The organism is uncultured Alteromonas sp. (genome assembly GCF_963976965.1).
Classification (GTDB): domain Bacteria; phylum Pseudomonadota; class Gammaproteobacteria; order Enterobacterales; family Alteromonadaceae; genus Alteromonas; species Alteromonas naphthalenivorans.
Genome location: NZ_CAXBMP010000018.1, coordinates 1 through 57,671, shown reverse-complemented (window position 1 = coordinate 57,671; position 57,671 = coordinate 1). Strand labels below are relative to the sequence as shown.

At 44.1% G+C, this 57,671-nt stretch carries 45 protein-coding genes and 1 other RNA gene (1 of these 46 running past the window's edge); 30 read left to right on the top strand and 16 right to left on the bottom strand.

The features are described 5' to 3' along the window. The 7 genes from ampD to AAC006_RS14035 form a co-directional block, all read left to right on the top strand. Positions 1-51, top strand: the 3' portion of a protein-coding gene (gene ampD, locus AAC006_RS14065; RefSeq protein WP_208806108.1) for a 1,6-anhydro-N-acetylmuramyl-L-alanine amidase AmpD. Its footprint begins 510 nt before the window's first position; 51 of the gene's 561 nt are visible here — the last part of the coding sequence; its start codon lies beyond the left edge, outside the window; its stop codon occupies positions 49-51. A gap of 62 nt (positions 52-113) precedes the next feature. Further along, positions 114-983: a beta-lactamase regulator AmpE gene (gene ampE, locus AAC006_RS14060; RefSeq protein WP_208806107.1), complete on the top strand. Its 870-nt coding sequence runs from the start codon at positions 114-116 to the stop codon at positions 981-983. Positions 984-1,302: 319 nt separating this feature from the next. Continuing rightward, positions 1,303-2,049 carry a GntR family transcriptional regulator gene (locus AAC006_RS14055; protein WP_208806106.1) on the top strand — a complete coding sequence of 249 codons (747 nt, stop codon included), beginning with the start codon at positions 1,303-1,305 and terminating at the stop codon, positions 2,047-2,049. Between the two features lie 202 nt (positions 2,050-2,251). Beyond that, a complete protein-coding gene (gene aceE, locus AAC006_RS14050; RefSeq protein ID WP_338454884.1) occupies positions 2,252-4,927 on the top strand; it encodes a pyruvate dehydrogenase (acetyl-transferring), homodimeric type in 2,676 nt (891 codons plus the stop codon). A gap of 26 nt (positions 4,928-4,953) precedes the next feature. Further along, positions 4,954-6,987 carry a pyruvate dehydrogenase complex dihydrolipoyllysine-residue acetyltransferase gene (aceF, locus tag AAC006_RS14045; RefSeq protein WP_339891697.1) on the top strand — a complete coding sequence of 678 codons (2,034 nt, stop codon included), beginning with the start codon at positions 4,954-4,956 and terminating at the stop codon, positions 6,985-6,987. Between the two features lie 128 nt (positions 6,988-7,115). Beyond that, a complete protein-coding gene (lpdA, locus tag AAC006_RS14040) occupies positions 7,116-8,537 on the top strand; it encodes a dihydrolipoyl dehydrogenase (RefSeq protein ID WP_126873764.1) in 1,422 nt (473 codons plus the stop codon). 135 nt (positions 8,538-8,672) lie between these two features. After that, entirely contained in the window at positions 8,673-9,119 is a 447-nt protein-coding gene (locus tag AAC006_RS14035) for a hypothetical protein (RefSeq protein WP_260563712.1), read from the top strand. A 98-nt stretch (positions 9,120-9,217) separates the two neighbouring features. On the opposite strand, the gene AAC006_RS14030 is transcribed toward AAC006_RS14035, so the two are convergent. Next, positions 9,218-10,324, bottom strand: a complete 1,107-nt coding sequence (locus AAC006_RS14030; protein WP_339891695.1) for a LysR family transcriptional regulator — start codon at positions 10,322-10,324, stop codon at positions 9,218-9,220. 337 nt (positions 10,325-10,661) lie between these two features. On the opposite strand from AAC006_RS14030, the gene AAC006_RS14025 reads away from it, so the two are divergent. The 9 genes from AAC006_RS14025 (at position 10,662) to AAC006_RS13985 (ending at position 21,571) form a co-directional block, all read left to right on the top strand. Further along, complete coding sequence (locus AAC006_RS14025; RefSeq protein WP_041452471.1) at positions 10,662-11,903, top strand: efflux RND transporter periplasmic adaptor subunit; 1,242 nt, start codon at positions 10,662-10,664, stop codon at positions 11,901-11,903. Then, complete coding sequence (locus AAC006_RS14020) at positions 11,903-15,025, top strand: multidrug efflux RND transporter permease subunit (protein WP_126873762.1); 3,123 nt, start codon at positions 11,903-11,905, stop codon at positions 15,023-15,025. The genes AAC006_RS14025 and AAC006_RS14020 overlap by 1 nt, the downstream gene beginning before the upstream one ends. 286 nt (positions 15,026-15,311) lie before the next feature. Beyond that, entirely contained in the window at positions 15,312-16,553 is a 1,242-nt protein-coding gene (locus AAC006_RS14015) for a putative DNA modification/repair radical SAM protein (RefSeq protein WP_013782966.1), read from the top strand. A gap of 28 nt (positions 16,554-16,581) precedes the next feature. After that, complete coding sequence (locus AAC006_RS14010; RefSeq protein ID WP_126873761.1) at positions 16,582-17,376, top strand: TIGR03915 family putative DNA repair protein; 795 nt, start codon at positions 16,582-16,584, stop codon at positions 17,374-17,376. Between the two features lie 142 nt (positions 17,377-17,518). Beyond that, positions 17,519-18,229, top strand: coding sequence for an SIMPL domain-containing protein (locus AAC006_RS14005; RefSeq protein WP_126873760.1), 711 nt, complete (start codon positions 17,519-17,521; stop codon positions 18,227-18,229). Between the two features lie 167 nt (positions 18,230-18,396). Next, positions 18,397-18,699: a DUF1289 domain-containing protein gene (locus AAC006_RS14000; RefSeq protein WP_013782969.1), complete on the top strand. Its 303-nt coding sequence runs from the start codon at positions 18,397-18,399 to the stop codon at positions 18,697-18,699. Positions 18,700-18,757: 58 nt separating this feature from the next. After that, on the top strand, positions 18,758-19,582 hold the full coding sequence (locus tag AAC006_RS13995) for an HDOD domain-containing protein (protein WP_013782970.1): 825 nt from the start codon (positions 18,758-18,760) through the stop codon (positions 19,580-19,582). 256 nt (positions 19,583-19,838) lie between these two features. Then, on the top strand, positions 19,839-20,642 hold the full coding sequence (locus AAC006_RS13990; RefSeq protein ID WP_013782971.1) for a DUF481 domain-containing protein: 804 nt from the start codon (positions 19,839-19,841) through the stop codon (positions 20,640-20,642). A gap of 185 nt (positions 20,643-20,827) precedes the next feature. After that, on the top strand, positions 20,828-21,571 hold the full coding sequence (locus AAC006_RS13985) for a DUF481 domain-containing protein (RefSeq protein ID WP_339891689.1): 744 nt from the start codon (positions 20,828-20,830) through the stop codon (positions 21,569-21,571). Positions 21,572-21,674: 103 nt separating this feature from the next. Here AAC006_RS13985 and serA read toward each other — a convergent pair whose 3' ends face one another. The 7 genes from serA to ssrS all read right to left on the bottom strand — a co-directional run bounded on the left by serA (position 21,675) and on the right by ssrS (position 28,308). Next, the gene (gene serA, locus AAC006_RS13980) at positions 21,675-22,904 is read right to left on the bottom strand and encodes a phosphoglycerate dehydrogenase (RefSeq protein ID WP_013782973.1); all 1,230 of its coding nucleotides are present in this window, start codon (positions 22,902-22,904) and stop codon (positions 21,675-21,677) included. Between the two features lie 241 nt (positions 22,905-23,145). Further along, positions 23,146-23,802 carry a ribose-5-phosphate isomerase RpiA gene (gene rpiA, locus AAC006_RS13975; protein WP_339891687.1) on the bottom strand — a complete coding sequence of 219 codons (657 nt, stop codon included), beginning with the start codon at positions 23,800-23,802 and terminating at the stop codon, positions 23,146-23,148. Between the two features lie 81 nt (positions 23,803-23,883). Beyond that, positions 23,884-24,495 (bottom strand): 5-formyltetrahydrofolate cyclo-ligase, encoded by a 612-nt coding sequence (locus AAC006_RS13970; RefSeq protein WP_339891685.1) that lies wholly within the window; start codon positions 24,493-24,495, stop codon positions 23,884-23,886. A gap of 54 nt (positions 24,496-24,549) precedes the next feature. After that, positions 24,550-26,169: a GAF domain-containing hybrid sensor histidine kinase/response regulator gene (locus tag AAC006_RS13965; RefSeq protein WP_013782976.1), complete on the bottom strand. Its 1,620-nt coding sequence runs from the start codon at positions 26,167-26,169 to the stop codon at positions 24,550-24,552. Positions 26,170-26,244: 75 nt separating this feature from the next. Beyond that, positions 26,245-27,186, bottom strand: coding sequence for a nucleoside hydrolase (locus AAC006_RS13960; RefSeq protein WP_013782977.1), 942 nt, complete (start codon positions 27,184-27,186; stop codon positions 26,245-26,247). Positions 27,187-27,208: 22 nt separating this feature from the next. Then, entirely contained in the window at positions 27,209-28,105 is an 897-nt protein-coding gene (locus tag AAC006_RS13955) for a ribokinase (RefSeq protein ID WP_013782978.1), read from the bottom strand. Between the two features lie 21 nt (positions 28,106-28,126). Further along, positions 28,127-28,308, bottom strand: a non-coding RNA gene (gene ssrS / locus AAC006_RS13950) — 6S RNA. Between the two features lie 394 nt (positions 28,309-28,702). Between ssrS and AAC006_RS13945 the strand changes: the two genes are divergently transcribed. From AAC006_RS13945 to AAC006_RS13915, 7 genes are all read left to right on the top strand, one after another. Then, positions 28,703-29,269: a UPF0149 family protein gene (locus AAC006_RS13945; protein WP_013782979.1), complete on the top strand. Its 567-nt coding sequence runs from the start codon at positions 28,703-28,705 to the stop codon at positions 29,267-29,269. 151 nt (positions 29,270-29,420) lie between these two features. Next, on the top strand, positions 29,421-30,779 hold the full coding sequence (gene pepP / locus AAC006_RS13940; protein ID WP_013782980.1) for a Xaa-Pro aminopeptidase: 1,359 nt from the start codon (positions 29,421-29,423) through the stop codon (positions 30,777-30,779). Next, the gene (locus tag AAC006_RS13935; protein ID WP_013782981.1) at positions 30,776-32,017 is read left to right on the top strand and encodes an FAD-dependent oxidoreductase; all 1,242 of its coding nucleotides are present in this window, start codon (positions 30,776-30,778) and stop codon (positions 32,015-32,017) included. The genes pepP and AAC006_RS13935 overlap by 4 nt, the downstream gene beginning before the upstream one ends. Positions 32,018-32,131: 114 nt before the next feature. Further along, positions 32,132-33,316, top strand: coding sequence for an FAD-dependent 2-octaprenylphenol hydroxylase (locus tag AAC006_RS13930; protein ID WP_013782982.1), 1,185 nt, complete (start codon positions 32,132-32,134; stop codon positions 33,314-33,316). A 251-nt stretch (positions 33,317-33,567) separates the two neighbouring features. Next, positions 33,568-35,211 carry a M28 family metallopeptidase gene (locus tag AAC006_RS13925; RefSeq protein ID WP_208806122.1) on the top strand — a complete coding sequence of 548 codons (1,644 nt, stop codon included), beginning with the start codon at positions 33,568-33,570 and terminating at the stop codon, positions 35,209-35,211. Positions 35,212-35,319: 108 nt separating this feature from the next. Continuing rightward, positions 35,320-36,195: a DMT family transporter gene (locus AAC006_RS13920; RefSeq protein WP_208806090.1), complete on the top strand. Its 876-nt coding sequence runs from the start codon at positions 35,320-35,322 to the stop codon at positions 36,193-36,195. A 44-nt stretch (positions 36,196-36,239) separates the two neighbouring features. Then, the gene (locus tag AAC006_RS13915; RefSeq protein WP_339891680.1) at positions 36,240-37,538 is read left to right on the top strand and encodes a Xaa-Pro peptidase family protein; all 1,299 of its coding nucleotides are present in this window, start codon (positions 36,240-36,242) and stop codon (positions 37,536-37,538) included. 168 nt (positions 37,539-37,706) lie between these two features. On the opposite strand, the gene AAC006_RS13910 is transcribed toward AAC006_RS13915, so the two are convergent. Beyond that, complete coding sequence (locus AAC006_RS13910) at positions 37,707-38,561, bottom strand: LysR family transcriptional regulator (RefSeq protein ID WP_208806088.1); 855 nt, start codon at positions 38,559-38,561, stop codon at positions 37,707-37,709. Positions 38,562-38,698: 137 nt separating this feature from the next. On the opposite strand from AAC006_RS13910, the gene gcvT reads away from it, so the two are divergent. The 5 genes from gcvT to AAC006_RS13885 all read left to right on the top strand — a co-directional run bounded on the left by gcvT (position 38,699) and on the right by AAC006_RS13885 (position 47,284). Further along, positions 38,699-39,778: a glycine cleavage system aminomethyltransferase GcvT gene (gene gcvT, locus AAC006_RS13905; RefSeq protein WP_288388498.1), complete on the top strand. Its 1,080-nt coding sequence runs from the start codon at positions 38,699-38,701 to the stop codon at positions 39,776-39,778. 26 nt (positions 39,779-39,804) lie between these two features. Then, positions 39,805-40,194 carry a glycine cleavage system protein GcvH gene (gene gcvH / locus AAC006_RS13900; protein ID WP_208806086.1) on the top strand — a complete coding sequence of 130 codons (390 nt, stop codon included), beginning with the start codon at positions 39,805-39,807 and terminating at the stop codon, positions 40,192-40,194. 143 nt (positions 40,195-40,337) lie between these two features. Continuing rightward, positions 40,338-43,235 carry an aminomethyl-transferring glycine dehydrogenase gene (gene gcvP / locus AAC006_RS13895; protein ID WP_339891678.1) on the top strand — a complete coding sequence of 966 codons (2,898 nt, stop codon included), beginning with the start codon at positions 40,338-40,340 and terminating at the stop codon, positions 43,233-43,235. Positions 43,236-44,023: 788 nt separating this feature from the next. After that, positions 44,024-46,108 carry a hypothetical protein gene (locus AAC006_RS13890; RefSeq protein WP_339891676.1) on the top strand — a complete coding sequence of 695 codons (2,085 nt, stop codon included), beginning with the start codon at positions 44,024-44,026 and terminating at the stop codon, positions 46,106-46,108. Positions 46,109-46,792: 684 nt separating this feature from the next. Next, complete coding sequence (locus tag AAC006_RS13885; protein ID WP_339891674.1) at positions 46,793-47,284, top strand: hypothetical protein; 492 nt, start codon at positions 46,793-46,795, stop codon at positions 47,282-47,284. A gap of 293 nt (positions 47,285-47,577) precedes the next feature. Here the strand turns inward: AAC006_RS13885 and AAC006_RS13880 are convergent, their stop codons facing one another. Together AAC006_RS13880 and AAC006_RS13875 are read right to left on the bottom strand one after the other, a co-directional pair. Further along, positions 47,578-49,083, bottom strand: a complete 1,506-nt coding sequence (locus AAC006_RS13880; RefSeq protein WP_339891672.1) for a serine hydrolase domain-containing protein — start codon at positions 49,081-49,083, stop codon at positions 47,578-47,580. Between the two features lie 88 nt (positions 49,084-49,171). Continuing rightward, the gene (locus tag AAC006_RS13875) at positions 49,172-50,221 is read right to left on the bottom strand and encodes a Gfo/Idh/MocA family oxidoreductase (protein ID WP_339891671.1); all 1,050 of its coding nucleotides are present in this window, start codon (positions 50,219-50,221) and stop codon (positions 49,172-49,174) included. A gap of 261 nt (positions 50,222-50,482) precedes the next feature. Here AAC006_RS13875 and AAC006_RS13870 point away from each other — a divergent pair, with 261 nt between their 5' ends. Continuing rightward, positions 50,483-51,817 carry an MATE family efflux transporter gene (locus AAC006_RS13870; RefSeq protein WP_244361148.1) on the top strand — a complete coding sequence of 445 codons (1,335 nt, stop codon included), beginning with the start codon at positions 50,483-50,485 and terminating at the stop codon, positions 51,815-51,817. Positions 51,818-51,945: 128 nt separating this feature from the next. Here the strand turns inward: AAC006_RS13870 and AAC006_RS13865 are convergent, their stop codons facing one another. Beyond that, a complete protein-coding gene (locus tag AAC006_RS13865) occupies positions 51,946-52,191 on the bottom strand; it encodes a DUF4235 domain-containing protein (RefSeq protein WP_013783003.1) in 246 nt (81 codons plus the stop codon). Between the two features lie 118 nt (positions 52,192-52,309). After that, positions 52,310-52,477: a DUF1328 domain-containing protein gene (locus tag AAC006_RS13860; protein WP_126874060.1), complete on the bottom strand. Its 168-nt coding sequence runs from the start codon at positions 52,475-52,477 to the stop codon at positions 52,310-52,312. Between the two features lie 475 nt (positions 52,478-52,952). On the opposite strand from AAC006_RS13860, the gene AAC006_RS13855 reads away from it, so the two are divergent. Beyond that, entirely contained in the window at positions 52,953-55,013 is a 2,061-nt protein-coding gene (locus AAC006_RS13855; RefSeq protein ID WP_339891669.1) for a S9 family peptidase, read from the top strand. Positions 55,014-55,207: 194 nt separating this feature from the next. Here the strand turns inward: AAC006_RS13855 and dkgB are convergent, their stop codons facing one another. The 3 genes from dkgB to AAC006_RS13840 all read right to left on the bottom strand — a co-directional run bounded on the left by dkgB (position 55,208) and on the right by AAC006_RS13840 (position 57,483). Continuing rightward, on the bottom strand, positions 55,208-56,032 hold the full coding sequence (gene dkgB, locus AAC006_RS13850) for a 2,5-didehydrogluconate reductase DkgB (protein ID WP_126874096.1): 825 nt from the start codon (positions 56,030-56,032) through the stop codon (positions 55,208-55,210). A 22-nt stretch (positions 56,033-56,054) separates the two neighbouring features. Continuing rightward, positions 56,055-56,255: a hypothetical protein gene (locus AAC006_RS13845; protein WP_260563947.1), complete on the bottom strand. Its 201-nt coding sequence runs from the start codon at positions 56,253-56,255 to the stop codon at positions 56,055-56,057. 64 nt (positions 56,256-56,319) lie between these two features. Continuing rightward, positions 56,320-57,483 carry an MFS transporter gene (locus AAC006_RS13840; protein WP_126874095.1) on the bottom strand — a complete coding sequence of 388 codons (1,164 nt, stop codon included), beginning with the start codon at positions 57,481-57,483 and terminating at the stop codon, positions 56,320-56,322. Between the last annotated feature and the right edge of the window lie 188 nt (positions 57,484-57,671).

The window sequence follows — 57,671 nt, the reverse complement described above, 5'->3', positions numbered from 1 at the left end:
TACAGACAGTCACTTGATGCAACTAACATATCAAGCAACACGATTATTTAAATCGGTAAGCAAGGCGATTATGCGTCTGCCTATTACCTATAATTCTACGGTAGGAAATAAACATGATACTAATGAGTTTACTGCTGGTATTAAGTCTTGAAAGGCTCATTACTAAAACGCCGGTATGGCACATAGAACGTTATGCAGTTGCCTATCAAAATTGGCTTTACGAGCGAAAATGGCTAGAAGAAGGCACGTCATCGATTGCTTTTTATTTATATATGTTGCTGCCAGCACTAATCATTGGGCTAATTGAGCATTGGCTGTTCGGCGCTTTTCTTACCTTTATTGAACAAAGTATCATTTTATTTATTTGTATAGGCTGCCCGGTATTGCGTGCCACATATAAGCAATTTTTGAACGCCGCAGACCGTGGCGATTTACAAGCTTGCAGTATGTACACCGACCAACTAGGGCATTGCGGTAGCAAGCGTGATAGCGACGGTACTGCCATGGCTGAGGGAAAAAGCTTCGGCCAACACCTTACTTGGCTGAACTATCAGCACTACGCTGCGGTCATGTTGTGGTTTATAGCATTTGGTGCACCGGGTGCCGTGTTCTACTGTTTCAGTAGAAGTGCCACTGAGCGTTTCTGTGCATCTCAACATCCATTAGCTATGGCGGCGGGCAAGTTAATGTACGCACTTGATTTTATACCGGTACGCATTACGGCGTTTGGCATGTTGATGATGGGGCATTTTTCCCGTGCACTTCCTCAATGGTTGAAAGACGGACTTTCACTTAATGTTCCCGCGTACGATTTGCTTACCCGAGTATCGTCAAAAGCCGAGATGTTAACGGCTGAAGAACGTCAAGCTCAGACAGAAAATGCAGCGGTAGAGCCTAAAGTGCTGGTCAAGTTAGCAAAACGTAATGTTATTTTTCTGCTTGTTATTACCTCTGCGCTAACCGTTGTTGGCACCCTTGCTTAACTATTTCAGTTAACAAACGTATTACCATTCTATCCTGGTCTATGAATTTTTCATTTATAGATCAGGTATTTCACGTCTCATACCCTCGCCACCCCACCTCATCAGACCAGTGAGTGTTTGCTAAATTTTTGCAACAAATTCAACAATAAAGCTTAACAATAAGCAACTCCTTACAAGTTTGCTATGCTTGAGAGTATTTACCTCACTTTCGATCTATCTTAAACTATATAGGTAAAATGGTATTACCAATTGTGACTGTAGACCTTACTTGTTTACAAAATAGTCGCATACTCAAGTAAACGAAGGAATATAGTCACGCATGCGTCAGCAGCGAAAAAAACTTGCCGATGTTATCACCGAGCAGCTTGAGTCCATGATTTTGGATGGGAGCTTATTGGCAGGTCAGAAATTGCCACCAGAGCGTGAACTTGCGATTCAGTTTGAGGTATCACGGCCTTCCTTACGAGAAGCCATAGGTAATCTCCAGGCACGTGGATTGGTTGAGCGCAAGCAGGGCGGCGGCACGTTTGTAAACCGCAACCTTAACTCTGCCATGAAAGACCCATTGATGGCACTTGTCAGTAAACGGCCTGAAACTCAGTTCGATTTACTTGAGTTTCGTCATGCCTTAGAAGGAATGGCAGCGTATTATGCAGCGCTTCGTGGGCAACCTGAAGATTATGAAGCACTAAAAAATGCGCTTAATGAACTGCCCACGCCAGCACCCGAAGAAAGTAAGCGGGAACAAGCTGAAGCGCTAGGTAAGTTCTACATCATTATGGCAAGAGCATCCCATAACATGGTGCTTTTACATGTAATGAGCACCATGCAAAGTATGCTGGTGGAAAACATAGAACGTAACTTTGATATGTTAGCGACTCACCCTGATGCAGTGGCAGATATTGCTCGTCAAAGACAAGAAATTGTTGAAGCTATCGCTGCACGGGATCCAGAAGCGGCACGTCAGGCGTGTAATACGCACCTTGCGTTCATTGAAAAGACATTATTAACCATTAATCAGCGTGACACCCGTGTACAACGCGCGTTACGACGATTAGAAATTTAACATGCCTTCTTGTTTACCCAGTTTTATAAGGCGTGATTATATAAGCAGAGGCTTAAAGAGAATTTTAGCTACTGTGATATGCAAAAAGCACAGGTGAGCCATTAAGGTTCACAGCGAGTACAACGTAATTTGGTCATTCTTCTTTCGATAATTAGGTCGAAGGAAGAATTCTCTATATATAAAGCAAAAATAGGATGGCACCATGACTGATATGATGCACCAAGATGTGGATCCTCAAGAAACTAAAGAGTGGATTGATGCTCTTGAATCTGTTTTGGAAGAGGAAGGTGTAGAACGCGCCCATTATCTACTCGAGAAACTTATTGATAAGGCTCGTCGTAGCGGAGCGCACTTACCGTACGACGCCACCACAGCGTACATCAATACAATTCCTTCAGCGCAAGAGCCAAAAATGCCTGGCGACCTAACGATTGAAGCACGCATTCGTGCCGCCATTCGTTGGAATGCATTGATGATTGTATTACGTGCTTCTAAAAAAGACTTAGAGCTTGGTGGTCACATTGGTAGTTTTGCGTCATCTGCCATGCTATATGATGTTGGTTTTAACCACTTCTTTAAAGCGCCGACAGAAAACGCTGGTGGCGACTTTATTTTTGCCCAAGGCCATATCTCTCCAGGTATTTATGCCCGTTCTTTCATTGAAGGTAACCTTTCTGAAGAACAGCTAAATAACTTCCGTCAAGAATGCGCTGGTGAAGGTCTATCTTCATACCCGCATCCTCATTTGATGAAAGATTACTGGCAGTTCCCAACAGTATCGATGGGCTTAGGTCCACTTCAAGCTATTTATACTGCACGTTTCCTTAAGTACCTCACTAACCGTGGTATTAAAGACTGTTCTGAACAGCGCGTATATTGCTACATGGGAGACGGCGAGTGTGATGAGCCAGAATCATTGGGTGCTATTGGTCTTGCTTCACGTGAAGGCCTAGATAACCTAACTTTCGTTATCAACTGTAACCTACAGCGCCTAGATGGCCCGGTTCGTGGTAACGGCAAAATTATCCAAGAACTTGAAGGCACATTCCGCGGCGCAGGCTGGGAAGTGGTTAAAGTTATTTGGGGCAGTTACTGGGATGAGCTTCTTGCCCGTGATAAATCAGGCAAACTTATTCAGTTAATGGGCGAAACCGTAGACGGTGAGTACCAGAACTGTAAAGCGAAGGGTGGTAAATACACTCGCGAAAACTTCTTCAACAAGTACCCAGAAACGGCTGCACTTGTAGCGAACATGTCTGACGATGACATCTGGCGCTTGAACCGTGGTGGACACGATCCAGTAAAAGTCTTTGCTGCTTATCAAAAAGCGAAAGAGACCAAAGGTCGTCCAACGGTTATTCTTGCTAAAACCGTTAAAGGCTTTGGTTTAGGTGCTTCTGGTGAAGCCTTGAACATTGCGCATAACGTGAAGAAGATGGACGTAGATTCACTTAAAGTATTCCGCGATCGTTTCAATATTCCAATTGCTGACGAAAAAATTGAAGAACTTCCTTACTTCAAGTTCCCTGAAGACAGTGAAGAAATGAAGTACTTGCGCGAGCGTCGTGAGTCTTTAGGCGGTTACTTACCTTCTCGTAGAGAACAAGCTGACGAGCAACTTGAAGTACCTGAGCTAAAAGCATTTGATGCAATTTTAAAAGGCTCTGGCGATCGTTCAGTTTCGTCTACTATGACTTTCGTACGTGTACTTAACGCATTATTGAAAGACAAGAAGATTGGTAAGCGTATTGTGCCAATTATTCCTGATGAAGCACGTACATTCGGTATGGAAGGGCTGTTCCGCCAAGTGGGCATTTACGCTAACGAAGGCCAAAAGTACGTTCCACAAGATGCCGATCAAGTGGCTTACTATCGTGAAGATAAGAAAGGCCAGGTATTGCAGGAAGGTATTAACGAATTAGGTGCAATGGCATCGTGGGTTGCGGCAGGTACGTCTTACTCAACCTGTAACGCTACGACTATTCCGTTCTACATTTACTACTCAATGTTTGGTTTCCAACGTGTTGGCGACTTGACGTGGGCAGCTGGCGATAGCCAAGCAAGAGGTTTCTTGTTAGGTGCTACCGCAGGTAGAACCACATTGAACGGTGAAGGTCTACAGCACCAAGATGGACATTCACATGTTCAAGCGAACCTTATCCCGAACTGTGTAACTTACGATCCAACTTACGGATACGAAGTGGCTGTTATTGTACAAGACGGTTTACGTCGCATGTATGGCAACAACGAAAACGTATTCTATTACCTAACATTGATGAACGAGAACTACCAACACCCAGCTATGCCTGAAGGTGATGACGTAGCTGATCAAATCATTAAAGGTATTTATAAGCTTGAACGAGTTGAAAACAAGAAGACCAAGACCAATGTACAGTTAATGGGTTCGGGTACTATCTTGAATGAAGTACGTAAAGCGGCACAAATTCTTTGTGACGATTACAACGTTTCTTCAGACGTTTACTCGGTAACCTCGTTCAACGAATTGGCTCGTGAAGGTCAAGAAGTGGCGCGCTGGAACATGTTAAATCCAGAAGCAGATCAGAAAACAGCTTACATCGGTCAAGTTATTACGAAAGATGCAGGTCCTGCTATTTCTGCAACTGATTACGTTAAAAACTACTCTGATCAGGTTCGCGCATTTATCGATACAGATTATCGCTGCCTAGGTACTGATGGTTTTGGTAGAAGTGACAGCCGAGAAAACTTGCGTACTCACTTTGAAGTTAACGCTGCATACATTGTAGTGGCTTCATTGTACGAGTTAGCGCAGCGCGGTGATTTCGATAAGAAAGATGTTGCTGAAGCGATTAAACGTTTTGATATTAACGTTGAAAAACTAAACCCACTTTACGCGTAGTCACAGGCAGATAAGGTATTTTACATATGTCAGATATTCAAAAGATTATCGTACCGGATGTAGGCGGTGACGAAGTTGAAGTTATCGAGCTATGTGTTGCCGTAGGCGACACCATTGATGCAGATGAAGGCGTTGTTACTGTAGAAAGTGACAAAGCCTCTATGGATATTCCTGCACCATTTGAAGGTGAAATCGTTAGCTTATCTGTTGCCGTTGGCGACAAGATTAAAGAAGGCGATGTTATCGGCGAAATGAAAAAAGCAGGTGGCGAAGAAGCCTCTTCTGAAGAGAAAGAAGAGCCAGCTGAAGCAGCACCTGCAAAAGAAGAGCCTAAAGAAGCACCAAAAGAAGAAAGCAAATCAGGAGCGGCGCCAGCAGCATCAGGTGGTGGTGAAGTGATAGAAGTTGCGGTTCCTGATATTGGTGACGACGGCGAAGTAGATGTTATTGATGTACTGGTTTCTGTAGGCGATACCATCGAGAAAGAAGATGGGCTTATTACGCTAGAAACCGATAAAGCGACTATGGATGTGCCTTCTACTCACGCAGGTACGGTGAAAGAAGTATTCATCAGTACTGGCGATAAAGTAAAAGAAGGTACGCTAGTTATTAAACTAGAAACCGCTGGAAGTGGTGAAGCAGCTAGCAGCGATGCGCCTGCTCAGTCAAGTTCTGAAAAAGCGGCACCTTCGGCTGAATCATCTTCTGACGACGCGGCTTCATCTGCCCCGTCATCAGAATCTGCCGGCGGCGTAGTAGAAGTTGAAGTACCTGATATTGGCGAAGACGGTGAAGTAGACGTTATCGATGTATTAGTTTCTGTGGGCGACACCATTGAGAAAGAAGATGGTCTTATTACCCTTGAAACTGATAAAGCGACAATGGATGTGCCTTCTACCCATGCAGGTACAGTAAAAGAAGTCTTCATTAAGGCCGGTGACAAAGTTAAGCAAGGTACGCTAGTTATTAAGCTGGAAACTGCCGGAAGTGGCGGTTCAGCTAGTAGCGAAGCACCTGCACCGAAGAAAGCGGAATCTGCGCCTGAGAAGCCGAAAGCGGCTGAAAAACCAGCATCGCAAAATAAGTCACCTGTGCCAGCGCAAGAAGCGCCAGAGCCTAAGGGCAATGGGAAAGCACATGCTTCTCCTTCTGTGCGCCGCGTAGCAAGAGAGTTTGGTGTAGACCTCACCCTTGTTAACGGAACAGGGCCTAAGAATCGTATTCTTAAAGAAGACGTTCAGGCTTACGTGAAAGCTGAGCTTGCTAAGCCGAAAGGCAGCGCTGCAAGTGCATCTGCACCAGCTGGCGATAACGTGCTTCAAATTGTGCCGGTTAAACCTGTTGACCACAGCAAGTTTGGTGAAGTTGAAGAAGTTAAGCTTTCACGCATTCAGAAGATTTCTGGCCCGTTCTTACACCGTAACTGGGCGACTATCCCTCATGTAACACAGTTCGATGAGGCTGATATCACCGACGTAGAAGCGTTCCGTAAAGAACAAAATGCGTATCATGCAAAAACCAAGTCTGGCTTGAAGATCACGCCACTTGTTTTCATCATGAAAGCGGTCGCAAAAGCACTAGAGAAATACGAAGTATTTAACTCTTCGCTTTCTGATGATGGTGAAAGCTTGATTATCAAGAAGTTCATCAACATTGGTATTGCGGTAGAAACTCCGGGTGGCTTGGTAGTGCCGGTAATCAAAGACGTGAACAAGAAAGGTATTGAGCAGTTATCTCAAGAGCTTATTGAAACGTCGAAGAAAGCCCGTGATGGCAAGCTGAAGTCTTCAGATATGCAAGGCGGTACGTTTACCATTTCAAGCTTAGGCGGTATTGGCGGAACAGCGTTCACGCCAATTGTTAATGCCCCTGAAGTTGCTATTTTAGGTGTATCTAAGTCTGATATGAAACCGAAGTGGAACGGTAGCGAGTTTGAACCTCGCCTAATGGTTCCGTTAAGCTTGTCGTACGACCATCGTGTTATTGATGGTGCGGTAGGTGCAAGGTTCTCTACTGAAGTAGCTGCAAACTTGACTGACTTGCGCAGAATTATACTTTAAATCAAAATACGAGAATGTTTGTTATATCATTAACATTCTCGGTGATTTTATAAGCCCTTGGGGCAGTATTTAGGTTATGCTATTACGCACAAAGTGATAGATAACAAAAAATAGGATTGAGGTTCACAATGAGCGAAATTAAAACGCAATTAGTGGTACTGGGCGGCGGCCCTGGCGGTTACTCTGCAGCATTCCGTGCTGCCGACTTAGGCATCGAGACCGTTATTGTTGATTCAAGGGAATCCCTTGGTGGTGTGTGTCTTAACGTTGGATGTATTCCTTCAAAAGCATTGCTTCACGTAGCGAAAGTAATGAAAGAAGCGAAACACTTAGCTAGCCATGGTGTAACTTTTGGCGAACCAAAAATCGATCTAGACAAAATTCGCGAATATAAAGACAGCGTTGTAAAACAGCTGACTAACGGTCTTGGCGGCATGTCAAAAATGCGTAAAACCAAGCACGTTAAAGGTTACGGTAAATTTACCGGTGCTAATACCCTTGAAGTAAAAAACGGTGACGACGTTACTACTATTACTTTTGAAAAAGCAATTATTGCTGCAGGCTCTGAGCCAGTAAGTCTTCCGTTTATTCCAGAAGACGACCGTATTATCGACTCAACTGGCGCTTTGGAAATGAAAGATATTCCAGAGAAGATGCTTGTACTTGGTGGCGGTATCATTGGCCTAGAAATGGGTACAGTGTACGAAGCATTAGGTTCAAAAATTGATGTTGTTGAATTTTTAGATCAGCTTATTCCAGCTGCTGATAAAGACATCATGAAAGTCTTTATGAAAGATTATAAAGAAAAATTCAACATCATGCTTGAAACCAAAGTGACTGCGGTTGAAGCAAAAGAAGACGGTTTGTATGTAACGTTTGAAGGTAAAAATGCACCTTCAGAACAAGTACGCTACGACAAAGTATTAGTGGCTGTTGGACGTCGTCCAAACGGTAAAATGGTTGGCGCAGACACTGCTGGTGTTAACGTTGACGACCGTGGCTTTATTAACGTTGATAAGCAAATGCGTACTAACGTTGAACATATCTTCGCTATTGGCGACTTGGTTGGCCAACCTATGCTTGCGCATAAAGCGGTTCACGAAGGTCATGTTGCAGCTGAGGTTATTGCTGGTCAGAAACATTACTTCGACCCACGTGGTATTCCTTCAGTAGCGTACACTGAGCCGGAAGTTGCTTGGGTTGGTGTTACCGAGAAAGAAGCGAAAGAGCAAGGTTTAAGCTACGAAACAGCCGTATTCCCATGGGCTGCTTCAGGTCGAGCCATTGCGTCTGACGCAACAAACGGTATGACTAAAATGATTTTCGAAAAAGACACCGGTCGTGTACTTGGTGGCGCAATGGTAGGTACTAACGCGGGCGAAATGCTTGGCGAAATTGGTCTTGCTGTTGAAATGGGCGCAGACGCGGAAGATGTTGCTTTAACAATTCACGCTCACCCAACGCTAAACGAGTCAATTGGCCTAGCGTCTGAAATATTCGAAGGTAGTATTACCGATTTGCCTAACGCTAAGGCAAAGAAAAAGAAGTAAGTTAGCTAATTAGTTAACGCAGAAACCCGCCAAATGGCGGGTTTTTTTATTTTTAGCGCAGCTAACGTGGCGTAATCTACATATAGCGCCTACTATTAGAGCAGGTAGTTAGCAGTTAATTTTAAACGAGACAAAATGGTCCCGAGCAACATTCATACTATTGGAAAAAACACCTCCCATGCAGAAACTAAGCACGCCGAATATGATATTGAGCTAATAGGTAATGTGCTGCGAGTAGACGGACGTGGCGTGGTGAATGAAGAGATTTTGAAGCAATACCACGAGGACGTTAAAGATATTGTCATTAGCCTTAAAGGCCAAAAATGGGGCTTTTTAGGATTTGTTCAGGGTACTGGGATTTTAACGCCGGCAGCAGAATCTACCTTAATAGACTCAATCAAACTTCGTAAAATATACGGTATGTCAGCCTGTGCTTTAGTGGTTGCCAACGCTGATATTCCAGCGCTGGTCCAAAGTCAGTTCGAGCGGGTGTACTTGGCAGCAGATATCGATTATTTCTTTTGTGCTGATGAAAAAGAGGGTTTAGCGTGGCTTGCCAGTAAAGAGTGCAAGTACAAGTAAGCCTAAACAGGTGAAAAGCTGTCTATCAGAGGGACGGTAATAGCAGCTTATCTTCAAGGCTTATTGTAAGCAGACCCCAACACGGCTTATTTAAAAAACTACGCAATTACTTTCCCCTTTGGGTCATTCACAGCGTTATCTAAATTTAAAATGTCGGCCGTCTCGGCTGCGTCTATCTCTTCACCATGCTTAATATGCGATGGCGTAAAGTCGCTGCTGTCTATATTACGTTGAGCCAAGAAGCGCTTAACGGTTTCGGCGCAATAGGCTTTACGGCAGCATTGAGATAGCAGCATTTCGTGGCGCTCTACGCGCTCGCGAATGAACTTCACCACTAATTTACGTAACCACTGTAACCCAGCATCTAAGTCTTGGCGTTTGTGCCACATAACAGACATTGGCAGGCCTTTAATTTCAACAGGTGTTTCAAATACTGCGAGCTCACCAGAGAAAATCTCCTTCTCAACGACCAGTGATGGTGCAACACATATTAAGTTGCTTTCTTTTAGCAGCGGCGTGGCGTTGTAGAACTGATTGACCGACATAGCAATACGGCGTTTTAACCCCATGTTAGCTAATACTTGATCGGTAGGGCCGGTAACATCGCCTGTTACCGACACCAATAAGTGATCTGCGGCAATAAAGTCTTCCAAGGTAAGCTGCGCTTTCGCTAACGGGTGATCGGGGCGCATCACGACTACCCAACTAGGATCTAACACGTGCTCGGTACGTATTACCGCATCAGGTTGATGGTATTTAGAAAAAGTTAGTTCAGCCTCAGCGTCTTTTAATACCTTATCAGTACCCAAATCGTAACTGGGGATCGCATGAATATTAATGCCTGGCGCTTCATTTTCAATAACCTTACGAAGCGGCCCCCATACCATAGCAACAATGCTGTCAGTGGCTGATATACGAAAGGTGCGCTTGGCCGTAGCAGGGTCAAATTCCGCGGGGCTGACGGCAACTTCAAGTTGCCCTAGCGGGCCTTGAATTTGGCTCCACAGGTTTTTGGCATAAGAGGTAGGCTGAATACCCCGACCATCCTTTACGAATAACTCGTCTTTCCATGCGGTACGCATGCGAGAAAGGGCGTTTGAGACTGCTGGCTGTGTCATCGACAATCTATCAGCAGCACGGGTAATCGCGCCTTCCGTCATGATGGCATCAAATATCATCAATAAATTTAAATCATGTGGACGCACCAGTCTCTCCGGTTATTCGTAAAATAGTTCTGTATCTGGGTTCTAGTTCAATGCTGAGGTAAAGCCGAGGTAAGGAAATACTCCGTAAACACGCGGCGAACCCATCGCTTTTTATCGCTTCGGCTCTTCTCTACACGGCGTGTCTAACTATTATCACAACACTTTTTCGCTTCAGACTGTGGTGCCAACTTTTATGTAACACCTTGAGCAAAATAGCCTAAATTTCATACTTCTCAATATATATCATTTTATGATGTGTTGCATACGAAAATATAATTATTTTTATTGTATTGCCATGTGCATAATGCACGCCTTCACACTTTTAGAGACGCTTGCAATGACGACTTTAACTCGATTTTTGGCAATTCTAAGCCTTACAGCACTTGTCGCCGCATGTGGTAGCGACGATACGGATCCTGGCCAGCAAATGCATGCGAATGCGGGCATTCCTGTAGATGTTGCGCCAGTGGTCTCGCAGCGTTTAACTGAGTGGGACAGTTTTACTGGCCGTTTAGAAGCGCCGCAAACGGTATCGCTTCGCCCACGTGTTTCAGGCTACATTGAATTTGTAGCGTTTGAAGAAGGCGAATATGTAGAGCAGGGCGAAACCTTATTCCTTATTGATAACCGCGCTTTTAAAGCAGAAGTTGAGCGTTTAACCGCGCAACTTGAAGAAGCAAAAAGCCGTTACGACTTATCTGTGCAAAGTTACGACAGAGTCGTAAAACTTCGTAAAACCCAAGCGGTTTCACAAGAGGTGCTAGATGAGCGTTTAGCGGGTAAGAATCAAGCTTTTGCTAGCATCAATCAAACGAAAGCGGCATTAGACGTTGCTCGTTTAAATCGCGGTTTTGCCCGTGTTGAAGCGCCAATCTCTGGCCGTGTGTCTCGGGCAAACATCACCGAAGGTAACTATGTAACGGCAGGACAGTCTGAGCTTACCAGCATCGTATCTACTCATCAGCTTTACGCTTACTTCGATATTGATGAGCAAACCTACCTAAATTACGTAAGTAGCGATGGTAAAGCAGATTCTGCGGTAAACGACCAAGCGGTGGCTATGCGTCTTGCCAATGAGCAAGACTATGGTCACTGGGGACAAATCGATTTTGTCGATAATCAAGTGAATGGCAATACGGGTACCCTTCGTGTTCGCGCGGTTTTCAACAACGAAAATGGCCGTTTAATGCCGGGTTTATTTACCCACTTGAAACTAGCGGGTGATACCAACGAGCAGGGCATTTTAATTAAAGAAAAAGCGATAGGTACCGACCTTAACAACAAATTTGTATTGGTGGTAAACACCGACAATAAAGTGGAATACCGCGCTGTTACCTTGGGTGACAAAGTAGGTAGCATGCGCATTATTCAAAGTGGCCTAGTAGCTGGCGACACCATTGTAGTTGATGGCCTTCAGCGCGTACGTCCAGGAGCTGTTGTTGCGCCAAACCAGGTTGATATGGGTGATAAAGAAGCACTAGCAAGCCTACAAAATTGGCAGGCACGTGTAGATAACGTAACAAATTTGGCTAACGTTGATGCGCTAACTGGTAGCGTTGCCGGTACTGGAATTAACTAATGAATTTTTCGCAATTTTTCATTCGCCGCCCTATCTTTGCAGGTGTACTAAGCCTGCTCATTTTCATTGGCGGCGCCATTGCTGTTTGGCAACTACCTATCACAGAATACCCAGAAGTGGTGCCACCTACGGTTGTGGTAACGGCTAACTATCCTGGCGCAAATCCTAAGGTGATAGCTGAAACTGTGGCTACGCCCCTAGAGCAAGAGATTAATGGCGTAGAAGATATGATTTATATGTCTTCGCAGGCCACATCTGATGGGCGTATGACCCTTACCATTACGTTTGCCATTGGTACCGACCCTGATGATGCCACTACGCTAGTACAAAACCGTGTTAACCGCGCCACTCCGCGATTGCCACAGGAAGTACAGCGCTTAGGTATTGTTACCGAAAAATCGTCACCAGATTTAACGATGGTGGTGCATTTAACGTCGCCTGATAAACGTTACGACATGCTTTATTTGTCTAACTATGCCGACCAGTTTGTGAAAGATGAACTCGCACGTGTTGAAGGGGTAGGGCAAGTTCGTTTATTTGGTGCTGGTGAATACAGCATGCGTGTATGGCTAGATCCAAACAAGTTGGCTTCACTTCAAATGAACCCTGGCGATGTGGTTACGGCTATTTCCGAGCAAAACCAACAAGCGGCGGCAGGAAGTCTAGGCGCACAGCCTACGGGCACCAGTGAGTTTCAGTTACTAATTAATGTACGCGGTCGTCTAGAAGACGAAAGTGAGTTTGAAAATATCATCGTTAAGACGGGGGATAATGGCCAAATTACCCGCTTGAAAGACGTAGCACGCATTGAGTTAGGTGCCGATTACTACACTTTGCGTTCTCTGTTAAACAATAACCCTGCGGCAGCATTACCTATATTTCAGGCACCAGGTTCTAACGCCATTCAAATTTCTGATGACGTGCGTGCGCGCATGGCCGAGCTAGAAAAAATGTTTCCAGAAGGGTTGGAGTACGACATCGTTTACGACCCCACGGTATTCGTGCGCGGCTCAATTGAAGCGGTGGTAAATACGTTATTTGAAGCTGTGTTACTGGTTGTTTTGGTTGTTGTACTGTTTTTACAAACCTGGCGCGCCTCTATTATTCCTTTAGTGGCCGTTCCTATTTCATTGGTTGGTACTTTTGCGTTTATGCAATTGATGGGCTTTTCGTTAAACGCGCTATCGTTGTTTGGCTTGGTACTGGCTATCGGGATTGTGGTTGATGATGCCATTGTGGTGGTGGAAAACGTAGAGCGGAATATTGCCGATGGCAAAGCGCCGTTCGATGCCACTGTGCAAGCCATGAAAGAAGTTACAGGCCCTATTATAGCCACCACCTTGGTACTGGCTGCGGTGTTTATCCCTACTGCTTTTATGAGTGGCTTAACGGGTCAATTTTATAAGCAGTTTGCGTTAACGATTACCATTTCTACCTTTATTTCGGCGATCAATTCACTAACCCTAAGCCCAGCGCTGTCGGCGTTATTATTAAAGCCTCATGGGCAATCGAAAGATTGGTTAAGCCGTGGTATGGATAAACTATTTGGCCGTTTTGTATTTACGCCATTTAATAAAATGTTCGATCGCGGAGCCAAAAAATACACAGGCGCTGTAGGTGGGCTTATTCGCAAAAGCGGTGTGGTAGTGGTGCTTTATGCCGGTTTATTAGGCCTAACCTATTTCCAGTTTGCTAACACGCCTACTGGCTATGTACCACCGCAAGATAAGCAGTACCTTATTGCATTTGCTCAACTTCCTAATGCATCGTCGCTAGATAGAACCGAGGAAGTGGTACGTGAAATGTCACGAATTGCGATGGAGCACCCTGGGGTTTCTGATGCAGTAGCGTTTCCAGGTTTGAATATTAATGGCTTCACCAATAGCCCAAGTTCCGGTGTGCTGTTTACGCCGCTAAAGCCTTTTAGTGAGCGCCAAAGTCCAGAGCTTTCAGCCGGTGCAATTGCGATGCAATTAAACCAGCAATTTGGTTCTATTAAAGGGGCGTATGTGGCTATATTCCCGCCACCACCGGTAATGGGGCTTGGCACCATTGGTGGGTTTAGGCTGCAAGTTCAAGACAGAGGAAATTTGGGTTTTGCTGAACTTGAAAAAGTAACTCAAGAGGTGATTGGCAAAGCGTGGGCGCACCCTGCATTAACCGGTAACTTCACTAGCTTTACGGTTAATGTACCTCAGTTAAATGTGGATGTAGATCGCGAGAAAGCCGTTAGCCAAGGGGTAAATATTGGCACCTTGTTTGACACCATGCAGGCGTATTTAGGCTCGGTGTATGTGAACGATTTCAACTTGTTCGGTAGAACCTATCAGGTGAATGTTCAGGCCGATGCACAGTACCGCCAAGACGTTGAAAACATCACTCAATTTAAGGTGCGAAACGATAAAGGGGATATGATCCCGCTAGGTTCATTCCTAGATATTCAGCACAGTGCAGGGCCAGACAGGGTGATGCATTACAACGGTTATGTCACCGCTGAAGTAAATGGTTCACCAGCGCCGGGCTACAGTTCAGATCAAGCCAAAGCCGCGATTGAGCAAATTCTTGATGAAACGCTTCCGCTAGGCATGACCTACGAGTGGACCGAGCTAACCTATCAGCAAATATTGGCAGGTAATGCGTCGGCCTTTATTTTCCCGTTAGTCGTACTGTTGGTGTTCTTAGTGTTGGCGGCACAGTATGAAAGCTTACGCTTACCACTGGCTATTATATTAATTGTTCCCATGACCTTGCTAAGCGCATTAATTGGTGTGGTGATTTATGGCGGCGACAACAACATATTTACCCAAATTGGCTTAATTGTGTTGGTGGGGCTTGCTACTAAAAATGCCATTCTGATTGTGGAATTTGCCAAAGAACTACAAGACAAGGGTATGGACGCACTATCAGCCATTAAAGAGGCCAGCAAGTTGCGTCTTCGCCCCATCCTGATGACATCGATTGCTTTCATTATGGGTGTGTTACCTATGGTGCTTTCCACTGGTGCGGGTGCAGAAATGCGTCAAGCCATGGGCGTAGCGGTATTCTCAGGCATGATAGGGGTTACCGTGTTCGGCTTAATTCTTACCCCTGTATTTTACTATTTGTTGAAACGTAACGGTTAACTCTCCCGTTTACCCAAGCGTTGCCTCCTCCTCGTACTTTGGAGGCACTTCAGGCCACTTAATTTAAGTGGCCTTTTTTTATGGTAGGCATAGGGGATGGGCCACAATGGCTCAACGCTACACCCCTTTATTTTGTGATAGCAGAATGCATTTGTACTGTATATTTATACATGATATAACGGCTTTGTAATCTAAAAACCACCTATAAATACACACTTCTATTTTCGTATTTTATTACCGAACCCGCTGATTTTGTGTATTTGCTTAGAGAAAGTGACAATTTGCAATGCATGACAAACTGATTCAAAAACTCGAAATTCTCTCAGATGCAGCCAAGTATGACGCTTCCTGTGCAAGCGGTTCGGCAGGTAAACGAAAGGCAGGTAAAACTGATAAAACTGGTATTGGTTCTCTTACTGGCGGAATGGGTATATGCCACAGTTTTACTCCTGATGGACGGTGTGTTTCTTTACTGAAGATACTCATGACAAACTACTGTATTTACGATTGTCACTATTGCATCAATAGAGTATCGAGTAGTGTTCAACGTGCCCGTTTCACGGTCAAAGAAACGGTTGAGCTAACACTGAATTTTTATAAGCGTAACTATATCGAAGGTTTATTTCTTAGTTCAGGCATTGTCGGTTCGCCAGACCTTACAATGGAAAGCATGGTGCGTATTGCCAAATCCTTACGTATCGATCACGGATTTAAGGGGTATATTCATCTTAAAACCATTCCCAATGCATCGCCTGAACTTCAGGCCGAAGCAGGTTTATACGCTGACAGGCTTAGTATTAATGTAGAAATGCCTACCCAGCCTTCATTAAATCAATACGCGCCCGAAAAAGATCTCGGCGCTATTCATAGCGCGATGAATACCCTGAAAGACAAAATTACTGAGCATAAAGTAGATAAAACGCATACAGGCAAACGTCCTCCTCGTTTTGCCCCTGGCGGGCAGTCCACTCAAATGATTATAGGAGCCGATGGCTCAAATGATAAAACCATCTTGGGAGCGAGTGTTCAACTTTATAGCCAACAAAAGCTGCGCCGAGTTTATTATTCTGCGTTCTCGCCAATACCTGATGCATCAGAAGTTTTGCCTTTGAAACCTGCGCCTTTGGTGCGAGAGCATCGTCTTTATCAAGCTGATTGGCTACTGCGTTTCTATGGATTTACGCTTGACGAAATCGTGCACGATGACATGCTTGATATGGACCACGATCCTAAACTAGCGTGGGCATTGCGCAATCGTCATGTGTTTCCCATTGATTTAAATAAAGCCGACAAACTCATGTTGTTAAGAGTGCCAGGTCTTGGTGCACGCACCGTACAAAAAATTCTGGCGATTCGTCGTTATACAAAGCTTAGCTGGATGGATCTCACGAAATTGCGTCTGCCATTACAAAAGCTGAAACCTTTCATTAGCGTAAGTGATTACTCACCTGCTATTCACTTACTCGATAGTAATAATTTTGAGTTGCAGTTCAAACAGCCGAAGCAGTTTGAGTTATTCGGCGCCTAACTGAAGTAGGATTAGCAGTAAGATCAAGATGAAAACAATTACAATCACTTCGGTGCCTGGGTACGATGAGTGGCGCATTGCAGCAAGAGAATGTTTGGCGCAAGCTATCCCCCCCGAAAATATTATCTGGCAAAATTCAGAGTCGATACAAGACGACCTGTTTGGCGATGGGGAACAAGACATAGCAGCCAGTAAGCCAAAAACGCAACACACTATTCCCAAGTCAGTCTTAATACTTTTTAAATATGCACTGTGTCATCAAGATGCGAGCCGATTCGCATTGTGTTATCGGGTGTTATGGCGCGTTATTTTCGAGAACAAAAACCTTATTCAGTTAAAGACTGACCAAGATATACTGCAACTTACTACGTTAGCCAAAGCGGTAAAGCGCGATGCATATAAAATAAGTGCTTTTTTGAGATTTCGAGAAGTTACGCTTGACGGACAAGAGCACTTTATCGCTTGGTATGAACCAGAACATTTTAGCTTAGAGATTAAACTCGACTTCTTCCAAACTCGCTTTAAGAATATGCGGTGGTCTATATTGACGCCTTATCGGGCTGCTCATTGGGATACTGAAAAGCTAGTTTTAGAAGATAATCCCGATCCGAGAGTGTTTCCTGATGAAGATCGTATCGAAAAATATTGGCTCACTTACTACGCTAATATATTTAATCCCGCCCGTATCAAAAAGAGCGCAATGTTGAGCTCAATGCCCAAAAAGTACTGGAAGAATATGCCCGAAACAGCTTTGATTGACGATATGATTCGAAATTCGGATGCGAGAGCGCGCAAAATGATAGTTGATGGGAATAAACGCTAATTCATTTCTCCAGCCTCTTTGCGGCCACAATTGGTCATTATGTATCGTTAAGTATCAACAATCTCGGCTTTTTTCATCCCTAAATTCGACTCCAACTGAACGTAAGCTAGCACTATCAACAATAAAAACTGGAACGAGAGTTATGAAGATAGGTGCAGCAGTGGTAGTGGCAATAGGGATGGTGAGTGCGCTTGGCGTATTGGGTCAACAGGTGTCTTCGGCCTTAAACGAGATGCAAACGTGGGACAGGGTAGTTACCGTTAAAGGATTATCAGAACGAGAATACGTGGCTGATCGCGTGATTTGGCCTATTCAATTTGTTGATGCGGGCAATGATTTACCCGCGCTATACAACCACATTGAAGCTAACAGCATGAAAGTATCTACCTTCTTACAGAATAACGGTATTGCCAAAGAGGGAATTTCCATCGGTAAGCCAGACATTACCGACAAGCTAGCCCAGCAATATGGAGGAACAGAAAAAGCGCCGTTTCGTTATAGCGCAGTGCAAACCATTACCGTGTTTTCAAACGATGTAGAAAATGTGCGCTTAGTCATGAGCCAGATAGGTAGCTTATTAAAGTCTGGTGTTGTGCTAACCAATCAACACTATCAAGCACAGCCCGAGTATGTATTTACGCGTTTAAATGAAGTGAAGCCAGCAATGATTGAGGAAGCCACTGTTAACGCCAGAGAGGTTGCTGAAAAATTCGCGCAAGACTCAAAAAGTACCTTAGGGAAAATAAAGCGGGCTAATCAGGGACGGTTTTCTATCTCGAGTAGAGACCATCATCACCCCCATATTAAGCAGGTACGGGTAGTTTCGACTATTGACTATACACTGGTAGATTAATACTCATGTATTATTACAGAGTTGCTATTTTGGTGAGTTTGCCCAAAATATACTGGAGTAATGTAATAACTATCTTGGTTTACGTGGCCAGTAACAATATATTAGTGGCATTAAGAAGGTGTTTTTAATTTAACGCAACGCGTTTTAGCAAGCGCATACAGGTAAACATGACAGACCAAAAGCCACCAGCACAGCAACTGGAGTTCTTTGAAATTCCAAGCCCCTGTATTGGTGTTTGTGAGTCTGGACCGCGAGGGTATTGCAAAGGATGCTACCGCAGCCGAGAAGAGCGATTGTATTGGCTCAAGATTGACGACGGAACTCGCCGAAAAGTTATAGTGGCATGTCAGCGCCGTAAAAAAGCGGCCTTAAGCAGAGACCGTCGTCAAAACGAAGCAATACAAGAAGTCCGAGAGCCGAGTCAAATTTCTATGTTTGATACGCCTCCCGAGAAAATTGATAAAGCATAAGTGGTGTAGTTTTTTTCTTTATACACCGCTATGTAATAGTTAAAAGTGGAACCTTTGCATGTCTTTAGATAAATATGTGTCGTTTGCTACAAAGTCATTTACCTTGCCAGATATATGTATACGTATCCGCTCGGTATTAGATAACCCGCGTTCAAGTGCAAACGACCTTGGCGATTTGATCAGTTTAGATTCGTCATTAACAGCCAAGGTGCTGCGATTGGCAAATAGTTCACTGTTCCGATTTCCATCACAGGTAGAGTCTGTTTCAAAAGCCATTAACATTATTGGTGGTGAAGCATTGTATAATTTGGTAGTGGCAGAAACCGCAAACACCGCATTTAAATACTTTGATACCAAGCTTATTGATCTTGATAAACATTGGTTCGATTCGGTGTATTGTGGAATGGTGGCGAAGCAATTGGCCAAGGCCAGTAATATTCGTGGTAGCGAGCGTTTCTTCGTGATGGGGATATTGCAAAATCTCAGTGAGTTGGTGATTGCTAAACGCTCGCCCGAGCTTTACAAAAACTACATTGAGCAAGATAACGATATGCTGCTAGGGGCAAGACAAATTCACCATTTTGGTTTTACCTTTTCTAACTGTAGCGGTACCATATTAGAAAGTTGGAAGCTTCCTCTTGTGCTCTATTATCCGGTTATGCACGCTAATGATATGTCTAGGCAGGCTGCAGATAGCGATATTGCGCTACTGGCATTGGCGTCAAGGGTCACTTCCATGCAGCAAAATAAAAAAACTGATGCTGACATTGAACTTTTTTTAGAAGACATAGCCAATAATAGTGGTGTGAATCTAGATGACGTGGCAAATGCCATAGAGTTCGCCGATAGAGAAACAGCAAAAATTTCTATGCTTATACATTGATTTACCGGCAGTGAGGTAAAACAATGGTAAGTAGCTTTGGGCTTTATGTGGCGCAAAGCAGCTTGATGGTTGTTGAATATGAATTTAGAAACCGTTCTACAAGCGCTCGATTGTACAACTAAGCGGTAAAAAGCAAAGCGGTAAAAAGCTAAGCGGTAAAAACACATAGCTTACGTAATACCCACGGAAGGGCATAATAGGGTGTTAAATGGCTATGCCATAACAGCACCGAACCTATAAAAAATTACTAAAAATTATGCTTAATCTAACCAAATTATTTTGTGCAGCATGCTGTCTACTCAGTATAAGCACTGCCGTCTTTGCGGCAGATCGCGATTTAATTCAAACGCTTTATCACGCCGATTTTACGCCAGACACCGACGACGAAGTACCTAGATTTTCGCTGAACGGTGAGTTAGGTATTCTGTCAAATACTGGAAATACATCTGCAGCGAGCATCAAAGCGGGTATTAACGCCGATCATGAAACTGAAAATTGGAGCAGTCTGTACTTTGCAGAAATGCTTTATCAAGAAAGTAATACCGATGGCACTGGTCGCGAAGTATCGGCCAAACGCTTCTATGGCAGCGCTCAGTTCGATTACAAATTAAACCAGCCTGGTAGACGTTTATTCATGTACGGCGATTATGAAGATGATTCTTTTAGCGGGTATGATCATCGTGCTTCACTGGCTGCTGGTTGGTCACAGCGTGTGTGGCGAGACGAAGTCAGTGAGTTTCGTTACAGTGTTGGGCCTGGTTATTCTTTTGTCGAGCTTGAAGAGCCGTTAGATGAAGATATCAACGACGGTGTAATTGTAAGGGCATCTGCTGAATACAAATACCATTGGGCATCGGGTGCTAACCTTCGACAATTTGTTAGCACTGAAGCGGGTGATGAAAATACTAAATCTCGTTCTGAGACGTCTTTGTCAGCCAACGTTTTCGGCTCTTTAGCCATGAAGCTGTCGTTTATTTTAAATCACGAAACCGATACTACCGAAGATGTAGATGGGTTAAGTACAGAGACTTCGGTTGCTTTGGTTTATCAATTCTTCTAATAATCAGGCTCAAAGCTTATCAATAAGTGTAAATTTTGCGTCTTATAGTCTAATTTTTATTCGACCCTCATTGACTCGCTCTATTAGGTAGGTACTATTGGCGCAGATTTTTCAGGCTATGCTGGCTAGCGCTTACGCAGGGTATTTACAGCATGGCAAAGGATAAAACACTACTAGGATTGCTAATGAAAAAACAGCTTCTCGCTTCACTTTTGGCCTTGTCTTTCTCTTCTGTTACTTTTGCTCAAGACGATGTTAAACCTTTCACGATGGAAGGTGAGCTAGGTATTATCGCAACAACAGGTAACACTGAAACGTCATCAATCAGTGCTGGTATTACTGCTCACCAAGAATTGCAGCAGTGGAGCAACGACTACATTCTTGAAGGTCTTTACAAGAAAGAAACGGTAGATAACGACGACGGTACTGAAGAAGAATACACATCGGCACAAAAGTTTTACGGTTCTGCACAGGGTAACTACAAGTTAGATAACCCTGATTATCGTTTGTTTGGTTTCGCATCGTATGAAGATGACCGTTTAAGTAACTTCGACTATCAATCAACACTTGCTGTGGGTTGGAACCAAAAAGTACTTGAAAATAAACGTCACACTTTAGAGTACTCAATCGGTCCTGGTTACTCGTTTGCTGAAACACAAGAAGGCGAAGAGCAGAACAGTATGATTGTTCGTGCTTCAAGTGCTTACTCTTGGAAAATTTCAGACACAGCTAAATTTACTCAAACAGTGAGTACGGAAGTGGGTTCTGACAACACGAAATCTCGTGCTGAGTCTGCGCTTACGGCTACTATTAGCGGTAACCTTTCTATGAAGGTGTCGTTTAAGTTAGACCATAACTCAAACGTATCTGACGACGTTGAAAAGCTTGATACTGAAACTGCAGTAACGCTAGTTTACAACTTCTTCTAAAATCGTATTAACGGTTGTAGAAACAAAAAACGCTGCCAATTGGCAGCGTTTTTTTATGTCTTTAAAAGAGTATGACGGTAACTAACCACCGCCACCCCTAGCATTAGTGAAGAATACGGGTCTTAATCGTACCGTCAATCTGTTGTAGTTGTGCAAGCGCGTCATAAGCTCTGTCTTGCTGAACATCTACCACTACATAACCAATTTCTGCGTTGGTTTGAAGGTACTGGGCTTCAATGTTAATGCCTTTCTCTGCAAATGCTTGGTTAATCTGAGTAAGAATACCCGGCTGGTTTTTGTGCACGTGAAGTAGACGAGAGCGGCTAATGTGCTCTGGTAATGATACTTCAGGGAAGTTAACTGCAGATAAGGTAGAACCATTATCACTGTACTTCGCCAATTTACCGGCTACTTCTATGCCAATGTTTTCTTGGGCTTCTTGAGTGCTACCACCTACATGCGGCGTAAGAATCACGTTATCAAACTTACGTAGAGGTGATTGGAATTCTTCGTTATTCGACTTAGGCTCAACGGGGAATACGTCAATAGCAGCACCATTTAACTGCCCGCTTTCAAGCGCATCGGCAAGAGCGTCAATATCTACAACCGTTCCGCGAGAAGCATTAATAAAAATGCTGCCTTTTTTCATTTGCGCAAATTGCTCAGCTGCAAACATGTTTTGCGTTTGCTGAGTTTCAGGCACGTGAAGCGATACCACATCAGAAGTGTTTAATAGCTTCTCTAACGACTTTATCTGCGTAGAGTTACCTAATACCAACTTATCTTCAATATCGAAAAACTGTACACGCATACCAAGGTGTTCAGCAAGAATACTTAGTTGAGTACCAATGTGTCCATAACCAATAATACCCAGTGTTTTTCCACGGGCTTCGTATGAACCATTTGCTGTTTTTTCCCACTCACCGCGGTGCGCTTTAGCACTTTTGCTAGGCACTTGGCGAAGCAAAAGAATAAGCTGACCAAGCACAAGCTCTGCTACTGAACGAGTATTAGAAAATGGGGCATTAAATACCGGAATACCACGGCGCTGTGTTGCTTCTAAATTAACTTGGTTAGTACCAATACAGAAACAACCAATAGCCACCAATTTTTGAGCGGCGTCTACCACCTTCTCAGTAATTTGAGTGCGCGAACGAAGGCCAATAAAATGTGCATCTTTCACTTTCTCAACAAGCTCTTCTTCAGGAAGGGACGTTTTGAGATACTCAATATTGGTGTATCCATTATTCTTAAAGGTTTCTAGTGCACTTTGATGCACACCCTCTAACAACAATATCCGGATCTTATCCTTCTCTAGTGAAACTTTGCTCATGGATTTGCTATCTCTTAAAAAGTATTAGTATTTACAGAGCTCGAGGCTGGTGCAGGCGGGGTAGGTAAGACTGGAGCAAACCCTCCGCCGCATGGATGCGGCGGCGGAGCTCCCATGGATGGGTTCACAGCGTGTTTGCGGAAGTCTTACCTACCCCGACTAGTACTAACCTCAAACTCTCGAAAGGCCATCTAGACGTCTAAACGGAAATCTAACAGAAATCAGTTTAACTTGAAAGCTATTATTTAAAGGTATCAACACCGGTTTCGGTGGCCGATAGTACGATGTCTGCGCCACGTAGGGCGAATATGCCGTTGGTGACCACACCAGGAATATTATTAATCGACTGTTCAAGCTCTCTTGGGTTTAAGATTTCAAGGTTATGTACGTCTAAAATAAAGTTGCCGTTATCGGTTACTACGCCTTGACGGTATTCAGGATCGCCGCCTAGTTTTACCAACTCGCGAGCCACAAAAGATCGCGCCATTGGAATAACTTCAACAGGAAGAGGGAATTTGCCAAGCACGGGAACGCGCTTGCTATCATCTACAATACACACGAATGTAGTTGATGCACCCGCCACAATTTTTTCCCGGGTAAGGGCTGCACCGCCGCCTTTAATCATGTGTTTGTGTTCGGTAACTTCATCAGCACCGTCGATATACACTGAAATATTGCTAACATCGTTTAGTGCGAATACTTCAATGCCTAGGGCTTCTAGCAACTTGGTAGAGGCATCAGAACTGGATACTGCCCCTTCAATGTTATTTTTAATTTTGCCGAGTTCTTCAATGAAAAAATTAACCGTGGAGCCAGTACCTACACCAACAATACTGCCGTTTTCAACATATTCGATGGCTGCTTTCGCTACTGCTTGCTTCTTTGCATTCTGATCCATAGTGACTCTCCTAACTAAATTTTCATCAGTTTACCGGAAAACCGCTAGCTAACCCACCGTGATAGGGGAATTTACGGTGCGTTATGTACGATTAAAGCTCAACTGCTGTGTTGGGGTGACAATAGCGTTTACAGGAATGTCCCAATGCTGAACCGGAAGTTGGTCTACTTGCTGGCAATCGTGGGCAATACCTATGAGCTTTGGCTTTATGATTTGTGCTTGAATGCTAGCTAACGTGCGGTCGTAATAGCCACCGCCCATGCCCAAACGATTTCCACTCGCATCAAACCCTACCAATGGCATAAGTATCACCTGATGATGGAAGGTCGGAATTACATCTGAGCAGGCTAGTATTGGCTCTTCAATGTTGTATTTGTTCACGCGCATTGGCGTTTTTTCTGAATATCGAAGAAAAAGCAGGTGGCCTTTGCAAACTGGATGCAACACAGGCAAAGAAGTATGAAGGGCAGATGCGGTGTTCAGCTCCCAGCAAGCGTGCATAAAGGGGCGTAAGTCTACTTCACCGTCGTTAGGCAGGTAACAAGCAATAGATGATGCGTTGGTAATATCGGGTAATGACAAGAGGTTGTCGCGTACTGCGAAAGCCGCGTGCTGCTGCTGAGATTCAGGCAATTCGTTGCGCAATGCTCTTAATGCCTTTCGCAGTGTTACTCGTGATGTTTTTTTTGACATAATTTGTGACGTGTTCCGTTCTATACAACAGGCTTCCAGTGGCTCCACGTTGTCTTACTTTCCCAAATAGTGATTAAGTACCCTAATAAGCTCTGCGTTCTCAACGGGCTTGGTGAGTAGGTCGTCTAAGCCATTTTTTAATAACAAATCTCGTTGCGTGATAACATCTGCGGTTAAGGCTATAACAGGTAGTGTTGCGCGCACTTTCTTAATTTGCCGAGTGGCTTCTGTTCCGTCAATTCCCGGTAAGTTAATGTCCATCAGCACCAAATCTACAGGGTTCGATTTTACATACTCTACGCCTTCTTCACCGCTATCTACAACCGATAATGGCAAACCAAGTTTATCAAATATGGTTTTAATCACTATCTGATTAATATAATGATCTTCCACTACTAGTACGTGAGAGTCTGTAGGAATATTTAGCTCTTGGGGCTGTAAAAGCGCGGGATCGTGCTCGATAGTATCGGCGCTAACTTTTTCTGCAGGAATGGCTACGCTTACGTGAGTACCTTCGTTTAGCTTACTGCTAAGTTTTATAGACCCTCCCATCAACTCAACCAGCTTCTTGGTAATATTTAGGCCTAAGCCTGTACCATCAAATTGATGCGCGTTCTCCATTCGCTCGAATGGTGCGAAGAGCTTTTTTTGTTCCTCTTCACTAATACCGATGCCTTCGTCTTTAATCGCCAGCAACAAATTCCCTTGCTTGTACTTCACTCGAATGGATACGTGCTTATTGGCATGAGTGTACTTAATGGCATTCGATAATAGGTTTAAGGCTACTTGTCCAAACTTAGTGTCGTCGAAATTAAGAGAGTAGGGAACATTGTCATCAATAACAGAATTAAAAATAACATTCCCGTCTTCAGCGCGAATTCGGGTTAACGAGAATAAATGAGTGAAAAAGTCAGCTGTACCTACAGGGCGGGGCATGACGCGCATTTTACCCGCTTCTATTTGCTTCATATCCAACACAGAGTTCACTATTTCAAGCAAGCGCTCACCGCTTTTGCTTATATGCCCAAGCGAGTCTGTAAAGTTAGTGGGCAGTGAAAGTTGCTTGGCTTCGCCTTCAAGCAAATTGCTGAACGTGTTTATCGCATTTAGGGGCGTTCTAATTTCATGGCTAATGTAGGAAAGAAAGTCAGATTTAAACTGGCTGGTTCGCTCAAGTTCTCTGTTCTTACGTTTCAATTCCAAATGCGCAACCACTGATTCACTTAATGTCTTAAGTGCATTGCGTTGAAGACTAGTTAGGGTTTTGGGTTTATCGTCTATTGCGCATAACGTGCCAATGGCATGTCCTGATGGCGTTAATAGCGGTGCGCCGGCGTAGAATCGAATATTGGGCTCGCCCGTCACTAACGGGTTATCATGAAAGCGCGGATCTTCTTTTGCGTTAGATACTTCGAACACTTCACGCTGTAAAATAGCATGTGAGCAAAAAGCGATATTACGAGAGGTTTCGGTGGCTTCAATCCCTACACGAGATTTGAACCATTGTCTGTCGGGGTCAACTAGGCTAATTAATGCAATGGGCGCGTCACAAATTTGTGAAGCAAGTTGAGTTAAGTCGTCGAAGAGTTGTTCGGCGTCCGTATCAAGTACATCGTAGCTTAATAGCTCTCTAAGACGCTGTTCTTCGTTTGCTGGAACCTTGGCAGGGATCATTCTTTCACATTACCTCAACTCAACTAAAATGTGAAAACAGGAGGCCGACTACCATAGAAGAGCCTCCTTTCACATCTATAAAGCGTAGGTGTCTATGAACAATTGTTCCAATTTAGCGTGATCTACTTTTGTAGCCACTTTAATGGTGTTCGCATTGTTCCACAGTGGGCTAGGGGTTGTACCCTTAGGGGCCACTGCTGTTTGACCACGATCTAGCTCGCCAGTACCAACACGCACATGACCTTCGGTGAGTTCGAATAACTCAGGATGGCGTAAATGTGCAAGCGGGAATGCATCGTGGAAGAAACAAACACGATCCTCACGATTGGCTGAATAGAAATCCATATAGAACTGGGCAGTGTCTTTTACAAAACCACCAAGCTTCGCATTCTTTTCTTCTAATGTTTCAACAAAAGAAGGAGAAAACGGCGTGTCGTTAGTTACGTCTAAGCCGAACATGGTTAAGTCCCAATCTGCACCAAATACAATTTCAGCAGCGTAGGCATCGTTCCAAATATTTGCTTCGGCAAGTGGTGTTACGTTACCACGTACAAAGGCTGCGCCGCCCATAATGGTAACGCCCTTGACTAACTTGGGCAGTTCTGGCTCTAAACGTAGTGCTAGCGCTAAGTTACCTAATGGGCCAATAGCCACAAGCGTCACTTCGCCAGGGTATTTACGGGCCATATCCACAATAAACTGAGCAGAACTACGAGGGTCTAGTTCGGTTTTAGGCGCTTCTGGTTTAATGTGACCAAAACCATAATCACCATGTACAAAATGCGCGTACGTTGATTCAGGGCCCACCCAAGGCATACCAACACCTTTGGTTACTGGAATGTCTTTACCTGCAATTTCGCAAAGGGTAAGGGCATTTTGTGCCGCCATGGTGACAGGTACGTTGCCGTAAACTGTGGTTAAACCAAGTACTTCAATATCTGGAGACTGAAACGCAAAAAATATTGCCATTGCATCATCGATGCCAGGATCCGTATCTAAAATTATCTTATGTGCCATTAATAATACTCTAGTGCGTTTTTTATTTAGTGTGCTTTGCCAAGAAACGGTCTACTTCTTTCTGCGTAGGAATACTCTGCGCAGCGCCCTCTCGGGTAACCGCAATAGCAGAAGCTGCACAACCTCTAATTAATGCACGTTTCGCATCAGTGTGAGTACTGTAAGCAGATAAAAAGTAACCTATAAAAGTATCGCCAGCGGCGGTGGTATCTACTGCATCAACAGAAAACGCTTCCACTTCTATGGTATCGTTTCCTCTTAACATCATTACACCCGCTTTACCTAGTGTAATAATAACTTCGCAATGAGACCACTGCTCTTTAAATACCGTAAGAATATCGTCTAATTCTTCTTTATCCGTTAATGCTGCTGCTTCCGTCTCGTTTACAATCAGTAAATCGATACAATCTAAAGGAAGGGCTTTAACCGACTCACTCATAGGTGCAGGGTTAAAGGCAACTTTAAGCTGACTTTCTTTTGCCAAGCGAAGTACGTCAGCAATACTGCTGGTTTCGTTTTGGGTAAGTACCCAATCAGAAGACGACGTATCTAACAACGCTTTGTTTACGGTATCGGCAGTAATGGTTTGGTTTGCGCCACCAAATAACACAATAGCATTTTCGCCACTGGGCGTTACTTGAATAATGGCATGACCTGAAGGGGTTTCAGAGCATTTAACACCACGACAATCTACGCCTTTTTTAATTAGCGTTTGTTTGAACGTTGCGTCATTTTCATGAATGCTGCCTACGTGACGAACATCTGCACCGGCTTGCGCTAGGGCAATTGACTGGTTCGCACCTTTACCACCAAGTAATTGTTGGTAGTGAGTAGACGCAAGAGTTTCACCAGGTTGAACGAAGTGATCTACCTGATAAACATGATCGATATTAATAGAGCCAAAATTTATTATTGCCATTTCTTCTTCCGTCGAAAGAGGGCGTCTCCCGAAATGCCGCTGTTCATCGTTCGCCCGTGAACCGAAAGTTCAGGGCGGAAGCATCACTATGGCCGTAGGCTTCTCGATACGAGCCGAGCTTGCACAGTAGCCATGGTTTCAACTTCCTAGTTTAATAGCATCGGCCAGGGACAAGAGTGAACTGGCGAACATTCCAGGAAACATTGTTATTGTATAACGCAACAGGGTATATCAAACGCGGTGTGGGGTGAAGTAGATCACCAAAGCGCCAATGAATTATTTGCGTAGCTAATTTAACCATTACTGATGAGATTCGATAAATCCAATCTTGACCAGTTGGTCAGCAATTATACACGCTATTCACTTAAGCTCAAATTTGCTTCGCTTAAGTGAGGTCTGTTTTACTCATTTACCTTAATCTGCTGCAAAGGAAGTTCCATATCCAGTAACGACGATCATAGAGCAATTGATCCTAGGTTGCCAGTTAAAACCCATAAGACCAGTACTACTTGAATAACATCTGACCAAATCACCAATGGTGTGTTTTATAGCGCTATTTTGCTAATATTAAGTTTCAACGAAAAAGGAAACCTATTTGTGGAAAAACAGCTCGATTACGACAGCGTTAGCAACAAGTTATCGCAACACGGCATAGTGGTAGATGGCGCCGAAGTTCACGGTATTTTATGTGGCATGTTGTGTGGCGGAATGTCGCTAACCGATCAGAAGTGGCTTTCTGCATTAAGTGACACTATTAATCAAGGTGAAAACTTCAACGATGCGACCACTTATCTGTTAAACACATTGTTTAATCAAACGTGTCAGCAGTTACTTGAACCTGAGTTCGCCTTACAGTTAATGCTGCCTGACGATCAAGCCCCTATCAATGACAGAGGCGAAGCGTTAATTAATTGGGTGCACGGCTTTATGTTAGGATTTGGCTTACACCAGCAAGATTTAATGCAATGTTCTGCCGATGTAAAAGAAGCATTAGAAGATTTTGCTGACATCGCCCGTATGGAAGAACCTATGGATGCCGATGAAGAGTCGGAACGCGCCTTATTTGAAGTGATGGAATATGTGAAGATATCCGCTATTTTGTGCTTTAGCGAATTAGGGCAGTCTTTGCTTGATGATCAGCAAGATAAGCCATCTGTTCATTAAATAAATAATCTCAAGCTTGTTGGAACGCGTAAGCAATAAAACGTTGTTCCATAAGGCATGAGTGAAGTGACAAGTAAGGGTAATCTTTCGAATAGCATGATCGTCATTAGATGCATGAGTTTTATAATATTGATGAAGAAAGGCGAATGAGATGATTAGTGCGCAAGAATTTATCGCTCGTCAAGATAGACTGTTAGCGCAATGTTTGCCTAATAGTGTCTGTGTTATTCCGGCAGCAGGTTTAGTGACCCGAAGCCGAGATACTGAATACTTGTTCAGACAAAACAGCGACTTTTGGTATTTAACCGGGTTTGAAGAAGCCGACGCTTGGTTAATTTTATCGAATCATCCACGCTATGGTGAAAGTTATCGTGCCATGGTGTGTTTACCAAAAGATAAAGACGCTGAAATTTGGCAAGGCAGACGTTTAGGCGCAGAAGCGGCACTATCACGCTTCAGCCTAGATGAAGCCTTTGAGCTATCTGAACTAGGCGATGCTTTGCTTGAATCACTTCAAGGCCAAGACCATCTTTATTTCGCCTTAGGTGAAAATGAAGAAGCCGATGCACAGGTGAATAGCGCTGTTGCTACTTTGCGCAATGCACCAAAAGAAGCCTTAGCGCCCAAAACTATTACCGACGTTCGCCCTATTTTGCATGAAATGCGGGTGTTTAAATCGGCCTGTGAAGTGGCCATGATGAAAGCCGCCGCAGAAATTACCGCCCGCGCGCACAAGCGGGCTATGCAATATGCCAAACCTGGCTGCTTCGAATATCAACTGGAAGCGGAATTACATCATGAGTTCGCTATGGCAGGTGCTCGCGCGCCGGCTTACAGCACAATTGTGGGTAGCGGTGAAAATGCCTGTATTTTGCATTACACCGAAAATTCATCGCAAATCCAAGACGGCGATTTAGTACTAATAGACGCAGGCGCTGAATTTCAGGGTTATGCCGCAGACATTACCCGTACTTTCCCCGTAAATGGTAAATTTACTAAGCCACAGCGCGAGATATATGAGTTGGTGTTAAAAGCACAAGAGAGTGTATTGGCCATGCTTGGGCCAGGTATTACCTTAACCGATGCTATGACCCACAGCGCTGAAGTCATCACCGAAGGCTTGGTTGCCCTTGGCGTGTTAAAAGGCTCGGTAGGTGAAAACCTTGACCAAAAAGCATGGCGGCAGTTTTACATGCACGGGCTAGGGCACTTTTTAGGCTTAGATGTGCATGATGTAGGTAACTACAAATTGAACGGCCAAGACCGCTTATTAAAACCCGGCATGGTGCTTACCGTAGAACCGGGTATTTATATTGCTAGCGACAGCGATGTGCCTGAACAATACAAAGGTATTGGGGTGCGTATTGAAGATGATGTTGTGGTGACTGCAACAGGCGTAGACATCCTAACCGCCGATGTACCTAAAACGGTGAAAGACATCGAAGCCCTGATACAGCCAGCTAATAAAGAAAGTAAAAAAGAAAATACAAAAGAAGGTTCTAAAGCGTGAGCCAGCAAGACGTAGTGATTGTAGGTGGCGGCATAGTAGGCTGCGTGTTGGCTAAAGGCCTATCTGAACAAGCGGGCCTTTCGGTGACTTTGGTAGATGCCGCCAGCCCCTCAAATGCAGCTAGCTCTTCCAATGCAAGCAGCTCCTCTAATGAAAGCAACGTCTTTAACCCGTTAACCGATACGCGGGTAATCGCCCTTGCTAGGCGAACAGTCAATGAGTTAAATGCCATGGGCGTAGGGCTAGCTGAGCTAGCAAAACAAAATCAAGGCAAAATTGAACATATTGAAGTAAGCGATAAAGGTGGTATTGGCTTAACGAATTTATCGAGCAGTGAATTTGGTATTAATACCTTTGGGCAAGTAGTGTCGCTAAGTGCGCTTACCCATAATGTGATGTCGCAAAGCAAGCAGTATCAGCACATTGCACCCGCCACGGTCACTCATTTAGCCCGTGAAACCGACAGTACGCTAGTCACGCTTAATAACGGCAGCACCATTAATGCAAAACTTTTGGTGATTGCCGATGGTGGTCGCTCTTCACTTGCTCAGCAAGTAGGGCTAACCCGCCACACTGACGATTACCAGCAAGTGGCTATTATTTTCAATGCCCATACTAGCGAGCCTCATCACAACAAAGCTTACGAGCGTTTTACCAAAAACGGGCCCGTTGCATTTTTACCTTTCGACAGTGAAATTAATGGGCATGTGGCGAAAGGAAAGGGGTTTTCCGTAGTATGGACGGTTGCTCGTGAGCACGCGGAATCACTTATTCAGCTTAGCCCTGAAGCGTTTATTCGGCGGTTACAGCAAGAATTTGGTTACCGGCAGGGGCAAATTACAGCCATCAGTGAATTGGCTAGCTACCCACTAGCATTAAGTTACACCGATGCACTTACCAGCCATCGTGCGGTAGTGGTAGGTAATGCGGCCCAAGCGTTGCACCCAATTGCAGGGCAAGGGTTTAACCTTGGACTTCGCGATATTATTACCTTGGTGAACACGCTTAAAGGCGTGACCGATCCGGGGGAATTTAACGTACTTAATGATTACGCCGCCAAGCGCAGTAAAGACAGAACCGCCACTATTACGTTAACCGACACGTTAGTACGTACGTTTTCGAATAGTCATTTCCCCTTAGTGGCAGCAAGAAATATGGCACTAACTGCATTAAATGTGATACCAAGTGCGAAGCGTGCGTTTGTGCAGCAAACCACAGGATATGGGCGCAGTGTTTAAGCTATAGGGCTGGCAGGAAAAAGTTAGTATCAAAAGCCTAGCACCAAGAAGCTAAAACCAAGAAGCTAAAACCAAGATCTAGAACCCAAAAAAACAGAAAAAAAGAGAGCCGATATGCAACATGCCGATATCGCCATTGTAGGCGGTGGAATAGTAGGGTTAACCCTAGCCGCAGCGCTAAAAGACGCGCCGTGCCGTATCGCTATTATAAATAAAGGCTTGATAGACCAGCCACTAGGCGACAAGCCAGGGGCACGGGTTAGCGCAATTAATCAGGCTAATATTAGCGCGTTGAAAAAAGCCGATGTTTGGCAGCATATCGATGCAAGCAGAGCTAACCCGTACAATGCCATGCACGTGTGGGATAAAGACAGCTTTGGTGATATTCACTTTGCAGGTAACGATACTGGGGGTGAACTAGAAAGCGATACCTTGGGCGTTATTATCGAAAATCTTGCTTTAGTTAATGGCCTAGCCCATTCGGTACTAAAGCAAGATAACGTTGTGGTAATTGATACCACCATAGAGCGTGTATTAAGTAGCTCTCAGCAAAACATGCTAATGCTAGAAAACGGCGATGCGCTGTCGTGCAGATTATTAGTGGGCGCCGACGGTGCTAATTCCTTCGTGCGCAAACAAGCTAATTTTCCTATTACGTTTCGCGATTACGAACACACCGCCATTGTTGCAAACATTCGTACCCAACAACCTCATGAAAACGTAGCGCGCCAAGCATTCACGCCAACAGGGCCATTAGCGTTATTGCCTATGCGCGACCCCAATGTATGCTCTATTGTATGGTCGCAAACCCCAGATGCTGCTAAAACCTTACAAGGGTATTCCGATAGCGAATTTTGTAATGCGCTAGTAGCGGCAAGCAACAATGCATTAGGCCCAGTATCGCTTGAAACCTCTAGAACCGCATTTCCGCTAACGATGCGTTATGCCCGAGAATGGGCAAAAGACGGCATAGTGCTGGTGGGCGATGCTGCCCACACTATTCATCCATTGGCGGGGCAGGGGGCCAACTTAGGTATGCAAGACGCATTAGCCTTGGCTGCATTACTCGGCACCTTGTTAGAGGAACAAAAAGACATAGGCCAGCTTCGTTACCTGCGCCCTTACGAGCGAGCGCGTAAAACCGAGGCAATGAAGATGATTGCCGCGATGGACGGGTTTAAATTTTTATTCGATGGCAACGACCCGCTTAAGAAGCTAATTAGAGGTGTAGGCTTAGCCGCTACCGATAAACTTAGCGCGGTTAAACAGGCTTTTGTCAACCACGCAATGGGGCTTTAAACACATTCAGGCACAACCGATCACATTTTCAGTCACGTTATCAGCCACATTCAAGCCGCATACAAAAGCAGCCAAATACGCCCAAATGCATACCAACGATTGAGCTAGGCGCTGTATAACGATACTCTTAAGGTATCTGTTTTATACAAGCGCCTAAATTAATGATAATTCGTCAATTTATCCAGAAAGTTTGTTTTACTTCTTCGTTTACTGTTCGCACCTCTTCACTTACTACCAGTAAGTCTGGGCTAATGGCTTTTGCCTTATTGGCGCTAGCCAGTATAGGATCAGCCAGTGTAGCGCTACCCGCGTTAGCGCAGGCAGATACGCCTTCAACGCTTGCCATCAGCGACAGCGACTTAGACTTATATCGTACTCATGTTAGTACGTTAGCAAGCGACAAGTTTGAAGGCCGCGGGCCCTTGTCAGCAGGCGAAACCCTTACCGTTAATTATTTAGTGGAAGCCTACAAAGCCCTTGGTTTAAAACCGGCTTTTGGCGATAGCTACACCCAGCCTGTGCCCTTGGCAAAAATTACCCCTTCAAGTGATATGGCCTTAACCTTAGGCCAGCACACCTTTGCTGGTGGCAGTGCATTCACCGCTAGAACTCAACGAATTGTGAAAGACATCACATTAAAAAATAGCGATGTCATTTTTGTGGGCTACGGCATTAATGCGCCTGAATATAATTGGAATGACTACGCTGGGTTAGATGTGAAAGGCAAAACAGTGGTTATGCTGGTGAACGACCCTGGCTTTGCGTCAAAAGACCCTGACTTATTCCAAGGCAATGCCATGACCTACTATGGCCGCTGGACTTACAAGTACGAAGAAGCCGCCCGTCAAGGCGCTGAAGCCGTATTTATTGTTCACGAAACCATGCCTGCTGGTTATGGCTGGGGTGTGGTTGAAAACTCTAACTCAAATACCAAATTCACCTTAGTAGATAACAATAAAAACTTATCTCAAGTTGGCGTAATGGGGTGGTTACATCTTAATACGGCACGTACGGTGTTCGAACAAGCTGGGCTAGATTACGCCGCACTTAAAGAACAAGCATCAACGCCAGGGTTCAAACCTATTCCTATGAAAGTGAAAGCCTCGTTGACCTTTTCAAATACCATCACCCATGCTCAGTCGCTGAACGTAGCCGCCATATTGCCCGGCGCATCGGCCGCAGACGAGTGGGTAATGTTGCATGCCCATTGGGATCACTTAGGGAAAAGTGAGAAAAACGGTAAAACCGTGATTTATAATGGCGCGGTAGATAATGCCTCGGGCGTGGCCGGAGTGCTAACCCTAGCCAATAACTTGGTAGCACAAAGCGAGCAAACACCGTTTGAACGTACCCTAATGTTCAGTGCATTTACTGCCGAAGAAACCGGCTTACTGGGCGCCGATCACTTTGCCAAAAATCCGCCTATTCCAACCGCTAATATGGTGGCGTTTTTAAATATAGACGGCATGAACGTAAATAACGCGGTAGATTATATTTTGCAGTATGGCGAAGGGTACTCTTCACTTGAAGATGATTTAAGTGCTACTGCCGCAGCGCAAGGGCGCTCGGTGAAGCTCGATCCGCGCCCACAAAATGGGTTGTTCTTTCGCTCTGATCATTTCGCGCTTGCTCGCCAAGGCGTGCCTTCATTATTGTTTATGAGCTTAGGCGATACCGACCCTAATTTTATAGCCAAACGCTATCACAAGGCCGACGACGATTACCTACCAAGCTGGACATTGGGCGGCGTACAGCAAGACTTAGCCTTAATTGGCACTATGATGTCTAATTTAGCAAACGGCGAGCAATGGCCGGTTTGGAAGCGCGATTCTGATTTTAAGAAAAAGCGTGCGCTGGATACCGCCGCGCCCAAAGCATTAGATGCACCACAATAAGCGCTAGCTCGGTAAGTAGCTCGGTAAGTAGTTCGGTATGTGACATGCACAGGTATATCGGGTACCGCCTGTAACACGAAGTTAGCAACAAAAAGCGAATCTATATCGATGAACTGGGTATTTTACACCCTAGGCGCGGTAGTCTTACAAACTGTTCGTAATGCCCTGCAAAGCAAACTTAGCACCCACGTAGATACCGTGGGTGTAACGCTTTCTCGATTTCTATTCGCGCCGCCTATAGCGCTTATTTACGTGGTGGCGCTGCATACTACATCGCCACAGCAGATACCTAGTTTTAGCCACCATTTTATTATCATGGTGTTGCTGGCTTCGGTGCTGCAAATAGCTGCCACGGCATTCATGGTTATGCTATTTAAACAAAAGAATTTTGCCATAGGAGCCGGGCTAGCCAAAAGCGAAGCGCTGGTAGCCGCTGTGTTGGGCATGCTTTTCTTTGGTAGCTATTTAACCGTGCTTGGCTGGATAGGTATTGCCGTAGGAGCTGTGGCTGTATTTGTACTAAGCAGCGGGAATAGAGCAAAAGGCTTAAGCTTAAAAACCCTAGTAATAGGTATAGCTTGCGGTACGTGTTTCGCGCTTACGTCGTTATTCGTAAGAGAGGCTAGTCATATGCTTGCTATGCCATTTGTTCACGGGGCTGCATGGGTACTTCTATGGGTGCTATGTACACAAGCAATAGGGTTAAGTGTATATATATTATTTACTAACCCGAATGTTTTCAGGCAGCTGTTTGAACGATTCACCCATACGTTGGTTATCAGCACGGTAAGCTGTTTAGGCTCTATATGCTGGTTTACAGCCATGGCACTTCAACATGTGGCCTTAGTAAAAACACTGGGGCAACTAGAAGTGCTATTAACCTTATTGTTAGCGCACTATTGGCTTAAACATAAAGTGACTGTTCAGGAAATAGCAGGCTTGTTCTTAATTGCGATTGCCGCAGTACTTGTTATGTGGGCGTAGGCAAAGCCAAAGCCTTCACCACTATTATTACTAAAGGAATGATAATGAAAAAACGCGATTTTCTTAAACTTTCAGGCGCGGCAGCATTAGCCCCTTTGGCGTTAACGCCACTAACCAGCCTGGCAGCAGCTAATGCAACAGCCAGCGCTAAAAACAGTTCATTATCGTTACAACCTATTACTTCTGGTATTTCGCCCATTACCAATGCCGAGCGTGAAGCGCGTATTAAAAAAGCGCAGTCGTTAATGGCGCAGCATAATATGGCGGCCATGATCATAGAGCCGGGCGCGGCCATGGATTATTTCTCGGGTATTCAGTGGTGGCGCAGCGAGCGCTTAACGGCATTAGTCATTCCGCAAAAAGGTGAGGTAGCCGTGGTTACTCCCTTCTTTGAACAACCCAGTGTGTTAGAAAGTTTAAAAGTGGGCGACGACGTACGTGTATGGCAAGAACACGAAAGCCCGTTCGATGTGGTCGCCAACATATTAAAATCTCGCGGCATCGAAAAAGGCAATATTGGCTTTGAAAGCAGCGTTCGCTATTTTGTGGTAACAGGCGTAACCAAGGTACTGCCAAACATGAATATTGTGGCCGCCGAGCCGGTTACCCGTGGCTGTAGAATGTATAAAACGGCGGCTGAACTTACCCTTATGCATAAAGCCAACGAAGTTACCCTTCGTGCTTACGAGTATGTATTCAGCAAGCTTGAAATTGGCATGAGCCAAGCCCAAGTGAAAAGTTTAATGAATAGCGCACAGCAACAATTGGGCGGTAGCGGCGCATGGTGCTTGGCATTGTTCAACGACGCCAGTGCGTACCCGCACGGCACCAATGCCAAACAAACCATTAGTGAAGGCTCGGTAATATTGTTAGACAGCGGCTGCAGCGTACATGGGTATCAGTCGGACATTAGCCGTACATTGGTATTTGGTAAAGCATCACAGCAGGTGGTAGATGTTTGGAATACCGTGCGTGAAGGCCAAAACGTAGCGTTTTCTGCGGCTAAAATTGGTACGCCAGCAGGCAAAGTAGATGATGCGGTTCGCAAATATTATGTTACCCAAGGCTACGACAAAGACTACGCGTTGCCAGGCTTAAGCCACCGTACAGGCCACGGCATTGGTATGGAAGGCCACGAAAGCGTGAACTTTGTGCGCGGCGAAACCACACCACTTAACAAAGGCATGTGCTTTTCAAATGAACCCGGCTTATACATACCAGGCAAATTCGGTGTGCGCCTAGAAGACTGTTTATACATGACCGACAAAGCGCCGGTTTACTTTACCGAACCACCAGAAAGTATTGAGAAACCCTTGGGTAAGTTGGTGCCTTTAAGAGCGTAAAGCAAGGTGACGGTGGGCTAGTTTCTGGCATGTGGCCTGGTATTCAGCAGTTATCTAGTAGCTATCTCGTAGCTATCTCGTAGCTAACGCCTAACAGTGCGTCGGCTTTTAAACGCCAATATCTGCGGTTTTCAAAAGTATGAAAGCCGCGGCGTTTAGCGTTAGCGCTTATGCACTGTCTTTGAGTCGCGAGGTTATAAACTCCGCCAACGTTTTACTAATAACCGGGTGTTGGGTGTCTTGGTTGAATAGGCAAATATTTACTCTGCCTAGTTTAGGGAGTTTGGGGTGGTTAAGGGGTGATAAGTTTTGCGGCAAACTAGAGCGGGCAAGGGCGGTAATGCCTAAGCCTTGTTGAATAGCCGCCACCAAGCCGCCTAAATCGGCGTTGGTATAGGTAATTTTCCACGCAAAGGTTTGCTGTTTTAATTGCTCTATTACCCGGCTTCGGTACATGCAGCCATCAGGGGCAAGCACCAACGGAATACTGTCGCCTACAAATGGGCGGGTGGCATCACCTACCCATACTACTTCATCTTCAAGTACCACTTCCCCTTCGGTATCTTCACTAGGGTTTACCAGCGCTAAAATTAAATCGAAATGATCGCGTTGGCTGGGGTGCAGTAAATCGCGGCTAAGTGATGATGTTACCTCTAGCGACACATCAGGGTAGCGCTTTGAAAATTCACCAATAAGCCCAGGCAGTAAGGTTGATGCAAATTCGTTGGGAATACCCAAACGCAAACGGCCACTTAACGGCGCAGGAATTAGGCTTCTAAATATGTTGTCGTTAAGCTCTAGTAGTTCCTTGGCTTTAGGGTAAAGCCAATTGCCATCGGCGCTAGGTAAGTGCCGTTGACCTACTTTGGTAAACAGCTTTCGCTCTAGCTGGGATTCTAGTTTTTTTATTTGCAAACTAATAGCAGGCTGAGAACGGCCCACAAATTCACCGGCTTTGGCATAGCCGCCAAGCTCTATAACACTCACAAAAGTGCGCAAATTATCTAGCGATAGCTGCTTCATTAAGATTTGAATTCCTGATGTAGTAAATCGTATACATTACCTTTATAAATGTATTGATAAGAATTTTCAATTTGTTGCGCCTTATTTCACTCACTATACTCGGTGGTGTTTTCTACCCTTACCTAAGAGAAAGTGGAATGTCTAACACCACCGCCCTACATGCCAAGCACCTAGAATCTGGTGCCAAAATGGTTGATTTCTTTGGCTGGGATATGCCAATTAACTATGGTTCTCAAATAGAAGAGCATCACGCAGTTCGCCAAGATGCAGGCATGTTCGACGTGTCGCACATGACCATTGTTGATGTAAAAGGCACACAAGCCAAAGCATACCTTCAACACCTTCTTGCCAACGACGTGGCCAAACTTCAAGTAAAAGGCAAAGCGCTATACAGCGGCATGCTTAATGAAGAAGGCGGCGTGGTAGACGATTTAATCGTGTATTACTTCGATGAAACTAACTATCGCCTAGTAGTAAATTCAGCCACACGCGAAAAAGACATGAACTGGCTTAATAGCAACGCCGAAGGTTTCGACGTATCTATTACCGAACGCCCAGAATTCGCCATGATTGCCGTGCAAGGCCCTAACGCCAAAGAAAAAGCCGCAACGCTTTTCAGCGCCGCGCAAAAAGAAGCGGTTGCAGGCATGAAGCCATTCTTTGGCGTACAAGCTGAAGATTTATTTATTGCTACTACGGGTTACACCGGTGAAGCAGGCTACGAAATTATGGTGCCTACTAGTGAAGCCGCTGGCTTCTGGCAAGACTTGCTAGACGCAGGCGTTAAGCCTTGCGGTTTAGGTGCTCGTGACACCCTTCGTTTAGAAGCAGGCATGAACTTGTACGGCCAAGATATGGATGAAACCGTATCGCCACTAGCCGCTAACATGGGCTGGACCATTACGTGGGAACCAAGCGACCGTAATTTTGTTGGCCGCAGCGCACTAGAAGCACAGCGTGAAGCCGGTACCGACAAGTTAGTTGGCTTAGTGATGACAGATAAAGGCGTGTTGCGCCACGGTCAAAAAATTAGAACCGAAAGCGGCGAAGGCATTATTACCTCGGGTACATTTTCACCTACATTAGGCCACTCTGTTGCGTTAGCACGAGTACCTTCAGATGTTGGCGAAACTGTTGAGGTGGAAATGCGCAAAAAGTGGGTTACAGTAAAAGTGGTTAAGCCCTCCTTTGTTCGCAACGGAAAAAGTGTTTTATAAGTTAACAGAGAATAACAGGAACGATTATGAGCAACATTCCAACAGATTTACGTTACGCATCTACCCACGAATGGGTTCGTCCAGACGGCGACGGTGTTTTCACAGTAGGTATTTCTGAGCACGCTCAAGGCTTGCTTGGCGATATGGTATTTGTAGAACTGCCAGACGTTGGCGATACAGTAAGTACTGGCGACGATATCGCTGTTGCTGAATCGGTAAAAGCGGCTTCAGACGTTTACGCGCCTATTAGCGGCGAAGTCGTTGGCGTTAATGAAGACCTAGAAGATTCACCAGAGCTTGTAAACTCAGACCCTTACGGCGATGGCTGGTTATTCAAAATTAAAGCAGATGATGCCGAAGAAGTTGAAGGCTTGTTAGACGCTGAAGGTTATGAAAACAGCATTGACGAAGAATAATTCGTTAGTTGCTTCTAAACCGGAGCGTAGTAACCAGTAATAATTAAAAAGGGGCTTCTAATTGGCCCCTTTTTATCTTTACGTTTTTATTTGTGTTTTATCCTGCCTTTCGGGGCAATACATTGCGAGTGCTTAACAACGTTATGTCGAATACTTCCCCTACATTAGCTCAACTAGAGCAAAAAGACGCATTCATTCGCCGCCACGTAGGCCCAGGCGAAGAAGAAATTCAACAAATGCTGTCGGCCATTGACGCAACATCGTTAGACGATTTAATTGCGCAAACCGTACCGGCTGGCATAGCGCTACCCGAGCCGTTAAAAGTAGGCGAAGGGGCAACCGAAGTAGATGCACTAGCCGCATTAAAAGCAGTTGCTGGCAAAAACGTAGTGAACCGGTCTTTCATTGGTATGGGCTATTACGACACCCACGTACCTAACGTTATTTTGCGCAATGTATTGGAAAACCCAGGTTGGTACACCGCCTACACCCCGTATCAGCCAGAAATTGCCCAAGGCCGTTTAGAAGCCATTCTTAACTTCCAACAGTTAACCATCGATTTAACCGGCTTAGAGCTAGCGTCTGCTTCATTACTTGATGAAGGCACCGCCGCCGCTGAAGCCATGGCGTTAGCTAAGCGTGTATCTAAAAACAAAAAAGCCAGCAGTTACTTTATTGCTGATGACGTACACCCACAAACACACGACGTTGTAGCCACACGCGCTGAAATGTTTGGTTTTGGTATTATTACCGGCCCTGCAAGCGAAGCTGCCGATCACGATGTATTTGGTGCGTTACTGCAATACCCAAGCACTACCGGTGAAGTAACCGACATTTCAGACATTATTGCCGCGGTACAAGCCAAAAAAGGCATAGTGGCAGTAGCCGCCGACCTAATTAGTTTGGTGTTATTAAAATCGCCCGGTGAACTAGGCGCAGACGTTGCCTTAGGCAGCGCACAGCGCTTTGGTGTACCAATGGGCTACGGCGGTCCACATGCTGCCTTCTTCGCAACACGCGACAGCTACAAGCGTTCATTGCCTGGCCGTATTATTGGCGTAAGTAAAGATACTCGCGGCCGCCCAGCACTACGTATGGCATTGCAAACTCGCGAGCAACATATTCGCCGCGAAAAAGCCAACTCGAACATTTGTACCGCGCAAGTATTGCTAGCTAACATGGCCAGCTTTTATGCCGTATACCACGGCCCTAAAGGCTTAAAAACCATTGCTCAGCGCATACACCGCTTAACCAATATTTTAGCGACAGGGCTAACAAACAAGGGTGTAGCCCTTAAACACAGCACCTACTTCGATACCCTAACCGTATTGGTAGATAACAAAGACGCTGTACTAAACAAAGGCTACGAACACGGCCTAAACCTACGTGCCGATTTAGAAGGCGCAGTAGGGGTTTCAATTGATGAAACCACTACCCGTGAAGACATTGCTACCTTGTTTAACGTTATTCTAGGCAGCGACCACGGCCTAAGCGTAGAAGCACTAGATGCCGATGTAACCACGCAGCCAGCTAGCGCCATTCCAGAAAACTTATTACGCACTAGCGATATTCTTACGCACGAAGTGTTTAACCAGTACCATTCAGAAACTGAAATGCTGCGTTATATTAAAAGCCTAGAGAATAAAGATTTAGCCTTGAACCACTCAATGATTTCATTGGGTTCGTGCACCATGAAGCTAAACGCTACCGCGGAAATGATCCCCGTTACGTGGGCAGAGTTCGGCCAAATTCACCCGTTTGCACCACTGAATCAAGCAGAAGGCTATCAAGAAATGATTGCCGAGCTAGCCGAGTGGTTAATTAACGTAACGGGGTACGACAACCTTTCTATGCAACCTAACTCAGGTGCACAAGGTGAATACGCAGGCTTGTTGGCCATTCAGCGTTACCACGAAAGCCGCGGTGAAGGGCACAGAAACGTATGCTTAATTCCAAGTTCAGCACACGGCACTAACCCAGCTTCGGCACAAATGGTTAGCCTAAACGTAGTGGTAGTGAAGTGTGACAACAACGGTAACGTAGATTTAGACGACCTTCGCAAGAAAGCCGAAGAAGTGGGCGATAATTTATCGTGCGCTATGATCACTTACCCATCTACCCACGGCGTGTACGAAGAAACTATTCGTGAAATGTGTGAAATTGTGCACCAGTACGGCGGCCAAGTGTATATGGATGGCGCGAACATGAACGCGCAGGTGGGCATTACGTCACCTGGTTATATTGGCTCAGACGTATCGCACTTAAACTTACACAAAACCTTCTGTATTCCACACGGTGGTGGCGGCCCAGGAATGGGGCCAATTGGTGTTAAGTCGCACCTAGCGCCTTTCTTACCAAACCACACGGTAGTGAATATTGAAACAGCAGGTAAAGACTGCGGTGCGGTTTCAGCAGCACCATGGGGCAGTGCGTCTATTCTGCCAATAAGCTACATGTACATTAAGATGATGGGCTCGGCTGGCCTACGTAAGGCAACCGAAGTAGCCATACTTAACGCCAACTATGTAGCCAAGGCGTTAGAAGGGCACTACAACGTATTGTACAAAGGCCGAAACGGCCGCGTAGCCCACGAATGTATTATTGACCTGCGCCCATTAAAAGAAGCCAGCGGTGTAACCGAAGTAGACATAGCAAAACGCTTAAACGACTACGGTTTCCACGCGCCAACCATGAGCTTCCCAGTAGCGGGCACGCTAATGATTGAGCCGACTGAATCGGAAGCGAAGTACGAGCTAGATCGCTTCGTAAACGCCATGATAAGCATTCGCCAAGAAGTGGCGAAAGTAGAAAGCGGCGAGTGGGATGCTACCGACAACCCGTTACATAATGCACCACATACCCTAGCCGATATTTGTGACAGCGACTGGAACCGCAGCTACGACCGCAACCTAGCGGCGTATCCAGTACCAGAAGTACACAGAAACAAATTCTGGCCGTCGGTTAACCGCATTGATGATGTGTTTGGGGACCGTAATTTGATTTGTTCTTGCCCTAGTATAGAGAGTTATATTGACGGGTAGGGTGTTTTTGAGCTAGCAGCGTTGCTGTTAGTGCTGAGTTATTTGAAAGGCGAGCCATTTGGCTCGCTTTTTTGTGCCAGTTTATACCTTTGAGTGCTAGCGTTTTGTCGACTGCTGTGCACGTAAAGCGGTCCTTATATAAAAAAGAATCTAAAGCTTATACTACAAAGAATCGTCATTGTGGCGAAGTTCACCACCTCGCAGGAAATAAGCGATTTCAAATTTAACATTCATTCAGCATTATTGCACCGCAAAAAGTTGTGGAAATAATCATCGAAAAAATAGTAAGCTTATGATAATAAATAAGTATCAAGTCGAAATTGAATTAAGCAATGTCGTAGTCACTTTGCTGTGTTCATAGAGAAACTGTTAGGCGGCACACGTTTTTCCAGCTCTACATGATTTGAAAGTAAAGCTTTCGCTTAAGACTTTGAAAGCGGATCCATATTTCGTGTGAAAGCGTTCATGAGTAGAGGTTATTTAATTATTGAAAACAACGACATATTTCAAATTTTTTACTTCGTGCGTGGCTGTAAAATTAAATAAACCAAATAAAAAGTCGTAAAGACGACTATCAGGACTTCAAGAAGAGGCCAGTTTATGACTCGTTTATTTAGCGCTGAAAGAATGCAGTTTCAAGTTTAAATGATGCCACAACTACGACTAGCATCTAATGAGTGTGTGATGCCGCTTCGCTGTTAAAAAATAGTTATGCTATTGCTCACCATACACTAAACAACAAGTTTCCGAGCTACCCCTAATTTTCGCTTTAATAATTCAAGAGATTTATGATGGAACAAGAACAACAAAATTTATCTGATACTTTTCTTACTATGACGGATTCTCTGAGTAAGTATCGTAGAGCACAGTTGAAGGACGGTGACGGAAACAATCTGATCGAAGAGCTATATGTTGATCCGTTAGAAAAAGATTTGATTTTGAAATCAATGTTAAAAGACAACACAACCCTGCTGATAGGTAGAAAAGGCACAGGGAAGTCGACAATCATAAATCGCTTTCAGCATGAAATTAGAAAATCAGATGATCGATTGTCTTTATATATTGACGTTAAAGCTTTATTTGAGCAAACTAAGAAATCATACTTTAATATTCAGCCAAGTGATATTGCTCTTTCTCCCGAAAATTTAGATCGACTTAGCCTATATGTTTATTTTATCGAAAAAATCATTGATGAAATTAAGGAAGAGATTAAAACTAGTGTCTTTAAGTCCCAAGTAAAATCTTTTTTTTCAAAAGATGGGGTTACTGAAAGAAGTTTTAATAAAAAGCTAGATCAGCTTTTCAAAGAGGTGAAAAAACCTTTATTTATCGATTCAACTGCATCTGAACAAGTTCTAAATAGTGACTCTGATAAGGAAGTTAAGGGTAAAGAAAATAAATTCTCTTTTGGGTTTAGTGATAAAGGTTCATCATTAAATGGTGAAGTTAAAGATTCTTTTCTAAATGAAAATTTAAATTCGAAACAATTTACCAAAGTATTGACTCGATTTTTCAACATTATCGGCTTTATGAATAATTTAAAAAAGTTATTGAAAAGTGCAAAGATTGAGAGAGTTTTTATTTGCTTGGACGATATGTCTGAAATAGATAAAGACTCAATGGAAGTGTTTACAGACTTTATTGTTGGCCCATTAAATAATCTTTCTGATGAATTTTTTAAATTTAAAATTTCGCTGTATCCAGGTAGGGATTATCTCCCATCAATTGATAGGCAAAAAGTAAAAACATTTCCGTTAGACTATTATGATTTATATTCTATTGGTAACGTAGACAAAGTTGAAGAGTCAGCAGTTAAATACACCAAGCGTCTACTTGAAAAAAGGTTTAATTATTACTTTAAAGGTGTCAGTATTGGCAGTTTTTTCGATCTTAGCCAGGTTGAATCAATCAATGATTACTATAAGATAATATTTCAAATGAGTTCTAATGTTCCAAGGATTATAGGGAAAATTTTAGAAATATCTTTACAGAAAACAAATAGTCTTGAGCGCAAAATAAATAAAAAAGTGCTCCAAGAGTCTGCTAGACAACATTATAAAAATGACATTGAGTATGTGTTAACAAAGAGTGAATATATCGAATATAAAAGTTACGATGAGGCATTCGAAAAATTTCACTTATTAGAGTTGCTTAATTTGATTATTGTAAAGGCTGTAAGCAATAAAAAGCATATAGGTAGTTCAACTGCAAAAGTTTTTTCACAATATACAACTAATACTGCGCCTTCAAATTATCTATATGTAACAGAGGCAACAGAATCAATATTAAAGACTTTAGAATTTAATTTCTTCATAACTAAATTTTCACAACAAAAAGATAGAGAGGGGGAAAATATTAGTGTTTTTTCTTTGAATTATGGATTGTGTGTTGAAAATGATATTATATTTGATGAAAAAAGCGATAGAAAATTTCGTGTTGAGCGTGTATTTGATTTTAATCGGCTCGTCTCTGATTGGATGAGTAATTCGCAAGAGCTTGTCTGCTTAAGCTGTAATGAGCAATATGATATATCGAAAAAACAAATATTCATCGATCACAAAATCGCCTGTCAAATATGTCAGGGGGTCGTAGCATTAAGGTCAATTATCGATGATTCTCAGAAAGAAAAAATTGAAAATAATATTAAGATACCGATGAAAGAATATGAAATATTAAATGCTTTGAAAAACAAAGGTGCATTAACTGCAACAGATTTGGGCGACGAGTTAGATAGAGCATATCAATCAATAAATCACAGCATAGGTAAAAATAGTAAAATTAAAAATTATGATTTTATTGTGCGAGAAATTATTTCAAATCAACCGCGTTTTTCTCTGTCTAAAAGCGGACAAGAGTATTTAGATAGTAAATAGAAAGATAACAGATGATTAAAAAAATAGTAGGCTTTTGCTTCGTAGTTATAGTCACCATTTGTCTTTCGCTTAACAAATCGTGACCGTTGGCTTCTTGTCTGAAGCCTGAAGCCAGAAAGTCGCAAATTAGTTTATTGGATACACCATATTATCACTGCGTTTCTAGCTGTGTACGCCGCGCATTCTTATGCGCTGAACAGGACGGCAAGAGCTTTGAGCAACGTCGCCAATGGGTGGAAGACCGAATTCATACCCTAAGTGAAGTGTTTGCTATTTAGCCCATAATCAACATCAGCAGGGGAGACAAAGTGCTAGGCGGTTACTGGGATAGCGCTGCGCCTGAATAGATAGATTTAGTGTCGCTTTACGCGAGTGAAGGAATAAATACCGTTAAGTAAAAATTAGACTTACGCACACATCTACTTTTAAAGGCAATCTCCAAGACCGGTAAATTTATCTGCATCAATAACCTAGTTCAGAGACGCCAAGTCTGTCATTTTCCATTTCTTCTATTTCTAAAGATGACTGTCTTGTTTAATAAACTATGGGCACCTTATGTGTCTATTGTGATATAACAAAATAGAGATGCAGATGAAGCCTGTCTGGAGTTAATGCTACAGCGTTATTTCTAATTAGAGTTGTTAACAAAATACGGATGTCAGGATTACCTAAAGGAGAGTAGGTTTGAGAATAAAATGTTTAGATTGTGGATTTTCAGAAGAAGTTAACTTAGATCTTTTCGTAAAAATCCTAGGTGGGGCTACCGCCGGTTTCGGGTTTTGGGCTTGGACAAGTTTTCTTTTTGCAGGCACTGGGTTCGCTATGGTGATTTGTGTAGCAATTATTTCGGGTGGCGCAGCGATGCTAGCTTATAAAAATGAAATTATAGATTGGATCGCCAACGAAGGCTATGAGTGTATTGGTTGCGGAAAGCAAAGGTGGACAGCTATATCTCCTGAAATGGAGAAAGAAATGGCTACACAAGAGCGGTATCAGCGTAAAAAAGAAGCTGAATCACTGCTCCAAACCAAAATTGATATAGCAGAACGTTCATTAAAAACGAAAGGTATTGAGTTTGAAAATATACAGGGTAACTGGATCATTTTAGAGCCTTCAGGAGACTTAAAACAGATAGCTAGCATAAGTGAACTAGAGTCTTTTTTAGCTTCGCAGTGAGTATGAAGTGGGTAATTGCCTACCATAACAGTATACGGAATTAAGACTTTCCTAGAGTTATAAATTAATAAAACTAAGTTTTTGAAATCAAAAAGGATGATGAACATGTTAAAGCTTTTAGGGTTAGTTGTATTAATATTGGGTTTCTTTTCACTGATAATTCACCCGGCTGTCGGTTTAGTAATGATGATAACTGGACTTCTTGTGACATGGAAAGCTGAAGGGGCTAAATAAAAAGAACTAAGAGACCAGAGTACATTATCTTCTAAAGTACTCTGATCCCATTTTTATTACTATTTCCTCTCCCCCCGAATATTACCATCCATCACTAGAATCTTAACGATTCCGTTGTCGTCAATATCAAAGCTAACACTACTGCCATTCTTGGCAAAAAAACGACCATCACCCTCATGAAAATACCTTTCATTTTCAATATAAGGTAAAGCGTTAAGCACAAAGCCGTTTTTTGCTTCCTTCAGTACAATTTCGACATCAACAGGGTCTGTTACCACGTAAGTACCAATATACTTACTCAGCTCTGTTTGGTTGATTGGCAATAACTTTTTAACTTCAGCTTGCGAATACCCCACATCCAATACTTCTTTTAGGCGAACTTCTAACTCGCTAATTAACTGACTACCGTTATCGCCGTTAGTCATAATGGCGTAGCCGTTGCCGGTATCTAACTCAAGATATAACTGCGACATAAAACCTTTATCTGCGCCACCATGGCCAAAGCCCAGAATTTCACCGTTTTTATCCATGTTGATAAAAAAGCCAATACCAACATTAGGTGCTTCATTGGTTGGCGTATTGTTGGTTAACATTTCTCGTGCAGTAGCTTGCGATATCCAATCTGTTTTTTGCCCCAAATACGCGCTACGAACGCCGCTTGCCATTTTCAACATGTCTGATGGCGTGCTCCACATGCCGGCTGCTGCAAGCGTAGCATAAGTATGCGCGCCTCCTTCTACTGGGGTACCGTCATCGTTGTAGGGCGTAGCCATATTGTTTGATAACTTAGGCGATATGGGCTGTTCGAAACCAGAGCGCGTCATACCTATCGGCGTAAACAAAAGTCGTTGTGCCATTGTCGGTAAGGGTTCGTTTGCTATGTCTTGCAAGGTAAGTTGAGCGAGCGTAGTGCCCCCACCTGAATAGCGCATTTGCGTGCCGGGTTGAAGGTCAACCACTACCGCGCTGGTATTAGCAGGCTCAACACCTTCTAACACTTGCTGCAAAGTAGGCACGGGTTCGCCAGCCGCGTAACCAGGAAAGCCATGTACTGTGGTGCCAGCCGTGTGGCTTAATAATCTGCGTAACGATACAACGTCTTGCCCAGTCCATTCATGTTCGGGCAATTGCCAGCTGGTAAGCAAGTTATTTACGTCGGTATCTAAATCAATAGGGTTATCTTGGCGGTACTTCATCAATACCGCTGCAAATGCGGGTTTAGAAATACTACCGGCCTGAAATACAGTGTCTTTATTCACAACTAGTCCAGAGGCTACATCTTTAACGCCATGTTCTAACGTCCAAGCGAGCTGCCCATTTTTCATATACGCGACAGAAACCCCTGGCACATTATAAAGGGCCTGCCGCTGGGCCAAAGATTGAAAATCAACCTCTTGCCCTTCAATTCGAATTCGTTCTGCAAGGCCGGTTTTCAAAAGGCTGGCTTCTTTTGACTCTTCAGCAGGAGAGGGGGAGGGCGGCAGGGTTTCAGGCTCTGCGCAGCCTAATAACGAAGCTAAGCAAAGTGAGAGCGTTAGCGCGGTTATTATTTTTCTTGTTTTCATTTAAGTAATCCATTACGTGTAGAAATATCAGAGTACGTTCCTAAACTTACCTCGTCAATCAGCCGCCATTAGGAGTTGAAGTGGCAGTTTAAACAAATTCTTTTTCACCACCTTTTGCCGCTGAACGATAAATTGCGTTAAGCAACGCAATAGAGCGGCGACCTTCGAAACCATCTACCAATGGTTTAGTGCCGTTTTCAAGCGCATGTAAAACATCTTCAAAATTTCTTTGGTGCCAAACAAAGTCGATGGCAGCTGGGTCGGCTGCGCCAGCGCCGGCTTCGTTTTCATTAAGACCATATTGCTGTCTAATTTCATTGTCATGTTCACTTTCATTAGCGAACTCCCACAGCCGGAATTTGTCATCGCTCATGAAAACAGAACCCTGCGAGCCGGTAATTTGTATTTCTGCCGGATGTCCGTTTTTAGACCAGCACGCGGTAGACCCTTGAATTACGCCCAGCGCGCCACTTTCAAACTCCACCATGGCGATACCCACATCTTCTACTTCTATTCCCTCATGGGCCACAAGCCTAGTTTCTGCCCGTACGGATTTAACGTCGCCCATTACGTAAAGTAATAAATCGATGGTATGGATAGATTGGTTCATTAACGCGCCCCCGCCGTCTAGCTTCCAGGTGCCACGCCAAGCGCCGCTTTCATAGTACTCTTGAGTTCGCCACCATTTAATATAGGCATCAGCCATGGCAATGTTGCCAAATCTACCTTGCGCTAACGCCTTTTTAAGTAGCTGCGACGATGCATTGAAACGCCGGGGGAAAATGCCCGCTAACATCACATTATTTTCTGCACATACGGCTATCATCTCATCCACTCGTTCGGCGGTCACTTCAAGGGGCTTTTCGCAAATAATGTGTTTACCCGCTTTGGCTGCAGCAGATATGGGCTCTAAGTGAAACCCTGATGGTGTGCATACAGTAATAACATCAATATTGGGGGAATTTATAAAAGAAGCATAATCGTCAAAAGGTGTGCAGTTATGTTTCTGTGCGAAGGCGTTCGCTTTATCAGTTGAACGTGAATAAATCCCTGTTAGCTCTGCATTAGGTATAGCGTTAATAGCCTGAGCATGAAAATCCGCAATCATGCCAGCGCCGACAATGCCAAATCGATACATTCCTTGTTCCTTTTTTAAACAGTTTTCAAAAAGTATAGGGAAAGTTAGCGCTGTAGACTAGCTTTTAAATAAGGAGGGAATAAAGGGAGTAGGAATAAAGGGAGCAGGAATAAAGGGAGCAGGAATAAAGAGGGAGGAGTACATTAATTCCTAAATTCACACTGATCTCATTCTCTTACCGCATTATTAAAACAAAACTTTTCCAGCGGGCTTAAAAGTCGGTATGTTATTGCGGGTATTCGTTGTAGCCGAGGAAGCTAAATGCAAGAAGCCACCAAATCTGAACCATCGTTGACAGAAGGCGCTATTGTCGGCCATATGGTGCGGCTTGCTATCCCGGCATCAACGGGCATGATCTTCAATACACTGTATAACCTGACCGACATTTGGTTTGCGGGCTACTTGTCAGATAATGCACTTGCCGGTTTATCTATCGCGTCCAGCGTTTTCTTTCTACTGCTGTCTATTGGTATTGGCATTCAAACTGGGGCTTCTGCAATGATTGCGCCGGGGGCGGGTAGGGGAGAAACCCACGAAGTGAAAGGCTGGCTAGATAACGTAAGCGGCCTTGCCATTGCCTTTAGTGCGGTGTCGTGTGTAATAGGATTTTTTGCGGCGCGTCCGTTGGTGGTTTTACTTGGTGCTGAACCTCATATCGAGCCCCTTGCGATGGAATATTTATGGGTAACGTTAGCAGGCTCGGTAGGTTTCACCTTCTCTTTCGGGGCGGCCGGCGCGTTAATGGCACTAGGCGATACCAAATCTAACCGAAATGCACTCATGATTGGTTTCTTTGCCAATTTTGGCCTTAACCCCTTCTTTACTTTCGTACTCGACTTAGGGGTAAGCGGTATAGCGCTAGCCACCGTTGTGATTAAGTTTGCCACCGCGTTTTACCTGTTCCGGGTACTGATGAAGCGTTTAAATATATCGGTAATGCCCACTTTTGATAAAGAGCGTTGGCAAAAGCTACTTAAACAAATTGTGCCCGCTAGCTTCAATATGCTCACCATTATTTTAGGTGGTTTTATTACTGTGGCACTTATCGGTCAATTTGGTAGCGAGCATGTGGCCGGGTATACCGTTGGCCTGCGCCTAGAGCAGGTGTTGTTGCTTCCAGCGTTAGGGTTAAATAGCGCGGTAATGGCCATAGCGGGTCAGAATATGGGCGTAAATAAATACGACCGGGTAGATGAAACGTACCGCAAGGGGTTACTAATCGGTTTCTTTATGGCGGTAGTGTCTATTCCCGTTATGTATTTTCTATCGCCGTTGGCAATGAGCCTTTTTACTAACGACAGTGCCATTAAAAATACAGGAATAACGTACCTTAGAATTGATACATTAGCTTTTTATGCGTACGTGGTTTTGTTTCAAAGTGTGGCTATATTGCAGGCAATGCAAAAGCCTATGTTTCCCATGTATTTAGGTATAGCCCGTCAACTTGTTGTGCCCGCCTCAATAAACTATGTGCTGATTGTAGTGTGGGGCTACCCCATGGTGTCCATGTTCTACACCATTGTTACTGTCGTTATTTTAAGCGCCATCATTGCTTTCTTTTATACCAAAAGAGAGATATACAGGGTTAAATTATGAATTAGCTTGTATTCAATCTTGCAGATTTATTTAACAGATGTGTTATGGGAACAGGTCGCAAAAATTAACCAACGTTTCGATACCTCTTATAAGTGCTTATACTTTTAAGAGGTATCAATTTGGCAGTGTTATTTCGACTGGCGTTTGTCCAGCACATATTGAACGGCCATTCTGGCAACGCCTGCTCCAATGCCTGATACTACAGCCCAGGTTACGGCCTCTTTAAGGTCTGTATTTTCACTTTCTTTGTCTTTCGGGGCGGGGTCGTTAGTTACTTTTTCCCACGACTTTTGAAGCGTTTTTCTCGCTAGAATTCCTGCAGATGCAGCGGCAAGACCGATACCTACGTTCGTAATGCGTTGTTTGTTGCTCATAATGATCTCCATTGATGAAGCGTAAATTAAAAAAAACAGCCATTAATCAAATGACTAATGGCTGTTAATTACAGACTCTCGCAAAGTCTTAAAACCAATTTTTTACTTCGGCTTTCGTTTAACTTTTGCCTTTAACCATATTCATAACAACTGAAATGATCAGTAGGATAACGAAAACACCGAATATAATTTTGGCGATACCCGCTGCAGAACCAGCAATTCCACCAAATCCTAAAACTGCTGCAACTAATGCAACTACTAAAAATATTAAAGCCCAACGTAACATAATGTATCCCTTCAGTTTGTGAGTTAATGTGAGTTAGTTATGGAGTTGCAAACCACAGGCCTACTTTGCCAGATTGTTTTAAATTGTTGCTCAAAATAGCGGCAGAATGCGGCTTGTAGCCCGATTTTATCGAGAAAAAGAAGTGCGTTTTTTGCGCCGTAATATATGTAACGACTAGAGAGGATGACTATTTTACCGAATAAAACTGTAAATATTTCTCGAATAAAGGGCGCTATTTCCTTAGGTAGCTACTGTCTTGCTTTCTGTCACCTAATATCAAATGGTTTGCATACGCTCGCAAATTATTACAAACGGATGTCTTGAGGGGATGCAGCATTTATAGCGAAATACGTTAATTCGCGAAGTATGTTGTAGTATTTGTTTATCTGTGACTATATTAAAAGCTACTACACAGGGACAAAGGTTAAGCCAAGTAGTATTGGCCCATATACAAGGCTATCTACAAGGAAAGAAAATGAAAAAGATCATTTTTTGTGCGTTCATGTTGGGCGTGCTTTTTAACTTACCCGGTTGCGTTACCCAAACAAAGCAAACATCCCAAAAAGCTTCCGATTTATCTAACCCACAAACATTGCCGCCAACGCTTATCTCCAGAGAAGTTTTATTCGGCAATCCAAGCCGCTATCAAGGGCGCGTCAGCCCAGATGGCAACAGCATGAGTTTTAGAGCGCCAGTAGATGGTGTCATGAATATTTGGGTTGGCAAAATTGGTGATTTCGACAGCGCGACCCCCGTTACGCAAGATTCAGGACGCGGTATTCCTCTTCACTTTTGGTCATTAGACAGTCGATATGTATTTTTCACCCGAGATAAAAATGGGGATGAAAATTGGCATTTGTATCGAATAGATTTAGACAGCGGTGACATAAAGGACTTAACTCCTTATGACGGTGTGCAAGCTAGCCAGATGGATCAGAACGCGGCATTTCCAGGCATAGTTGTTGTTGGTATGAATGACCGTGATGCAAAATGGCACGACGTATATAAGGTAGACGTCGCCACTGGGCAGCGTAGCTTAATTATTCAAAACGACGGTTTTTCTTATTTCGTGCTTGATAATAAGTTAAACGCGCGTGTCGCGGTAAAGACGGCAGAAGATGGGGCAAGCCATGTTTTTATTAAATCCTTTGATGAATGGAATCCTTGGTTTGAAGTTTCCTTCGCAGATTCATCATCTTTTAATATTCTCGGTTTCGATCAACAGAATGAAGGAATATATATGATAGATACGCGGGAGCGAAACACTGCGGCCCTCGTATACCTACCAGTAGGAGACACAACTCCTACTTCCATTGCTAGTAGTGATAAAGTAGATGTAACAAATGTACTTTTTCATCCCCGTACCCATAAGCCAATAGCTTATGCACTAAACTATATTAGGCCTGAATGGCACGCCATAGATGATGCTCTCATTGACCCCATTCAACAGCTGAACAGCCAATTAAGTGGCGGCTCACAAGTTTTAGCGCAAACAATTGATAGTTCTCTTTGGACTGTATTTACTGATCAAAGTAATCAATCACCTATTTATAAAGTATTTGATACTACAACCGGTGAATTATCGGACTTATTTATTACTCAGCCAGAAATTAATAACCTACCTCTTTCTGTTATGCATGGCGTGGTGATTCCATCACGAGATAATCTAGATTTAGTGAGTTATTTGTCTATACCCTTGGAGGCAGATCCTAACCAAGACGGCAAAGCAGAGCGCGCTTCCCCATTGGTTTTATTGGTACATGGCGGCCCTTGGGGGAGGGACGAATTTGGCTTTAACCCTTTAGCGCAATGGTTAACAAATCGAGGGTACAGCGTGTTACAAGTTAACTTTCGCGCTTCAACAGGCTTTGGTAAAGCGTTTTTAAACGCAGGAAATAAAGAATGGGCGGGTGCCATGCACAATGACCTAATTGATGCGAAAGAATGGGCAATAGAGCAAGGTATTACATCGAATGACCAAGTCGCCATTATGGGAGGAAGTTACGGCGGCTACGCTACGCTAACCGGGCTCACTGTTACCCCAGAAGCATTCCAATGTGGCGTTGATATTGTTGGGCCGTCAAACTTAATCACCTTGCTCGACTCTATACCTCCTTACTGGGAAAGCTTTCGTCAGGTGTTTTATCATGCGATAGGCGATCCAAATACTGAGGAAGGGTTAGCTCTGCTTAAAGCGCGTTCGCCTATCACTCATGTGGACAAGATAGAAAAGCCTTTACTCATTGGACAAGGAGCGAATGATCCTAGAGTAAAACAAGCGGAGTCTGACCAAATCGTGGAAGCGATGAAAAAGCGTAATATTCCTGTAACGTATGTGCTTTACCCCGATGAAGGACATGGTTTTAGCAAGCCTGAAAATAACCTTTCATTTTATGCCGTTGCTGAAGCTTTTCTAGGCACGTGTTTAGGGGGGCGAATAGAACCGATAGGTGATGATTTCAGTGGCTCTAGCATAGAGGTTGTTCATGGAGCTGAATTCATTCCAGGTTTGGCCGAGCATTTAGGCAGTAAATAAATCGCCAAATCAAAGGGGCAGAGTATATTTTTTTCAGAAAAGTACTCTGCCCCCATTTCTTTTAGCTAACAGTCACCACTGCTTTTTGTTTGGCTTCTTTAGAATAACGAAGCGCATCGTTGAGGTTTTCAAAAGCAAACACTTGGGGTATTTCTGCCAAACCTTCGCTTGCATAATACCTATCTAATACCTCTCTAATCCCACTCTGGGGCAAAGTCTGGTGTGGCCTGACGATCGCCGCAGTCTAGTGCGTCAATTTTTGCAATGTCTTCTGCGTCAAGCGTTAGCTCAAGTGCTTTGAAATTGGTTTCCAAGTTCTTACGTTTGGTAGACGATGGAATAGTCACAAGGCCGTTGGCAAGCTCCCAAGCGACTACCACTTCAGCCGCGCTCACCCCATGCTTCTCTGCAATGGCAACAATGGTGTCGTCTTTTAACACTTTGCCTACGGCAAATGGCATGTAGCCGGTAACAACAATGCCATGTTTTTCACACGCAGCTCGCACCTTAGTGTTGGTCAGATATGGATGAACTTCAACTTGGTTAGTGGCAATAACACCTTCACCTAAAATACCTACGGCTTGTTCAACTTGAGCCACCGTAAAGTTAGAAATGCCGATTTCTTTGGCAAGGCCTAACGTTTTCACTTTTAGTAACTCACCTAAGTATTCTTCCATGCTTTCACCGTTTTCTGGTGACGGCCAGTGAATAAGCAGTAGGTCTACGTAATCTAGCTGAAGTTTCGCCAAGCTTTCTTTTACGCTGTCAACAAAGCTCGCTTTGTTTAGCTTATCGTTCCACACTTTGGTGGTAACGTATAAATCTTCACGTGCTACGGCACTGTCTTTAATAGCCCGGCCCACGGCTTCTTCATTGCCATAGATTTGTGCGGTATCAATGTGGCGGAAACCTACTTCTAGCGCCATCGTCACGCTGTTATATGCTTCTTCGTCTTTTAAACGAAATGTGCCTACTCCCAGAGAAGGAATTTTAGTCTGCGACTGATTTACGTTAGGCATAATGCCTCCTTGTTAATTTCCGTTACCAATGAAAATGCGGTAGCACGTGCTCAGCAATTCGCTGCATTGCGTCTTCAACCGGCAGCGTATTTCGCCTGAAGTGAAGGCCAATATGGTTAACGCCCGCGCTTTTCATTGCCTTAAGTTCTTTGATAAGCCCGTTTACGCCAGTTTCAACCCCGAATCGGTGGCGTTTTATCGGCGCTTCGTCGTCTTCAACCAAATTAAGGTGGATAAAGCTAACGTAGGGTTTATTACCTGCAACTTCCCGCCATAAGGCTACGCGTTTAATGTGATCGCTTATCTAAGTAACCGCTGTACCTTGTTACCACTAACGCAGACACAGAAATAGCAGCGCCTATCCATGCGGTATCAGATAGCTCCATGCCCTCTACAATGGCACCGCCAACAATTGAACCTACCGCAATACCAATGTTGAACGCTGCAATGTTTAGCCCTGAAGCCACATCTACCGCATTTGGTGTGAATTTTTCAGCCAGCTGCACAACATATACTTGCAGGCCAGGTACGTTTCCAAATGCAAATGCACCCCACACTAGAATAGTAATTACTGCAGCAATTTTGTGACCCATGGTGAAGGTGAGGGCGAACAAAATAATGGCTAGAGCGCTGAAGATAATAGTGAGCGCGCGAATAGGGCCTTTTTTATCAGCTAATTTACCGCCATAAATATTTCCAACAGCAACTGAGGCACCGTAAACCAGCATGATCAAGCTAATCGCAGAAGGCGCAAACCCTGATTCTTGTTGCAAAATAGGCGCAAGGTAAGTGAACGCGGTAAAGGTGCCGCCGTAACCTAAAATGGTCATTAGGTATACCAAAACTAAACGGGGCTGAACCAATACTTTCATCTGCTCGCTTAACGTAGCAGGCTTACTTTGTTTTAAGTTATTTGGCACAAGTAACGCGCTGCCAATAAGCGCAATAGTGCCTAAAGCAGATACCACTAAGAATGTGGCTCTCCATCCATAGCTTTGTCCAATCCATGTGCCAAGCGGTACACCTGTTACCAAGGCAACGGTAAGGCCAGTAAACATAATGGCAATGGCGCTGGCTTCTTTTTCTTTAGCAACCAAGCTGGTGGCGATAGTAGAGCCAATTGAAAAGAACACACCATGGGCAAGGCCAGTTAAGATACGCGCCAGTATTAGGCTTTCGTAACTAGGTGCTTGCCAGGCAAGAATATTACCGGCAACAAACAAAGCCATAAGGCTTAACAGTACGTGTTTTCTGTTCCATTTACCGGTTAACGCAGTTAATACGGGCGCGCCAATGGCTACGCCCACAGCGTAAAGGCTAACGAGTAATCCCGCGCTGGGTAGGGTTACGCCAAGATCTGACGCTATCGTGGGCACTAACCCCACAATCACAAATTCGGTAGTACCAATAGCAAACGCACTTAACGTTAACGCAAATAATGCAATAGGCATTGTTAATCCTCACAAAGATGGCTCAAAAGAGCTGTTATTTAAGTTCATACAGTGTGACGATAATTTTGTTTGCGAAAAACAGCACTAATGACAAAACACTTTTGCGATTTTTGAAAATATAAATGGTGGGGTTAGAGTCTGAGGTATCCCCACAAATAATATAGCAAAATCAGTGAGATAAAAAAGAA

Coding starts and splice junctions, on each gene's coding strand:
- ampE (WP_208806107.1), top strand. CDS start 114: ATGATACTAATGAGTTTACTGCTGGTATTAAGTCTTGAAAGGCTCATT.
- AAC006_RS14055 (WP_208806106.1), top strand. CDS start 1,303: ATGCGTCAGCAGCGAAAAAAACTTGCCGATGTTATCACCGAGCAGCTT.
- aceE (WP_338454884.1), top strand. CDS start 2,252: ATGACTGATATGATGCACCAAGATGTGGATCCTCAAGAAACTAAAGAG.
- aceF (WP_339891697.1), top strand. CDS start 4,954: ATGTCAGATATTCAAAAGATTATCGTACCGGATGTAGGCGGTGACGAA.
- lpdA (WP_126873764.1), top strand. CDS start 7,116: ATGAGCGAAATTAAAACGCAATTAGTGGTACTGGGCGGCGGCCCTGGC.
- AAC006_RS14035 (WP_260563712.1), top strand. CDS start 8,673: ATGGTCCCGAGCAACATTCATACTATTGGAAAAAACACCTCCCATGCA.
- AAC006_RS14025 (WP_041452471.1), top strand. CDS start 10,662: ATGACGACTTTAACTCGATTTTTGGCAATTCTAAGCCTTACAGCACTT.
- AAC006_RS14020 (WP_126873762.1), top strand. CDS start 11,903: ATGAATTTTTCGCAATTTTTCATTCGCCGCCCTATCTTTGCAGGTGTA.
- AAC006_RS14015 (WP_013782966.1), top strand. CDS start 15,312: ATGCATGACAAACTGATTCAAAAACTCGAAATTCTCTCAGATGCAGCC.
- AAC006_RS14010 (WP_126873761.1), top strand. CDS start 16,582: ATGAAAACAATTACAATCACTTCGGTGCCTGGGTACGATGAGTGGCGC.
- AAC006_RS14005 (WP_126873760.1), top strand. CDS start 17,519: ATGAAGATAGGTGCAGCAGTGGTAGTGGCAATAGGGATGGTGAGTGCG.
- AAC006_RS14000 (WP_013782969.1), top strand. CDS start 18,397: ATGACAGACCAAAAGCCACCAGCACAGCAACTGGAGTTCTTTGAAATT.
- AAC006_RS13995 (WP_013782970.1), top strand. CDS start 18,758: ATGTCTTTAGATAAATATGTGTCGTTTGCTACAAAGTCATTTACCTTG.
- AAC006_RS13990 (WP_013782971.1), top strand. CDS start 19,839: ATGCTTAATCTAACCAAATTATTTTGTGCAGCATGCTGTCTACTCAGT.
- AAC006_RS13985 (WP_339891689.1), top strand. CDS start 20,828: ATGAAAAAACAGCTTCTCGCTTCACTTTTGGCCTTGTCTTTCTCTTCT.
- serA (WP_013782973.1), bottom strand. CDS start 22,904: ATGAGCAAAGTTTCACTAGAGAAGGATAAGATCCGGATATTGTTGTTA.
- rpiA (WP_339891687.1), bottom strand. CDS start 23,802: ATGGATCAGAATGCAAAGAAGCAAGCAGTAGCGAAAGCAGCCATCGAA.
- AAC006_RS13970 (WP_339891685.1), bottom strand. CDS start 24,495: ATGTCAAAAAAAACATCACGAGTAACACTGCGAAAGGCATTAAGAGCA.
- AAC006_RS13965 (WP_013782976.1), bottom strand. CDS start 26,169: ATGATCCCTGCCAAGGTTCCAGCAAACGAAGAACAGCGTCTTAGAGAG.
- AAC006_RS13960 (WP_013782977.1), bottom strand. CDS start 27,186: ATGGCACATAAGATAATTTTAGATACGGATCCTGGCATCGATGATGCA.
- AAC006_RS13955 (WP_013782978.1), bottom strand. CDS start 28,105: ATGGCAATAATAAATTTTGGCTCTATTAATATCGATCATGTTTATCAG.
- pepP (WP_013782980.1), top strand. CDS start 29,421: ATGATTAGTGCGCAAGAATTTATCGCTCGTCAAGATAGACTGTTAGCG.
- AAC006_RS13930 (WP_013782982.1), top strand. CDS start 32,132: ATGCAACATGCCGATATCGCCATTGTAGGCGGTGGAATAGTAGGGTTA.
- AAC006_RS13925 (WP_208806122.1), top strand. CDS start 33,568: ATGGCTTTTGCCTTATTGGCGCTAGCCAGTATAGGATCAGCCAGTGTA.
- AAC006_RS13920 (WP_208806090.1), top strand. CDS start 35,320: ATGAACTGGGTATTTTACACCCTAGGCGCGGTAGTCTTACAAACTGTT.
- AAC006_RS13915 (WP_339891680.1), top strand. CDS start 36,240: ATGAAAAAACGCGATTTTCTTAAACTTTCAGGCGCGGCAGCATTAGCC.
- AAC006_RS13910 (WP_208806088.1), bottom strand. CDS start 38,561: ATGAAGCAGCTATCGCTAGATAATTTGCGCACTTTTGTGAGTGTTATA.
- gcvT (WP_288388498.1), top strand. CDS start 38,699: ATGTCTAACACCACCGCCCTACATGCCAAGCACCTAGAATCTGGTGCC.
- gcvH (WP_208806086.1), top strand. CDS start 39,805: ATGAGCAACATTCCAACAGATTTACGTTACGCATCTACCCACGAATGG.
- gcvP (WP_339891678.1), top strand. CDS start 40,338: ATGTCGAATACTTCCCCTACATTAGCTCAACTAGAGCAAAAAGACGCA.
- AAC006_RS13890 (WP_339891676.1), top strand. CDS start 44,024: ATGATGGAACAAGAACAACAAAATTTATCTGATACTTTTCTTACTATG.
- AAC006_RS13880 (WP_339891672.1), bottom strand. CDS start 49,083: ATGAAAACAAGAAAAATAATAACCGCGCTAACGCTCTCACTTTGCTTA.
- AAC006_RS13875 (WP_339891671.1), bottom strand. CDS start 50,221: ATGTATCGATTTGGCATTGTCGGCGCTGGCATGATTGCGGATTTTCAT.
- AAC006_RS13870 (WP_244361148.1), top strand. CDS start 50,483: ATGCAAGAAGCCACCAAATCTGAACCATCGTTGACAGAAGGCGCTATT.
- AAC006_RS13865 (WP_013783003.1), bottom strand. CDS start 52,191: ATGAGCAACAAACAACGCATTACGAACGTAGGTATCGGTCTTGCCGCT.
- AAC006_RS13860 (WP_126874060.1), bottom strand. CDS start 52,477: ATGTTACGTTGGGCTTTAATATTTTTAGTAGTTGCATTAGTTGCAGCA.
- AAC006_RS13855 (WP_339891669.1), top strand. CDS start 52,953: ATGAAAAAGATCATTTTTTGTGCGTTCATGTTGGGCGTGCTTTTTAAC.
- dkgB (WP_126874096.1), bottom strand. CDS start 56,032: ATGCCTAACGTAAATCAGTCGCAGACTAAAATTCCTTCTCTGGGAGTA.
- AAC006_RS13840 (WP_126874095.1), bottom strand. CDS start 57,483: ATGCCTATTGCATTATTTGCGTTAACGTTAAGTGCGTTTGCTATTGGT.